Origin of the sequence: Pseudovibrio sp. Alg231-02, assembly GCF_900143565.1 — a bacterium.
GTDB lineage: Bacteria > Pseudomonadota > Alphaproteobacteria > Rhizobiales > Stappiaceae > Pseudovibrio.
On record NZ_FREX01000008.1, the window covers coordinates 1 to 57,671 of the forward strand.

Below are 57,671 nucleotides of genomic sequence, written 5' to 3' on the forward strand. Positions count from 1 at the left end.
ACCGTGTGTCATGAAATTCTTCCAGATCTGTGTTCGTCGCAGAGAGGCTGACATGCTGGAAGAATTTCATGACAYACGGTTTCCGCCAGATATCTCGTTAGGGGCACGCGGTGGGCCGGAACGTAAAACGCAAGTTGTGGTGCGTGCCAACGGCCGGGAAACGCGCAATCAGCAATGGGCAGATAGCCGGAGGCGATACAACGCGGCTAAGGGTGTTCGCTCTGTCAATGATCTGCATAAGGTGGTGGAGTTCTTTGAAGAGCGGCGCGGGCGTATGTTTGCGTTTCGCTGGAAGGATTGGGCAGATTTTAAGAGTTGCCCGCCCGGTGATGCAATCAGCGCCACTGACCAGGTGTTAGGCGTTGGTGATGGCGTGCAAAAGGAATTCCAGCTTGTGAAGACCTACGGCGCGACCTTCCAGCCGTATACACGCAAGATCCTTTTGCCTGCAGACACTGCACCGGTTGTGGTGGCGGTGGGCGGTGCCCCGGCCGTGGGGTTTGTGCTTGATGAGACTTCCGGCCTGATCACCTTTGCTTCTGCCCCGCCTGCAGGTGAGCAGGTCACGGCGGGCTTTGAGTTCGATGTTCCAGCCCGCTTTGACACCGATATGCTGGAACTGACACTAAACGCCCATGTACAGGGCAGCGTGACCAATATTCCGATTGTTGAGGTGCTGTTATGAGACAGCTTAATCCAGCCCTTGCAGAGCACCTGCAGGGCAACTGCACCACTTTGTGTTGGTGCTGGCGGGTCACGCGGCGCGATGGCGTGAAGCAGGGCTTTACAGACCATGACCGGCAATTGGTTTTCTTGGGTGTTGTGTTTGAGGCGGCGGCTGGTTTCACCGGAACGGATGTAGAGGCTAATCTTGGCCTTGCCGTTAACAACATGGACGTGGAAGGCGCGTTTTCTTCTGACAAGATCACGGAAGCAGACATTGCGGCCGGGCTTTATGATGATGCGGAAATCGTACTTTACCGGGTGAACTGGCAGGACACCTCACAACGGGAAGTTATGCAGCGCGGCAACATTGGCGAGGTGAGCAGAGGCGAGCTTGCATTTAACGCAGAGATGCGCAGCCTTGCCCACCGGCTCAACCAGAACACCGGCCGCACTTACCAGTATGGCTGCGATGCTGAGTTGGGGGATAGCCGATGTGGTGTGGATCTGCAGGCACCGGAGAACAATGGGGCGGGCAGTGTAACAGCGGTGAAAGACCGGGTGTTTACGTGTGCCGGCTTGGGTGGGTTCGCGGCTGACCGGTTTTCATGGGGGCAGCTTCACTGGACCACCGGGGCAAACAAAGGTGCTCGCGTCAAAATCAAGGTGCACAAGCTGACAGAGGACGGGGCTGCAGAGCTGACCCTTTGGCAAGCGCCTGTGCAGCCGATTGTTGCCGGGGATAGCTTTGACGTGTTTGCCGGGTGTGCTCATACCTTTGCGGCCTGCAAAGAGAAGTTTGCAAACGCGGTGAACTATCGCGGCTTTCCGCACATGCCCGGCCCTGATTTTATTTTGTCCTACGCTGAACAGGATGAGCAGAAAAATGACGGTTCCTCCTATATCAAATGAGGTTGTTGCGCTTGCCCGTGGCTGGCTTGGAACGCCTTATCATCATCAAGCCAGTGTCAAAGGGGCTGGTTGTGATTGTCTGGGATTGGTGCGCGGGATCTGGCGGGAGCTTTACGGATCTGAGCCCCAAACGGTTCCGGCTTATTCCCCGGATTGGGGAGAAGTTGGAACACATGAAACGCTTTTGGAAGCCGGGCAAAAGTACTTCCAGCGTGCAGCGCTGGACCCGCCCGGCCTTGGGGCGGTAGTGGTGTTCCGGGTACGATCCGGCGCGATTGCAAAACACGCGGGTCTGATCAGCAGGCCCGGTGTGATGATCCACGCGCAAGAGGGCGCGGGAGTTGTTGAGGTGCCCTATTCAGGGTGGTGGCAGCGCCGGGCGGTAGCTGCGTTTGAGTTCCCTTGAAAGAACCCTGCAACTATCTGCTCAAGCGGCGGCGGATGAACACAACCAGAACCGCGATAGCCCAGATGAATGAGCTGAGAAGACAATACAAAATTGTATAGATGATCATTAGGGACATCTGGGACCCCATAGTGAGATGCGCTGTCGCATCAATTCCCAGAATGTTGCAAGCAGGAGAAGGCTTGGTTGAGTAGACTGGTTCGCAATAGACAGTCGCAAATCCCAAAAACAAGATCTCAATTGAAAGAAGTACAGCGGGCCAATAGGCCATCACGAGTACAATCGAGAGATCTCTTCTCTTCTTCCTTTCAAAGTACCAAAGAGCGCCGCTGAAGAGCGCAAGGGTGCCGATTGCGATGCTCAACAACTCCAAATTTATCTCCATTTTTCTTTCGATTTTCATCGGTAATTGACACAAGCTACAGGGTAAAACAATGGCAACGCTTGTTTTAACAGCGGCGGCAACTGCGATTGCAGGGGCTACAGGTGCGGGGCAGGTTGCGGCATTTGCTCTTTCGGCAGCGGCAAGCATTGCCGGGAGTTACTTAGACAACATGCTGGTTTCTGCCTTCACTCCGGGCAGCAAGAGCCACGTGGAAGGGCAGCGGCTGGATAACCTGCAGGTGATGGGATCCAGTGAAGGGGCGGTGGTTCCTCTTGTGGCCGGGCGTGCGCGTGTTTCCGGGCAGGTGATCTGGGCAACAAATCTGCATGAGGTTGTGACCACCACAACGGAAAAACATGGCGGTAAGGCGGGCGGTGGTTCGTCTTCTACGGTGACGCAAACAACCTACAGCTACTACGCCAACTTTGCGGTTGGGATCTGCGAGGGGCCAATCTCTGACATTTTGCGCGTGTGGGCGGATAGCAAGGAAATCGACACAACCAAAATCACCATGCGCATTTACAAGGGTGATGAGGAACAGGAAGCAGATCCGTTGATTGCTGCCAAACAGGGCAGCCCGGATGTGCCAGCCTATCGCGGCCTGGCTTATGTGGTGTTTGAAGAGCTGCCCCTTGCAGACTTTGGGAACCGCTTGCCACAACTGACCTTTGAAGTGGTGCGCTCCGTTGGCTATGAGGAAGAAAAGCTGTCGGCTATCTCTCTTATTCCCGGCTCTACTGAATTTGGTTATTCCAAAACACCCGTGAAGGATGGCAAGGACGGCCCCACCACGGCCTATAACAACCGGCACACGCTTTCTGCTGCAACCGATTGGGAGCACTCCATAGATCTTTTGCAGAGCACCTGCCCGGAGTGCAAAACCGTCTCTCTGGTGGTGGCGTGCTTTGGTGATGACTTGAGGGCGGGAGAGTGCACGATTGCACCGCGTGTGGAAGCGCGCAAAACCACCAGTCCGATTGAATGGCGCGTTGCCGGACTAAGCCGGGATGAAGCGCGGCTTGTCTCTTATGTGGATGGAAAGCCCGCTTATGGTGGCTCGCCTTCTGACAGTGTTGTGGTTGAAGCAATCAAGGATCTGAAAGAGCGCGGCTTTAAGGTGATGCTTTATCCGTTTGTCATGATGGATATTCCAGAAGGCAACGGCCTGCCAGATCCTTACGGGGAGGCAGAACAAAAGGCTTATCCGTGGCGCGGCCGGATCACTTGTCACCCTGCACCGGGGCAGCCGGGCAGCCCGGATGGAACGTTTGAAATCGAACCGCAACTTTTTTCATTCTTCGGGGAGTCTGACCATTTTGATGTTAGTTGGGATGGTGATCAAGTTATCTACACTGGCGATTATCGATGGAGTTATACCCATTTTGCCTTGCACCTTGCGATGTTAGCAAAGGCAGCGGGCGGTGTGGATGCTTTTGTTGTTGGAACGGAAATGCCGGGCATTTCGGCTCTAACATGGGGGTTTGATGACTTTCCGTTTGCATACTTCATGGCCTATATCGCCGAGGAAGCGCGCAAGATCATGGGGCCGGATGTAAAGATAGGTTATGCTGCTGACTGGTCCGAGTTTCACAGCCACCGGCCTAATGATGGCAGCGGCGATGTGTTCTTTCATCTCGATTATCTTTGGGCTCATGACGATATCGACTTTATTGGCATAGATAATTATCTGCCGCTGACCGATTGGCGTGATCATGAAAACCATGAGGACCACGGGCAAGGTGCGCAATCGATCCATGATCTGGACTATCTGAAAGCTGGCATCGAGGGCCGGGAGTATTTTGACTTCTACTATGCCTCTGATGAGGACCGGACAAACCAGAACCGCACCTTGATTGCAGATCAGGAACATGGTGAGCCTTTCGTGTTTCGTCAAAAGGATCTGCGGGGCTGGTGGGAAAACCCGCACCACAACCGGCCGGGCGGGGTGCGTTCAAATACCTCAACTAACTGGGTGCCAAAATCAAAGCCTATCTGGTTTACAGAGTTTGGCTGYCCCGCGATCGACAAAGGCACCAATCAGCCAAACGTGTTTTATGATCCCAAATCCTCAGAAAGTCAGGTGCCTTACTTTTCCTCCGGGGTGCGTGATGACCTGATACAGCGGCGTTACCTACGCGCCATGCTGGAATACTGGGCTGTAGAGGCTGGCAAYAATCCAGTTAGCCCGGTCTATGGCGAGCCGATGGTGGACCCGGTGAACATGTTTGCATGGGCTTGGGATGTGCGGCCGTTTCCATCGTTTCCGGTGGAATCCGATACCTGGGCGGACTGGGGCAACTTCACCACTGGGCATTGGCTTTCCGGCCGTGTGGGCGGTGTCTCCGCAGATGGCATTGCCCGGCTCTTGATGGAGCGGGCGGGCTTGCGTGAAGGCATAGACTTTGAAACTGCCGGGGCGGATGGGGTTGCCGATGGCTTCCTCATCTCTTCTATCACCAGTGCCCGCAGCGTCTTGGAAACCCTTGGGGCTGCTTTCTTCTTTGATGCGGTGGAATCTGGTGGCCGGGTGGCGTTTCGCCCGCGTCGTTCCCGCTTTCCCTTAGCTGAGATTGAAGCAGAGCAACTGGTTGATCAGGGCAGGGACAAAGAGCGGGTTTCCATTACAAGAGCGCAAGAAACCGAGCTGCCTGCAGTGGTGCGGGTAACGGCCTATGACAGCTCAAAGGACTTTAACACAGCAACTGCAGAGGCGCTGAAAGGGGCTGTTTCAACGGAAAGGGTTGTGACTTCTGATCTGCCTGTCGTGACCAACTATGAGCGCCTGCAGGGCATGGCCGAAAGCTTGTTGCAGGAGGCGTGGGCCTCACGGGAGCGCTTAAGCTATGTGCTGCCGCCAACGGATCTGCACATAGAACCGGGTGACTATCTTAAACTAACCATTTCCGGCCGTGTGTTCGCGGTGCGGGTGCTTTCTGTCAAGGATGGAGACGCCCGCATGATTGAAGCGGTGACCTATGATGCACCGGTGTATGAGGCAACCAAGGGGGCAACACGGGCTTTTGTTTCAAAAGGACAGGTGCTGCAGGCCGCCGCACTAGGGGTGTTTATCGACGGGCCGCTTTTGCGTGATCAGGACACACCATGGCAGGGCTATCTGAGCGGCTATCAGTTGCCGTTTTCTCCGGGCATGGCGTTCTTATCCAGCCCGGTGACAAGTGGCTATGAGCTGCGGGCCGCCCTTAATCAGCAAGGTGTGCTTGGGGAGCTGCAGGCACCCTTACCTGCAGGGCCGCTGCACCGCTGGGACAAAGGCAACCGGGTCAAGGTCAAGCTCTACAACGGGGCGCTGGCTTCTCTTGAAGAGGATCTGGTGTTCTCTGGTGGCAATGCCATGCTGATTGAAGGGGCAGGCGGTGAGTGGGAGCTGTTGCAGTTTGCCAATGCTGAGCTAACCGGCACGCGTACCTATACCTTAAGCAAGCTGCTACGCGGGCAGCGGGGCAGTGAGCCCGGCATGGGTGCACCTGCAGGGGCGCGTGTGGTTGTGCTGGATGGCGGGATAACACAAAACGGGCTTTCCCGTTCCGAGCTGGGTTTGCCGCTGAACTGGCAGGCAGGAAAGGCCGGGGCTGGCGTGGGATCGCAGGATTACACCAGCTACCAGAAGACTTTCACCGGCCGTGGAGAGCGGCCGCTTTCGCCCGTGCACTTATCCTCCACCATGCGGCTGGATGGTAGCATTGCAATAAGCTGGATAAGACGCACGCGAACGGGTGGGGATAGCTGGGAGGTGGCAGAGGTGCCTCTTGGGGAGGCTCTGGAAAGTTACAGTGTTGAGATCCGTGAAGGGGGCGTTTTAAAGCGCTCCCTTTCTGCTTCCAAAGGGACTGTTTCCTACACGGCCGCAATGCAGGCGGAAGATTTTGGCGGGCCTGCATCCAGCTTTGACGTGTGGGTCTATCAACTATCTGAAGTCTATGGGCGCGGCGTTCCTGCTGTTGCTCACTTCGAGACGTAAAGGGGAAGCTATGAGCACTACGGCACACTTGAACCTGCCGATGATTGCGGCTGCGCAATCGCAAAAGCATGTGACCCACAATGAGGCGTTAGCCTTGCTTGATGTGGTGGTGCAGCTCTCAGTCATCTCAAACAGCGTAACCAATCCGCCTGCAGATCCAAACGAGGGAGCGCGTTACATCGTACCTGCAGGAGCGGCCGGGGACTTTGCCGGGCATGAAAACGAGATTGCGGCCTTTAGCGCCGAGGCTTGGGAGTTCCTTGAACCGGGCATCGGGTGGGCTGCTTGGATTGAAAGCGCAGAAACCATGCAGGTTTATTCCGGCGGGGCATGGGGCAGTTTTTCTTCTGTGGCCGGTCTGGGCACAGATCCGAACACGGGCGGCCTTGCCTTCCAGCAAGAGAAAACCGTTTTAAGTGAAACGGACAGCAAGGCGCAAAGCCAGTTTGTAACCGTGGATGAAGAGCTAAGCCTTGCGGGGAGCAGCGTTGACAGCTCAGTTTTGATCCCTAACCGGGCAATCGTGTTCTGCGTATCCACCCGCACGGTGGAGGCTGTGACAGGGGCAGCTTCTTATGACTGCGGGCTTGCCGGTGAGCAATCCAAGTTTGGCGGGTCGCTGGGGGCGGCTGCCGGTTCAAACAATGCCGGGGTGATTGGTCCAACTGCGTTTTACAGTGATACGGCCGTGCGGCTAACCGCCAATGGCGGCGACTTCACCGGGGGCAAGGTGCGCATAGCGATGCATTACTTCCTGCCGGTTGTTCCGCAGAGTTGAGCTAAAGCCAGCCTGTTAATTTTTCGCGCCGCATTTGCGGCTTTTTTTGTACCTGCGCGGGGGGCCTTTGGCTCCCGTTTTTTATTAGGGGCAGAGCATGAAAGATACGTTCCGACTGATTATTTTAGACCTGCTTGGAACTGAGGGTGGGTTTGCAAACCGGTCTCGCAAAGCAGATCCGGGCGGCCCTACCAACCTTGGCGTCACTCAAAGAACTTTGTCGGCTTGGCGCGGACGTGCCGTGAGCGTGGAAGAAGTGAAGCGCCTGAGCCGTGAAGAGGCAATTGATATCTACCGGGCGCAATACTGGGATGCTGTGAAAGGCGATAAGCTGCCGCGTGGGTTGGACTATGCCGTTTTTGATTGTGCCGTAAACTCCGGCCCGGCGCGGGCCGTGAAGATCCTGCAGAAGATCCTCAAAGTCAAAGTAGATGGCGTGTTGGGCCTGATTACGTTGGGTGCAGTGAAGGCGCATTCTGCCATAACCTTAATCAACCTGTTCTCAGTAGCTCGCCTGAAATTCATGAAGCGGCTGAAAAACTGGCCCTACAACAAGACCGGCTGGACGCGGCGCGTGCGCCATGTGCAGGAGCGATCCCTAGAGCTGGTGGGCAATGCCATTATTAAACGGGCACCAACTCCAAATCTTGAGCCACATGAGAATGAGGAAGGCTCAAAGGCCGTTGACGAGGAAACCAGCGCACTCAGCGCGTGGCTTAGCCCGGATGGGATCACCAAGGGCGCTATGGCTGCTTCTGGTTTCTCCGGCATTCTGGCTGGCTCCGGGCCGGTGCAGTGGGGCTTTGCAATTGCTCTTGTGATCAGCGTGGGCGTTGCTGGTTATTTGCTGATCAATAAAGAGCGGGCCGCCTGATATGGGGGCGGTTCTTTCCTTCCTGATGAGAACGAAGACAGGGCGGGCGCTGGCGGCCGCCCTTCTTCTTTGTGCACTTGCGGCCATTGCCTATCACCAGATCCGGCAGGGGGCGTTTATCGAGGCAGAGCATGAAGCTTTGCAAGGGACTGTGAAAGCGGAACAGCAAAGGACGCAGGACGATGCCTATTTGCAAGGTCTTGAAGATTACCGCTTGTGTCTTGAGTACTTTGATGATTCCGGGCTGCGAAACGTTGCAGAGTGCGAGCAGTTGCAGTGGGTTCACAAAGAATAATCTAAGCCCCCAAGGCTTTGTGGTGCTGGTTCAAGCGGACAGGGCGGGGGCAAACAGAGTTGCAGCAAATGACAGGAACGGGAAAAGGCAGGGATGTTGGAGTTGACGTGCTCTACTGAAGCGGCTTTTTAAAGTTTCTGCGTTTGGCAAATGCCTGCTGTTTGCAGCAAAAGTATGGGGCTCGTCTAGAGGTCCAGTAAGTATGCAAAGAACTTTGGAATAAGTGTCAGGAATTTGATTGCAAATCCAAAGCTGTTTGCAACCTATAATTTGTGTTGTGGTACTTGAGATTTCTTTGCAGGTATATAACGAACATCTCTTGATGAGTATGCTGATTCAGATGTGCGATTTGGACCTATTATTATGAAGTTCCACGTTCTCCCCTCTAAAAGCGTTGCGCCCAAAACCGGGTACAATGAAGTATACCTTATTATAGATAATTGGAATGACTATTCGTTCATAACTAGTTTTGAAATTTGTGTTTTTGATGACACTGGCGAAAGACACGAATTGGAGAGTGTTCGTATTGGCTTCGTTGGCCAAACAACTAAAGATAGAACATATGAGAAGCTTAGTCCTGAGTTTTCGAGCTTGCCAAACGGTTTCTTCTCGCTTGGTATGAACGTTGCATACTATCAAAAATTATCTTCTGAGATACCCAAAAATTGGGTTAATGAGTTTTTGGAAAGAATGAGAGATGTCGTTTTTAGTGACGATATTCTTGCAGTTGCTGAAAATGAGCAGGTCTTTAAGGACTCGCACCTGCGTTCAATTAGCATAAGTTTAGTACGGGATCAGTATAGAAGTGTACTTCAGGGTGAAGTTCTTCTTACAGATTTTAATTTTGGGTTTTGCCTTCCTCCTTCTAGCCACTTTGCAGGGTTTGATTTGGCTTTCTCAGTAGAAGCTAATTCAACTCCAAGCACAAATATGCATGCGTTAATTGGCAGGAATGGTGTTGGAAAGACCACATTACTAAACTCGATGATTAAGTCGATAGCGAGCGATGCTGAAACAGAATCTTATTTTTACACCGAGCATGTGTTTGGTGGCCGCGTAAAGGGGGATGGGTTTGTTAATAATCTTGTTTCTGTGGCGTTCAGTGCATTCGACCCTTTCGATCTACCGACGCAAAAAGATGATGATCGATACGCATATATTGGTTTAACTGATTATGCAGCAGCAGATGGAGCAATCTTAAAATCAAAGGATGACCTTTTTGCAGAGTTTGTAGATGGGCTAGTCTTCTGCTTCGAGGATGATCGCAGGAAAAATAGATGGGCTCAGGCCGTCCAAACGCTCCAGAGTGATGAGAACTTTGCAGAAATGGATCTCATGTCTCTGTTGCCATTAGCTGGTGAAGAGTTACGTAAGCGAGCTTTGTTCTTAATTGGTAAAATGAGTTCGGGTCATTCAGTTGTCATACTTACAATGACACTTTTGGTAGCTCGTGTGAAAGAGAAATCATTAGTGCTATTTGATGAACCTGAGAGCCACCTCCATCCGCCACTACTTTCTGCTCTCATGCGTAGCTTAGCCCAACTACTACACACTCGAAATGCCATTGCTATTATTGCCACTCACTCTCCGGTAGTGCTGCAGGAAATTCCAAAATCATGTGTCTGGAAAGTCTTCCGATCTAGACTCGCTTCTGAAAAGAAGAGACCTGACACCGAGACTTTTGGTGAGAACGTTGGAATACTCACGAGAGAAGTGTTTGGCCTTGAAGTTGAACAGTCTGGTTATCACACAGTTTTAACGGATCTTGTTTCGAATGGTGGGACTTATGAGGACCTACTGAAGCGTCTTGAAGGTAGGTTAGGTTACGAGGCAAGAGGTATATTGCGAGCAATGGTTGCCAACCAACAGTCAGAATAGTTATGCGAAAATTAAAGAAACCACCCTTTGAGGCAATCGAGTTATACGATGAAAGTGTTGCTGGTTGGCCAGATGAAGCGGTACGCAGAAAGTTTGAGCAAAACCGCTACGCGATAACAAACGCGTGCTCAGCTTTTGATCGCGAAACTCTCTCAGAAACATGGTGCAGACTACCAAGGGCTAGGCATGGAAACGAACAGGATATTGTTGCAGGTACCCTAACAAAAGCAGAACTTGTTGCTCTTTATGATGTAGGGGTGGTTCGATCAAAAGGAAAGCCGCGTACCATCTATGACACAATTAAGCTATCAGCCCATGGGGAATGTCCGTACTGCGGTGGAATAGGAGAAATGGGAGAAGATGGAGAGGCGGGGACCGTCGACCACTACCTTCCAAAATCTAGATTTCCAGCTTATTCGATACTCCCGCTAAACTTAGTACCTGCTTGCGCTGTATGTAATAAAGGAATGGGAAGTGGTTTTCCAACCGATGAGAAGCTACAACCTCTGCATCCATATCTTGATAAAAGTCACTTCTTTAATGAAAAGTGGACTACTGCCTCTGTAGAGGAGGGGGATCCGATAGTGGTAAACTTTGGTGTAAATCCTCCCGCAATTTGGTCAGACAAAGATCGTCAGCGAGTAAAGCAGCACTTCTTAGACTGTAATTTAGGAAGTCGATACCGTGCGCGTGTCCCACAGGAGCTCTCGACCGTTGTTGCATTCCGAAAAAAAGCGCTAAAGTCTCTTAGTCCTGATGAGTTTAGTCAGAACTTGCTGGAAGTTGCTCAGGATGAAGGCCTGCCTATCAATGGTTGGAAGCGAACTCTATATTGCGCGCTTGCAGCGTCCGAATGGTTTTGCAGAAAAGAATTTGCCTAACATTCAGAAGTTGAATAATCAAATGAAACTCGCGATTTGCTAAAGACGTTGGATGTTCCGAGGGCGCTTACTGTCTAGATTTCGCGGCATTAGCCTTCTTTCGGGGGTGTGTATTTCGTTCTCTAAATGAGTCTGTTCAGCTAGCAGACGAAAGTTCGCAGAATGGTGACGTAACTATTGAGTTTCGTGCATTGGAGTGTGTTTGTGTACCCTGCTCAAATGGCCTCTTATTCTCACCAGTAACTCACCACAGAAAATCGGTTCCTAATGCATATGTGTGAAGTTAATTGCACGTAAATATTAGGAGTTTTTCATGTTTATGGTGATTTATAGAAACTCTATTCTAGGTCTGGGTGAGAGTGAAGAGCAGGTCATTTCAGATGTTTTGCTGCTTTTAAGTTGCTTGCCTGAAAACGAGAAATCGCATGTCATCTGTTGATCCCGTTGGTCATAGGAGGAGGAGGTGTTGCTTTCGGGGTATGGCATGTGCTGCCTGCGATTGTTCAGTTTGATGGAACAGCAACACTCTTATGGCTTTGGGTGATCGTTTCTTGTGCGCTGTTCTCCTGGACCGGTGCTGAGCGTTTTTTGCGTAGCAGACATGGGGAGATTTTATTCAGAATGCACCGCAGCATTGGAGGGTGTTGAGAAAGGCTTATTCACAGCGAGAAAAAATTGGATTTGAACACATCCAGAACGGAAAAGTGTCCCACTTTTCGCAGGTGTCCTAAAAGTGGGACACTTCGCGCTAAAAAAGCTAATAATATCAATGTAAAGGAAGGAAAATGGAGGCCTCTGCCGGAATCGAACCGGCGTACACGGATTTGCAATCCGCTGCGTCACCACTCCGCCAAGAGGCCCCGCTGTGGTGTGAGGGGCTTTTCTGATATTTGGGGCGGATAGTCAAGCGGGCAAATTCACTTTCCACGATCACTCTTGTGTAAAACACCGAAATCTATGGGGTTTACCTAAGTGAGTAGCTTTCTGGATGAGGCACGGCTTTTCTTCCTGCATGGTGAAAAAGCTCGTATTTGCACCGCAAAGTTCAAAAATAGAAAAACAACAGAGGGAACTGTTTATTTTTACGGATATGGCAGCTTGTGTTTGTGGTGCATGAGCGATATTTCTCAGCCAAAGAATCTTGCGAGACAGTGAGGACAAGATGGTCAACTTCGCGGAACAAAGAACACTGATGGTCGACAATCAGCTGCGGACCAATGATATTACAGATCTGCGCATTATTGGTGCTATGGGCAAAGTGCCTCGCGAAAAGTTCGTTCCGGAAAACCTGCAGGAGTTGGCCTATATTGATGAAGATGTAGCCGTTGATGAAAAAGGCGAGCGTAAAATGCTCAAGCCGCACATCTTTGGTCGTCTTGTTCAGCTGGCTGATATCACTGCCAAGGATGTTGTGCTTGTGGTCGGCGCTGCCTCTGGTTATGGCGTGGCGATTGTTTCCTATCTGGCAGAAGCTGTTGTTGGTCTGGAAGTTGATGTGGCGCTGTCTGAAGCGGCCTCAACGAATCTTGAGCAGCTGGGCATTGAAAATGCTGCTGTGATTGATGGCGATCTGGCCAAGGGTTATGCGGCTGACGCGCCTTATGATGTTATTCTGGTCAATGGATCCGTTGAAGAGCTGCCGGAAGCCTTAACTGCTCAGCTGAAAGACGAGGGGCGTCTTGTTGTGGTTGAGGGTGAGAGCAATGCAGGTGTTGCGCGGCTTTATACCAAGTCTGGCGGCAATGTGAGTTCTGTGTTTGCGTTTAATGCGCATGCATGTGCGCTTCCAGGTTTTGAGAAGCCGGAAGTCTTTGAATTCTAAGCGCTTGCGATGCAAGTACTGAGATGTGAGGCGAGGGGCAACCTTCGCCTTTTTTTGTTTTTCTGTGAAGTGTTGTGATGAATTTCCGTTTTCGTGATGTGCATTACAGTTTTGTCCCAATGCTGGTTTAAAGCACTTCAAACTCTGGTGGGGTAAAATAAGAACTGGCTGCTGCTGCTGTCTTTTCTATCAATGATGTAGAGATATCCACGTTTCAATCATTGGGTGAAAAAACGGTAGTAAAAACTTAATGGTTCTACTAGTGTGCCTCCGGGGAATGATATTCTGCGATTAGTCTAGGCAATTATATCGATAAGATGTTGCTTGTTCGTCGCAGTGTTTATTTTTTTCCAAAATCGGCTTGATCGCCGGTTTCGGAAAACGCCGAATAAGATATACAATTCGGCGAGTGTGTTGGGTTTGCGGTTCGTAAGATTGACCCTGTTTGAGGCATATGAAGTGGTTTCTCGGAAAACGTTAGCGGGTGCAGTTGCAGTAGTCGGCTTGCTTGTAAGTGCTCAAGGCGCGAATGCTCTTTCAATTAAAGAGGCATTGGCTGCTACCTATCAGAATAACCCGACATTGAACGCATCACGCGCACAACTTCGCGTGACAGATGAAGGTGTGCCACAGGCTCTGGCTGGATGGCGCCCAAGCATTATTGGTAGTGGCAACTATGGTTACCAATGGCAGGATTCTCGGGGCACCTATCGCGAAAACAATCAATACAATTTATCACTCCAAGTAACGCAGCCATTGTTCCGCGGGTTCCGCACAGTGAACTCTACGCGTCAGGCTGAGGCTATTGTTCGTGCGCAGCGTGAAGATTTGCGCACGGCAGAACAGACGGCACTTTTCCAGGCTGCGACAGCTTATATGGACGTCATTCGCGATACTGCGCTTGTGTCTTTGCGTCGGAGTGACTTGAAGTTCCAGGAAGAGCAGGTTCGGGCTTCTAAAGATCGCTTCAATGTGGGCGAAGGTACGCGGACTGATGTTTCTCAGGCTGAATCAGGTCGTGCACGTGCGCAGTCCACACTGAACACTGCGCTGGCAAATCTGAACACAAGTCGTGCGATTTTCCGTCAGGTGATCGGGATTGATCCGAAAAACCTGAGTGCTCGCACCAATGTGACAAGCTTGCTGCCGAAGACTGTTGCTTCCGCAATCTCTATTGGTCAGGAAGAGCATCCTGCGATCCAGTCTTCTCAGTTCCTGGTTGATGCCGCTCAGTTTGCAGTAAAAACTGCCGAGGGTGTTTTGCTTCCGACTGCTCAAGTTGAGGGAAACTTGTCTTATAGCGACAGCAACCTTCCTGGTGTTGAGGGTAGGCCAACCAGAACAGCTTCTATTTTTGGTCGTGTGACTGTTCCTATCTACCAGAATGGTAGCGAATACTCTGTTGTGCGCCAGTCTAAAGAAGATCTGGGCCGTACCGAGATTCTGGTCGATGTGTCCCGTGATAACATCCGTGCGCAGGCGATCTCCTCCTGGGGGCAGCTGAATGCATCGATCGCTTCCATTACGGCAGCTGAAGCACAGGTTGCTGCGGCTCGTCTTGCTTTGGAAGGCGTGATTGAAGAGCAGCGTGTTGGTCAGCGGACCACGCTTGATGTTCTGGATACGCAGAGTGATCTGGTGGATGCGCGCGTAACATTGGTGACTGCGCAGCGTGACCGTGTGGTTGCTGCTTATGCGGTTCTTTCCTCTGTTGGTCGTCTGGACTTTGACAGTCTGGCATTGTCCGGTGCGCGTTATGATCCAACTGAACACTACCGTCTGGTACGTGATAAGTGGATTGGGTTGCGGACTCCAGATGGGCGTTAAGCTCCTCTGATATAATGAAATTTTGGAGAAGGGAGCCTTGTCGGCTCCCTTTTTTGTTGCCGTATTTTCAAATTTGCTCGTTTTCCTTGTGGGAATTGGCTTTTTGCTGGATATGCGGCTGTCAGGCGGGGGCGCTTTTCTCCTATATTTAAGTAAGTATTTATTAATGAACTGAGTCGGAAAGCCGGCGGATTAGACGCGATTAGAAGTGGAGCACATACATGGGAGCTGTCTCACAGGGTAACGAGCCTTCCATGGAGGATATCCTGAGCTCGATCCGCAAGATTATTTCGGATGACGAAGCAAGTGGCGCAGAACAGATGACAGATGCTGCATTGAGTGACGCGGACGCGGGTCGCGAATTATCACAGGACGATCTAGATAAACTCTTTGATGATGCGCCAGCGGAAATGGAGCCTGCTCCAACTCCTGAGCCAGAAGTGGTGAAGGATGCGGAACCAGACGTTCTGGAGCTGACGCAAAAAGAGCAGATCGACGAGCAATCCTCCTCATTGAAAATTATTGAAGGTCTTGCTGAGGAAGATAAGGAAGAGGATGGAGACATCGCTTTTCTTGATCAGCCGGGTCCTGAAGCGTTTGGGCTGGGCAGCATGGGGCAAGATGACATTCTTGAACCTTCTGCTGCAAAAAGTCCGGCGGAAACACTTATCTCAAGCGCGACGGACGAAGTTGTGTCCAGCGCCTTTAACGGTCTTGCCAACACGGTGCTGTCCAAGAACGCCCGTACACTGGAAGACCTCGTGGCTGAGATGCTGCGCCCAATGCTGAAAGGCTGGCTCGACCAGCATCTGCCAAGCGTGGTGGAGCGGCTTGTGCGCCAAGAGATCGATCGTATCTCGCGCAAATAATCCTCTGGATGTGAGGGGAGAAGCTCTCCCCTTCACACATCCGCTCTCTGCTACTCTTTCTAAGAAAACCGTGTCAAAACTGATCTGTGGTGTGGGCTGTTTGGGTATTTGTCGCTCAAATATGCTCTGTAGATGTATGTTACGGTTTCATACTTGGTTTTTCTTTTTTTTCCGAGACTTTGCTTTTGCAATCGGGCCTTTTATGGTTTTGGTTGGATCTCTAACATCGCCATTACTACTGATGAAAGGATGGGCGACCTTTATGTTTTCGTCTGAAATAAGCTTGAGTATGCGGATAAGAATATCCTCCTGAATAGCGAGGTATTCATCCCGGCTTGATGCTTTGACACCATTTTCGACGAGAATTGAGAAGCCGTTTTCGTCTATCTCTTCCAGCAGAACTTTTGAAGCGTCTGGCAGAGAGAGTGGGTGTTCGGCTAGCATTTGCTTTATTTTGGAGATGACGGCCTCTAGTTGTTCTGCTGTTGTATCGAACTCTAATGAGAAGTGTTGAACGACACGAAAATGATCTTTTAATGTGAAGTTCAGGAAGTTCATTTTTGCAAGGTCTGCATTAGGGATGGTTACCAGCGTCCTGTCTTTGGTTCTGATCCGAGTTGAGCGCATGCCGATGGATGTCACGTGACCGCGGACCTTGTTGAACTCGCAATAATCTCCGACACGGACAATGCCGTCTGCATAGAGGATCAGGCCGCCGAGGAGGTTTTCGAGTGTGGGCTGAGCGGCCAGGGCGATGGCGAGGCCGCCAACACTGATCCCTGCGATGATGCCGTAGAGCGGGATGTTCAGGCGGGTCGCGCCGTACGTGAGCAGAATGAGAGCGCACAGGATGGCGAAGAACTGCGTTGCTGTGCGGATGATGCTGCGGTCGATGGAGGCAACGCCGCGGTTCTTGATCAGCACCAGTTCGCTCAGGAGGCGGAGGACCTTGTAAATGATGACGGCGCCGCCAATCCAGACGAGTGTTTCGATGGTCAGGTCATAGACTTGCAGAACCGGGCCACCAATGTTGATTTGATAATCAGCCAGATAACGCAGGAAAATGAGAGAGCCGACAATAGCGCCAGAAGTGATGATGCTGAGCACTTGTCGCCGAACCGGTTTCTTGCGGTCTGGTAAGCGCCGCATGATGGTGACGAAGAAGAAAAGAATGACTGCGGCGATTGCTGTGATCAGGATCAGCGCGAACCATTGCCAGACGGCCTGTCCATAATACAGCTCCAGTAGCCATGGAGGTTGGCTTTCAATCAACGAGAACCAGGCTGGCGGAAGCAGGTGCCCGGGACTGCTGGCAAAGAAGTGGTAAAGGTCTTGCGGAATGGAGGAGCGGGACGGGAGCGCTTTGACTTCCTCATAAAACTCCGGGATCCGGTCCACTGTTTCTGCTGAGAAGACATAGTCTCCTTGCTGCGGTCCCTCAGTCATCCTGGTGATAACGATTTGGGTGAATGGGATCGTCCAGGAGCTTTCCAGATCGGCCTGATTGAAGTCGTAGGTGCCTGCTGCTGTTCCGGGGATATCCGGGAAGGGGGGAAGCGGGATGCGGTCCAGAATCTCTTTGAGCTGCAGGACCAGTTCCAATGATGTTTGCTGACGTGTTGCGCTGGGGAGGCCGGAAAGATCAAAGCAGCCTCTGGCACGCTCCAGAAGAATCTCGGCGAGATGGATCTGGTTCTGAATGTGCTCATGGTTTTTGCTCATACCGAGCGTTTCCATGGAGAACGCACCCATACCTGTGTTTTCTTCGTAAGCTTCCTGAATGAGGTGGTTTGTTTCCTCCATGATATCGAGGAAGCTGTCCAGCGTTGCTCTTGGGGAGCTGGTGTCGGCAGGTGCGAGAGGGAACATGCCGATAATGTCTTTTGCGCGAAACTCCATCAAAGGCATTGCCGGCATGCGCAGTGTCTCAGGCATGCCGTTTTCGTCAGATGGCATCTCTGGCTTTTCAGAGGGAGCTTTCAGGATCTCCTTTTGCTGCTGTTTGATGTACTTCTGGTAGAGGGACTGGGCGGGAGCCTCGCCCGAGAGTGCCAGAAACAAAAGAACGCAAAAAAACGCAGCAAAAACGCGTGTAACGCACAAATAACGCAAACCAACGCAAAGTGCACTGGATGCCCGGTGTGGCTGTTGTTGCTGGGTTATCGAGTGCGATTGCTCTGCTTGCATTGAGGTCTCGGTTGTTGGCTGCTTCCTGCTCTATGAAACCAGCCACTCAAGACCATTTGGACAATCCACGCCTTGTTATTTAAGTAAAATTTGCCGGTGGCTTATCGTGGCTTTCGCGCAACGCCTGTGGGTTAGCTGAGATTCCTCAGCGATTGCCGCGTGTTTGCCTCGTTCTGGCCTTTTCCCCGTAGCATTCCAGTGCTAAGCCCTTTACAGCTCGGGCGTTTGAATCACTAGCTGCTGGAAAGTTTTATGGGTTTTACAATGCGTAAATATCTTGGGCGCGCTGCATCCTGCGCACTTGCTGCGTTGATTGGTGGGGCAGCATTTGCATTGCCTGCACAAGCTCAGACACCAATTAAAAACCCGGTTGCAGTGTTCAAAGGGCTGGATAAAATTACCGGTCGCATTACCACGTTTGATGTCTATATTGATGAGACAGTTCAGTTTGGTGCGCTTCAGGTAACGCCGCGCGTTTGTAATTCCCGGCCTCGGACAGAAGCCTCTCAAACCACTGCGTTTATTGAGGTTGATGAGCTTACGCTTGATAGTAAAGTTCGCCGGATTTTCAGTGGCTGGATGTTTGCAAGTAACCCTGGTGTGCACGCTGTTGAGCACAGTGTCTATGACATCTGGCTGATCAACTGTAAGAAGACAACTTCCGTGCCGCCACCAGAAGGATACGCTGGTCCAGCTGTTGATCTTGTTTCCGAAGAGGATGATCTAGCTGGGAAAGACTTTGTTTCTTCAGGAGAAATTCCGGTGCCACGACCGAAGGTTGTTGCAACACTGCGTTAAATGATGCGGCCTCTCAGATGAGGCCGTTTTTGCTTTTAGGTGAAGCAGGGCGCATATCCTCGATGATCTGCAGCACTAATTTTCCAGAGCTCTCCTGCGGTAGTGCGTGAAAATCTCCGAGTACCATCAGCGCATTTTCCAGCAGCTTGCCATACTGCTCTTTGGGAACTTCTGTCGCCCCGAACTGTTCCAGATGTTCTGTTACGAACTGAGCGTCCAGTAACCTGTAGCCTCCATAGAGCAGACGGCCATACAGATGCACAAGGGCAACCTTGGATGCATCCCGCTCCAGTGAGAACATGCTCTCCCCAAAGAAGGCGCCGCCTAGTGATACACCGTAAAGGCCGCCAACGAGCTCGTCAGCGGCGTTATAGATCTCGATTGTGTGGCAATACCCCATGGCAAAAAGCGCAGTGTAGAGCTTGCGGATCTCAGTGTTGATCCATGTCTCTTTGCGCTCTGAGGTGGTTGTCGCGCAGTGAGAGATTACTGCCTTGAAATCACGGGAGGCTCGAACGACAAACTTGTCGGAGCGGACGGTTCTGGCGAGCCGTTTGGGGATGTGAAATGAATCGAGCGGCAAGATACCTCGCCGCTCGGGATCAATCCAGAAAAGATCAGGAGAGTCAGCAGTCTCAGCCATTGGAAAGATGCCACAAGCGTATGCTTTAAGCAGAATTTGTGGGGTAATCTTAAATTCCATGCTGGCCTGCTTTTGACCTCCCTAAATCTCCTCAGTTTTCTTCGGAGTTCTGTGCTGCAATGTGCGCTTCCAGGAACTTCTCAAGCCAATGGATATCATAGGCGCCGTTGGCGATATCCTGATTGTCCAGAAGCTCTGTGAAGAGTGGAACAGTTGTGTTGATGCCATCAACCACAAACTCGCTCAGAGCACGACGCAGGCGCATCATACATTCCACACGGGTCCGGCCATGAACGATCAACTTACCGATCAGGCTGTCATAATGCGGAGGAATTTTGTAGCCCTGATAAACGCCTGAATCTACGCGCACGCCCAAGCCACCTGGTGGGTGGTAATAGGTGATTGTGCCCGGAGATGGTGCGAAGGTCAGAGGATGCTCTGCATTGATACGGCACTCAATCGCATGACCAGAGAAGCGAACTTCTTCCTGATTGATTGACAGAGTAGAACCACCAGCGATGCGGATCTGTTCGATCACAAGATCAATGCCGGTTACCATCTCGGTTACAGGATGTTCCACCTGCAAACGGGTGTTCATTTCAATGAAGTAGAACTCACCGTTTTCATAGAGGAATTCGATTGTGCCCGCACCGCGATACTTGAGCTTACGCATAGCGTCTGCACAAACTTCGCCGATTTCCATCCGTTGCTCTTCATTGAGCGCAGGGGATGGGCATTCTTCGAATACCTTCTGGTGGCGGCGCTGCAAAGAACAGTCGCGCTCACCGAGGTGGATTGCGTTGCCCTGACCGTCACCCAGTACCTGCACCTCAATGTGGCGTGGTTTGCCGAGGTACTTTTCCATGTACAGAGCATCATCGCCAAAGGCTGCTTTGGATTCGGAACGTGCGGTTGAGATCGCAGTATCCAGATCTTCAGCTGTCAGGGCGACTTTCATGCCGCGGCCACCGCCGCCTGCTGCTGCTTTTACGAGAACCGGATAACCGATTTCCTTAGCGATTGCATGGACGTCGTCTTCAGGAGTGATGCCACCATCAGAACCAGGCACAACTGGAATGCCCAGTTCTTTTGCAGTGGTTTTCGCCTGAATCTTATCGCCCATCACACGGATGTGCTCTGAAGTAGGGCCGATAAAGGTGATGCCGTGCGCCTCAAGAATCTCCGCAAAGCGTGCATTTTCGGAAAGGAAACCATAACCGGGATGCACAGCGTCGGCGCCAGTGATTTCACAGGCTGCCAGAATCTGCGGGATGTTGAGGTAGCTGTCGCGCGCTACCGGCGGACCAATACAAACACTTTCGTCAGCAAGGCGCACATGCATTGCGTCTTCGTCGGCAGTAGAGTGGACCGCTACAGTGCGAATGCCAAGCTCTTTACATGCCCGAAGGATGCGGAGTGCGATCTCGCCGCGGTTTGCGATGAGGATCTTTGAGAACATAGAGACTTCGCCTGTTATTCGATGATGATAAGTGGTTCGCCGAATTCAACTGGCTGACCATCTTCAACCAGAATTGCAGTCACAGTGCCTGACTTTGGTGAAGGGATCTGATTCATGGTCTTCATAGCTTCAATGATCAGAATAGTTTCACCCTTCTTGATGGACTTACCTACTTCAATAAAGGCTGACGCACCTGGCTCTGCTGCCAGATATGCTGTGCCAACCATAGGAGAAGTAACTGCGCCCGGATGGTTTGCTGCATCTGCAGAAACTGCAATCTCTACAGGTGCTGCTGGTGCCGGTGCTGGAGCAGCTACAGGAGCAGGTGCTGCTACTGGTGCCACTGCACCCACTGTCAGCTGACGAGCGACACGAACGCGGAGATCTTTTTGTTCCACTTCGATTTCGGTCAGGTTGGTTTCGTCCAGCACATTTGCAAGCTGGCGGATCATTTCCTGATCAAACTTAGTTTCTTTCGTCATCGTTTTCATCGTCCAGTTCGAAATGCCCTGACTAATGCCAGGAGCCTTCGGTTTGGCCCCCAAAGCGATTGTGCAGCAAGGATGGCCTTTAATAATCTGTGAAAATCCAATTGCTCAGAGCAAACTATGGATTTTCTGACTGAATGAACTACGCAAGCAGTTGGTTATTAACTGCTTAGATAGCCATTAATTCTCTATTTGCGAGATGCTGTCTTTTAAAAAGTATGCATCCGGAGTGCCTAGGCTGCGCATAAGGCAATATCATGTTTATTAGCGCAGAAAGGCACATAACGCTTTGATTTACTCAGAAGTACACAAATGTAGTTGCGCCTACGCAACCAATCTGTTCTCAAAAACTCTGTGTAATAAGCTAGGTTTACTTGACGTATTGGTTAAGTGTAGCCAGGCAAATAAACATAACTGGCCCTCTTATATGGTCAGAGCGGACCAAGGAAAAGACCTTTGTCCGCTCTGAGTTGAGTTCTTAAGGATAAAGCTGCGAAAATGCGTTGATATGCGCGATTGGGATCAATCTACTCGCGTTCAGCTGCAATTTTTTCCTTCAAAGTGTCGTAGCCGACGGCTCCAACAATCACTTCTTCACCCAAAATATAGGAAGGGGTTCCGGTGATGCCGAGCTGTTCAGCAATCGTGAATACTTCCTGGAAGGTTTCAGCTGCGCGGCTGGACTTCATTGATTTTTCAAGATCTGCATCAGAGATCCCAAGGTCCTTTGCAACTTTCAGGCTGCTGGCAAGGTTTGCGCGGCCAGGCTGACCCAGAAGTGCGAGGTGGAAATCCTCGTATTTATCAGGTGCAACTTCTGCAACTGCGATCGCAACGCGTGCGGCTTCCTGAGAGGCTTTGCCTAGAACAGGGAACTCTTTCAAGACAACGCGGAGGTTCTTGTCCTCATCAACGAGGCGAACAAGGTCAGACAGTGCGCGCTTACAGTAACCGCAGTTGTAATCAAACAGCTCTACGAGCGTGACGTCGCCATCCGGGTTGCCGAGGACAATCTGATAGTCACTGTTGTAGATCTCATCAGAGAGGCTGGAGATAGCACCTTTGCGTGCGCTTTCTTCTTCTGCGAGGCGGCGCTTATCAAGTTCCTGAAGCGCTTCCAGCACGATTTCCGGATTTGCGACAAGGTATTCCTTGATGATTGTTTCGACTTCAGCGCGGTTCACTGTTTCTGCTTGTGCAGAAAAAGTTGCTGGCAGCAGGGCGAACGTTGCTGCACATGTGATCGCAGCTCTGCGAATGAGTTTGTTCATGACGTCTCCTGTAACCCTGTTCGGGTGCTTGATTTTTATCAGTCTGATTTGTTAGCGGCGTCTGAGCTGAGGCACTTTGACTGACAGTATATCGTCAGCTTGTTGCCAGGCGGGTGAGCCGACTTTCAATTTTTTCTGAGCGCGTTTTGCGTAGCGCTGTGCGCTGCGAACATCGCCGCGGGTCATATGACTTTGAGCGGTTGCCAGATCTGCTCCAGCGATATCGCCCAGACGAGCATTCGCGATTGCAAGTTGGGCATAGCCGTTCATGGAATATCTGTCTTTTCGCAGAGCTCTGGTCAAAATGCTCTTTGCTTCTTTCAGGTATCGCTTGTCATCGGATGCGACCATTGCGAAGCCCAGCCAGATTTCAAAATGCGGATTGCCAGGATAAAGCGCCAGCGCCTTACGGAATGGCGCAATTGCGGCTTTCGGCTTGCCGCCTTCGAGCAGCGCCTGTCCTTTGATTTCATAAAAATACGGATATTCCGGCGCTTTTGAGATCAGGGCGTCAATTTTTCTGACAGCTTTTGACGCTTTGTCGGACCTCATGCTGGCAATAGCACGGGCATACTGCGCAGGGAGGCTTTTGTCTCTTTCTGGATAGGCACGATAAACTGAGTTTCTGTGACTGGTGAATGCCAGCAGTTTGGCTTTGACCATGTCATGCTTCAGCTGAAGGCGCTCAGGGTCTTTCTTGTTAAAGTGCTTCGCCTTTTGAGCCCTGTTTTGAAGGGCGTTGAAACGGGCGCGAGGCATGGGGTGGCTGAGCGCGTATGGATCTACATACTGCGCTGAAAACAGAGCCTGATCCGCCATGCGTTCAAATGTTGTGAGCATGCCCTTGGCAGAAACGCCGATGCGATCGAGGTAGCGCAGGGCTGCCTGGTCAGCTGATGATTCCTCAGATCTGCGATAGGACAAGAAACTTCGTTGGGCGAGCGCTCCGCCACCGGAGACAGCTGCTGCACCACCGCGGGCGATAGAGCTGTTGCCCGTGGTTGCACCTGCTGCCATAGCGCCTGCACCCAGGATCATGCCGATAACTGACATGATCTGTGCGTTTGAAGCTGCCTGGCGCATGCGAACCAGATGGTTGCCAGCAATATGGCCGGTCTCGTGTGCGATTACGCCGATCACTTCGCTTGGCGTTTTGGCATCCATAATGACGCCGAGGTTGATAAACATCCTGCGGCTGTCTGGAACGAAGGCGTTAAAGCTCTTGTCGTTGACCAAAATGATCTCAACCTGATTGGCAGGAAGTCCAGCTGCCCGGAAGATCGGTTTGGCGTATTCGCGCAGCAAATCTTCAGTTTCTGCATCGCGAACGAGGGGGAGCCCCTTCTTTTGTTGAGCTTGAGCTGTGGTGATTGCCACATTAGGTACAACCAGTGAAAGTGCGGTTGCTGTTATAAGAATTTTGCGCGCAAACTTTGTTGCTTGTGATTTGACTGGTTCAATCACACGTTTCAATGCATTGTTCTTAAATTGCACGTCAAGTCCCCTTAATTGGCTTGGCAGGCGCAGAGCGGTTCGCACTTAAAGTACTACATAGACTTTCAAATAAGCCTTAACCACCCAAGATAGGCAGTTATTAGGCAAAATTGCTAGGTAGCCCGAAAAATTAAAGCACAGGCTCTGAGAAGAAGAAATAAGAGGGAATGCATTTGTCAGTATTAATGGGATCAAAACGTAGTGAAGTCCTGCCTTTTCAAGCTATGGAAGTGCTGAATGCTGCCAACCGCCTTGAGCAAAGCGGAGAACATGTGCTGCACATGGAAGTGGGTCAGCCGGGAGCGCCTGTTCCTGACTCGGTTTTGAAGGTTGCGCATGACCACCTGTCTTCTGGCCGATTGGGATACACGGAAGCACAGGGCATTCCGCTGCTGAAGAAGAGCATTGCTCGCTACTATAAGCAAACCTTCGGATTAGAGGTTCCAGAATCTCGCATTTTTGCAACTACGGGTTCTTCTGCCGGATTTAACCTTGCGTTTCTTGCCGGGTTTGACAGAGGGGACCGCATTGCAATTACATCTCCGGGTTATCCGGCCTACCGCAATATTATTGAGGTGTTAGGGCTGGAGTGTGTGGAGATTGAGGTTGGGCCGGAAACGCGCTGGTCGCTTACCCCTGAGATTCTTGAGGCAGTGCATAAGGAGAAGCCGCTAAAGGGCGTGCTTGTGGCCAGTCCGGCGAATCCGACCGGGACCATGATGTCTCCTGATGCTCTCAAGGCATTGGTTGAGGCTTGTGAAGCGATGGATCTGTGGTTCATCTCTGATGAGATTTACCATGGGCTTGCCTATGATATGGAGGAGGAGACGGCGCTCCGCTTTACGGACAAGGCGATCATCGTCAATAGCTTTTCCAAATACTATTGCATGACAGGTTGGCGTATTGGCTGGATGGTGTTGCCTGAGGTGCTTGTACGTCCGATTGAGCGGATTGCGCAGAGCCTTTACATTTCGCCCCCAGAGCTGGCGCAAGTGACTGCAGCTGCTGCTTTTGATGCGACGGAGGATTATGAGAAGATCAAGGCTGGGTATGCTGCCAACAGGCAGGTGCTGCTTGATCATCTTCCTCAGCTTGGTTTTGATGTGCTGCCGGTTGACGGTGCGTTCTATGTGTATGCGGGTGTTTCAAAGCTCACCAACGATTCTATGGAGTTCTGTCAGAAGATGTTGGCAGAGACACACATTGCGGCAACACCCGGCGTAGATTTCGATCTGACACGCGGGAATCAATACATGCGCTTTTCCTTTGCGGGGAAGGAGCCCGATATCAAGCTTGCGGTGGAGCGGTTGGAAGACTGGCTCAAGTAACAGGCAATAAAAAAGCCCGCTCAGTTGAGCGGGCTTTTTTTGAACTTGTTTCTTCTTAGAAGAAAGAGCGGCGCTGCCACCAACCTGTGCGGCGCGGCGAGTCATCATCGCCTTCAACGGCAACGGTTTCCCCTTCAACAACCTTATGCGATGTCACAACCGGTTTGGTTGGCGCTTTCGGTTTCGCTGGTGCTTCGGCCTCAACTTCTGCTTCTGCAGCTTTAGGGGTCTCGACAGCCGGAGCTTCTTCCTTCACTTCAACCTTAGCGACTTCCGCAGGCTTTTCTTCTTTAGGCTGCTCAGCAATCGGTTCTGCAGGCTTGTTCACTGGTTCTGCCGGAGCTTCCGCAGGTTGCTCTGCTTGTACTGCCACTTCTGCCGGAGCTTCTTTCACCGCGACGTCTGAAGTTTCTTCTGCCTGAGGGGCAGGGGCTTTGGTTGCTTCTGTAGAAGCTTCCTTTTCAGCTGTTTCCTCAGGTGCAGGTTTTACTCTGCGACGACGGCGAGGCTTGCGGGTTTCTTTCTTCGGCTCTTCTTCAGCTACAGCCTCTGTTACCGGTTCTGCAGGAGTAGCAGTGTCTTCTACAGCTACTGCCTCATCTGCGGTCTCAGATTTTGCTTCTGCGATGATCTCTTCAACGCTGTCCGCAGAACTTTCTTTTGAGCCTTCTGCTTCCTCGGAGCTTTCACCGTTCTCGCCGTTTTCATCAGATGCGCTTCTGCGACGAGAGCGGCGGCCACCACGGCGACCACGGCGACGCTTGCGGCGGCGATCTTCTTCTTCGTCTGTTAGCTCAGTAGAGTCCGCGTCAGCTGACTTTTCTTCAGAGGATGCGTCCTCTTCAGTAGACGGCTCTTCAGCGCTCGCAGATGTTGTTTCCTGCTGCTCAGCTTCGTCTTTCTCGTTGCCAGTGCGACGACGACGACGACGACGGCGACGACGACGATCATTGCCGTCCTCATCAGCTGCTTCTTGCTTCTCTTCCTCTACAGCCTCTTCAACGATGTCTTCTTCTTCTTCCTCCTCAACGGGGAAGATGGTGTCCGGCTGAACTGTAGCTGGCAGAGGCTGCGTACGCTCGCTTGGTGTTGCAAGCTCGCCGCGCTCCAAAGTGAAGTGCTGCTCGGTGACGGTGTCGTCTCCGAGAATAGAAATTTCCAGACCGAAGCGACGCTCCAGATCCATCAAGTGATGGCGCTTCTGGTTGAGAATGTACATCGCCACTTCATTTGGCGTGCTCAGGTTCAAGTTGTGAGTAGACCCACGCAGCAGCTGATCTTCCAGGGAGCGGAGGATGTGCAGAGCAACAGATTCTACTGAGCGCACGATGCCAGAACCATGGCAGTGCGGGCAAACAACTGATGAGCTTTCGAGTACGCCGGTGCGGATGCGCTGACGTGACATTTCCAGCAAGCCGAAATGTGAGATGCGGCCAACCTGAATGCGGGCACGGTCAGACTTCAGACATTCTTTCAGGCGACGTTCAACAGCGCGGTTGTTGCGGTTCTCTTCCATGTCGATGAAATCGATAACCACAAGGCCAGCGAGGTCGCGCAGGCGAAGCTGACGAGCAATCTCTTCTGCTGCTTCCAGGTTGGTTGCCTGAGCGGTGTCTTCAATGTTCTGTTCGCGGGTTGCTTTCCCGGAGTTCACATCGATCGCAACAAGAGCTTCTGTCTGGTTGATGACAATGTAGCCACCGGACTTCAGCGTCACTTGTGGTGAGAACATTGCGTCGAGCTGGGCTTCTACACCGAAACGGGTGAAGATTGGCGTTGCATCGCGATAAGGCTGAACATTCTTGGAATGGCTTGGCATCAGCATGCGCATGAAGTCTTTCGCTTCACGGTAGCCTTCTTCGCCAGAAACCATAACCTGATCAATGTCTTTGTTGTACAGGTCGCGAATAGAGCGCTTGATCAGGCTGCCTTCCTCGTAAACGAGGGTAGGGGCTGCTGAATCAAGGGTCAGTTCGCGGACATTTTCCCAAAGACGCAGAAGGTATTCGAAGTCACGCTTGATTTCTGCTTTGGTTCGGCTGGCGCCTGCTGTGCGCAGGATAACACCCATGCCGTTCGGCACATCCAGATCACCAGCAACCTGCTTCAGGCGCTTGCGGTCTGTTGGCTTCGTGATTTTGCGGGAAATCCCGCCACCACGGTCGGTGTTTGGCATCAAAACAGAGTAACGGCCAGCGAGGGACAGGTATGTTGTCAGAGCAGCGCCTTTATTTCCGCGCTCTTCCTTCACGACCTGTACCAGCAGCAGCTGACGGCGTTTGATGACTTCCTGAATCTTATAGTTGTCGCGCAGACGGCGAGGGCGTGCGGTAACTTCTTCTTCCGCTTCCTCTTCGCTATCATCCTGCTCTTCAGCTTCAGATGTCTCTTCTGCAGCTTCCTCAGTCGCGTCTTCTGATGCGGCTTTGTCGGAAGCTTCTGTGTCTTCAGCAGTATCAGCCTCAGCTACAGGCTCTTTTGAAGAAGGCTTGGCAGCCGTTGCATCACCAGCGCTTGCTTTTTGCGCTGTAGAATTGCCAGCTTCGTCTTCTTCTGCAGCTTCAGCCTCGATATCCTCGATGCTGTCATCCTGGAAAGGAGCATCCATGCTGGCAAGAGCTTCGGCCTCGTGTTCTGCTTCCAGAGCACTGGTTTCAGCTTCGATCAGCTCAGCAACAACGTCTTCAGAAGCTTCTGCGGCTTTCGCTGCAGCAACCTTTTGAATTTCGGCTTCACGCTTTGCTTCTTCTTTTTCTCTGCGGGCACGTTCACGCTGGTTTGCAGCTGCTTCGGCTGCAAGCTGAGCTTCAAGAGCCTCCCGATCTTCTTTCGGGAGCTGATAATAATCCGGATGGATTTCGCTGAAGGCGAGGAACCCGTGTCTGTTGCCACCATATTCAACAAAAGCGGCCTGAAGTGATGGCTCTACTCGTGTGACTTTAGCTAGGTAGATATTTCCGCGAAGCTGCTTTCTGTTTGCGGCTTCAAAGTCAAATTCCTCAACCCGATTCCCGCGCACGACCGTAACCCGGGTCTCCTCCGGGTGGGTCGCATCTATCAGCATCTTGTTTGCCATGAAGTGAGTTCCTTAGGACCAAACACTGAAGACGGCGCGAGTGGCGCTGAGATTTGTACATCGTCAGGTCGGTCAACTTGTTATGTAAGTTGCTAGTAGAAAAGGAGAGACGGCGGCGCGCATGACCACGGCAAGAAGGGACCGACTGACACGTCGGCGCACTGCTTCTTAACTCATGTTCATTTGTATTTGCGCGTAGCTTTGACAAACCGTTCGCCCTTAATGATCTCTTTTGACCGCCCATAAGGCGGTATGCTTGAAATGGAAGCGCTTCTTCAGGCTTCCAATCTGTAAACGTCTGTTCCTGCGCCTAGCTGCCGTATCTCTCCGAAAATTCGGGGATAAAGCACTTATCCAAAGCGACAGAAAATCTGTTCACAACCCGCCATGACCGAAAATGTCACGGCAAAACTCTGTCTTGGCTCTCGAGCAGACTGCTCTTCCAGTTGGTTTATACCGTATCCTCATCAACAAACCGGAAACGGCACAAATGGCTCATATGGGCTTTTTGAAACATTTCGATCAGTTTGAAAACTGCGAAAATCTCAGGATATCAGCTTCAAAAAATATGGCTCACAACTTTACGGAACAATTCCAAATCGAAGTCCTAGTAAACCTTTTACGATCCCTCGAGACGCTTGGCAAGCTTGGGAAAATCGATCTGGCGATGTCTTGCTACGAAAGCTGCAGTTGTTAATCAATGCTTAATGATAGGTTTGGCGGGGTGACTTTCGCTTAATCGTGTTTTAATCGTTCAACTTGATTTAAACTAAATTGCCAGTGTTTCTATAGGGGAGTGAAAAGGTGAGCCGCATCAGTCATGCATTCAGGTTCTGTGCTCTCAGCTTTTATTGTGTCGCGTTTTCTCTCATTGCAACTGTTGCCATGAGTAATGCTGCATCAGCGCAAAATGCGGTTTCGGTCGTTTCTGATGCGCGTGTTGCCGGAGATCTGGCACGGACGCGCTTCATTCTGGATATGGATGGTGAGGTTGGATATAACCTTTCATTCTTGTCTCACCCTTATCGGTTGGTGATTGACTTGCCGTCTGTCACCTTCCAGTTTCCAAGAGATTTCGTGCCAAAAGGACGGGGGCTGGTTCGGTCCTGGCGGTATGGCTCCATCTCCAAAGGGCGTTCCAGAGTAGTACTGGATCTCAATTCTCCAGTCGCTCTGGACAAAACCTTTTTGCTGCCCGGCGTACAAGATCAACCAACACGGCTGGTTATTGATCTGACCGAATCTTCTCCTGATGAGTTTGAGGCTGCGGTTGGTCAGGCCACGTCACATGCGCAGCCAGTAGGGGCGACAGCATCTGTTCCCAAGCAGGATACTCAAGAGCCAACTGCTGCTGAAAACGATCTGCCCGTGATCATTATTGATCCGGGGCACGGTGGTGTTGATTCTGGTGCAGTTGGCAGTAATGGCACGCTTGAAAAGGCGATCGTTCTGAATTTTGGCCGGTTTTTGAAAGAGAAACTGGATAAACTTGGCTACTATCAGGTCTATCTAACCCGTGATGATGATAAATTCATCTCTTTGGGGAGCCGGACCAAGCTGGCGCGCGGGAAAGAGGCTGATCTGTTCATCTCCATTCATGCGGATTCGATCACAAATGGGGCAGAGACGACGCGTGGGGCCTCAATCTACACTCTTTCAGAGCGAGCGTCTGACCGGATGGCGGCTGCGCTGGCGCGCCGTGAAAACTATTCGGATGTGATTGGCGGGGTCGATTTTTCTGATGAACCTGAAGAGGTTACAGATATTTTGGTCGAACTCACCCGCCGTGAGACCAAGAATTTTTCCATTCATTTTGCACGGTTGGTGGTTGAAGAACTTAAAAGCGCCACAACAGTTATTAAAAATCCTCTTCGTTCTGCGGGGTTTCAAGTGCTGAAAAGCCACGATGTTCCGTCTGTTTTGATTGAACTTGGATTTCTTTCCAATAATCTGGATGAGAAAATGTTAGGTTCTGATGAGTGGCGGGAACGCGTGTCGGATGCGATTGTTCAAGCGACGAACGGTTTCTTTCGGGCTAGAATTGCGCAGCAATAGCTGTTTGGTGTGATTGTTTTTCGGGTGCGTATATGTCGCTGCTGCAGTGGGATAAAGACTAAGTTCCTGCCTCAGCTTTGCCATAATGAAAAGCGATTGGGTGCCAAACTGTAACAGTGAAGTCTGGATTCGATTCTGCTGCATTCATTCAGGGCGAGACCTCTTGACCCTTAACGGGAAATGCATCAGGAACGGCGTTTGAAACTGGCTCTGGAATGCTGGCTTCACGACACGAACATTCTTAGCGGGAAAGCAAACGAGCCCGAATATGAGATTATTTTTAAAGTTCATTGGATATCTCTTTGGGATTTCAGTTGTTCTGGGGCTGATTGCAGCTGCCGGATTGTGGATTTATCTCAATGACATAACCAAGGATCTGCCGGACTACACCGCGCTGAAGGATTATGAGCCGCCAGTCATGACACGTGTGCATGCTGCTGATGGTCATCTTATGTATGAGTTCGCGCGTGAACGACGTTTGTTTATTCCGATTCAGGCTATTCCGGACCGTGTGAAGCAAGCTTTCTTATCTGCTGAAGATAAGAACTTTTATGAACACATCGGGATCGACCCGTGGGGCATTGGCCGTGCGGTGATCACAAACGTTCGTAACAGCGGGTCCGGGCGCCGCCTTGTTGGAGCGTCCACGATTACGCAGCAGGTTGCAAAGAACTTCCTTTTGACCGGTGAGCAGAAGTATGAGCGCAAAATCAAAGAAGCGCTTCTTGCTTTGCGTATCGAGCAAGCGTTTACGAAAGAAGAGATCCTTGAGCTTTATCTGAATGAGATTTATCTCGGTGTCGGCGCTTACGGTGTTGGTGCTGCTTCCCTGATCCTTTTTGATAAATCTGTTCACGAGCTTGAGCTTGAAGAGATTGCATATCTCGCTGCGGTTCCTAAAGGCCCATCCAACTATCACCCATACCGCTACAGAGACCGTGCGATTGAACGCCGGAACTGGGTTATCGACCGTATGGTTGAGAACGGTTACGTGACAGTTCAGGAAGGTATTGAAGCTAAGGCCAAGCCTCTTGACGTTAAACTGCGTCCAACTGGTAACCTCGTGAAAGGCTCTGAGTATTTCTCTGAGGCTGTGCGACGCCAGTTGGCCGGTCAGTACGGTGAAGAGAAGCTTTATGAGGATGGTCTATCCGTTCGTACATCCCTTGATCCTGACATGCAGCTGAAGGCGCGTAAGGCACTGCGTGACGGCCTGGTTGACTTCGACCATAAGCGCGGTAAATGGCGCGGTCCGATCAGTACGATTGAAATCACCTCCAGCGACTGGGGCGCGGCTCTAGCTAAAGTTCAGACGCTGAACGATGTCCCTGAGTGGACGAGTGCGGTGGTTCTGTCTGTGAGTAATCAGAAGGCCGTGGTGGGGCTTCGTCCGAAGCGCATGGCAAACCGGAAACTTTCTACTGAGCGTGTCCGTGCAGATCTCTCACTGAGTGATATGAAATGGGCTCGCGTCAACGGTCGTGCTCCTCGCAATGTGCAGGAAGTATTAAGTCCGGGTGATGTGATTTACGTTCAGCGTCAGGCGAGTGGCAAATATGTGCTGCGGCAGGTGCCTGAGGTTTCGGGTGCCATTGTTGCCATGGACCCGAATACTGGCCGTGTTGTCGCGCTGGTTGGTGGCTTTAGTTACGCCGAAAGCCAGTTTAACCGTGCGACGCAGGCTTGGCGTCAGCCGGGCTCTGTGTTCAAACCGTTCGTCTATGCGGCTGCGCTGGATAATGGTTATACGCCGTCTTCAGTGGTGCTCGATGCGCCTGTTGAGATTGAGCAAGGACCAGGGCAGGACCCGTGGAAGCCACAGAACTATGGTGGCAAGTTCTACGGTCCGTCTACTCTGCGTACAGGTATTGAACTTTCCCGTAACGTGATGACTGTTCGTCTTGCTCAGGACATGGGCATGGATCTGGTTGCTGAATATGCACGCAGTTTTGGCATTGATGACAATATGATGCCGGTGCTCTCCATGTCTCTTGGTGCAGGCGAAACCACCGTGATGCGCATGACAGCGGCCTATTCCATGATGGCCAATGGCGGGCGCCGAGTGCAGCCTACTCTGATTGACCGTATCCAGAACCGTTATGGTGAGACTATCTATCAGAACGATCAGCTTGTTTGCACAGATTGCTCCGAAGAGTATTGGAGCAATCAGGGAGAGCCCGAGCTTATTGATACTCGTGAGCAGGTGCTTGATCCTATGACCGCCTACCAGATCACTTCCATGATGGAAGGCGTAGTCAAGCGCGGTACGGCGACAAGTGTTAAAGCTGTTGGCCGTCCTGTTGCCGGTAAAACTGGTACTACCAATGATGAGCGCGATGCATGGTTTGTTGGCTTTACACCAGAACTGACTGTGGGTGTTTTCGTTGGATATGATACTCCGCGCAAGATGGGCCGCGGTGCGACTGGCGGTCAGGTTGCTGCGCCAATCTTCACTGCCTTCATGAAGGATGCTCTAAAGGATGCGCCTCCGTTGGAGTTCCGTGTTCCAAACGGATTACGGCTGGTGTCTATCAACCGCCGTACTGGTCTACGGGCTGGTGCCGGAGCTCCAGGTACAATTCTGGAATCCTTCAAACCGGGTACATCGCCACCAGACAGTTACTCTGTCATTGGCTTCCAGGATGAGATTGGTATCCGTCAGGATCTGTCTCCGGAAGCTGGGCGCGCCGTTATGTCCGGCACAGGTGGACTTTACTAAAAACTTCATGGGCTGGTCTTGCTAACTGCATGACCAGCCCACAGTTTCTGTGGTCTGGCTGATTGCGGAAATCGTTTGCTGCGACTATGTTCGCACCCGACGCAGTGTTATTGACTGCACAGTTGTTTTTCAAAAAAGTGAGGTATCCGATGCGCGCCGAAATGGAGGCCATCGTCGACGAAATCAAGCAGGCCATAAGCCTGCTGAGGAGGCATCTTTGACTGGGACACTGCACTTGTCCGTCTAGATGAACTCAATGCGCTTTCTGAAGATCCAAATCTTTGGAGTGACCCGACGAATGCGCAAAAACTGATGCGTGAACGTCAGCAGCTGGATGACAGCATTGGCGGTGTTCGCAAGCTTGAGCAGGATCTCGTTGACAATCAGGAACTGATTGAGATGGGCGAGATGGAAGATGATCAGTCCGTTGTTGACGAGGCTGAAGCTGCTTTGAAAGCTATGCTGGAACAGGTCAATAAGCTGCAGTTGCAGTCCTTGCTTTCTGGTGAAGCCGACGGAAATGATACGTATATCGAGATCAATTCCGGTGCGGGCGGTACTGAAAGTCAGGACTGGGCCAGCATGCTTCTGCGCATGTATCGCCGTTGGGGTGAGCAGCACGGCTATAAGGTCGAGCTGATGGAATACAATGACGGCGAAGAAGCGGGCATCAAGTCTGCAACTTTGCTTGTTAAAGGTGAGAATGCTTACGGCTGGATGAAGACCGAAGCAGGCGTTCACCGTCTTGTTCGCATCTCGCCATATGACTCCAATGCACGTCGTCATACGTCCTTTGCGTCCGTCTGGGTTTATCCGGTTATTGATGACAGCATCAATATCGAGATCAACGAAAGCGATTGCCGCATTGATACCTATCGTGCCTCTGGTGCTGGTGGTCAGCACGTGAACACGACTGACTCTGCTGTTCGTATTACGCACAATCCAACAGGTATTGTCGTGCAGTGTCAGAGTGAGCGTTCACAGCATAAAAACCGCGCAACTGCGTGGGATATGCTTCGTGCACGTCTTTATGAGGCTGAGTTGCAGCGCCGTGAAGATCAGGCGAGCAAGGATGCTGCTTCCAAGACCGATATCGGTTGGGGGCATCAGATCCGCTCTTATGTTCTGCAGCCGTACCAGCTTGTGAAGGATCTGCGGACTGGCGTGGAAAGCACTGCGCCTTCTGACGTTCTGGATGGCGATCTGGATAAGTTCATGGAAGCAACGCTGGCGCACCGTGCATTCGGCAACGCGCCTGCCGCGGTTGAAGATCTCGACTAAGCCTTATCTTCTGCAATGAATTAGAAAAGCCCCGGAACTCAGTTTCGGGGCTTTTTGTGTTGCGAATGGTCTTAAGGCAGATTGAGTGCGATTTTGGTTTGTTTTTTGGGCTTGAAAATCGCAGCTAGCCTGTCACCTGTGCGGATGAAGCGCATTGGATTGACTGGCTTGCCGTTGAGGCGCACCTCGTAGTGGAGATGAGGGCCTGTTGAGCGGCCCGTATTGCCGACAGTCCCGATGACATCGCCCATGTTGATGCGTTGCCCTTCGCTAACGAGTAGCTTGTGCATGTGGGCGTAGCGGGTAACGAGGCCGTTGTCATGTACGATTTCTACAGAAAGGCCATAGCCGCCGTTGTACCGTGAGAGTGAGACAATGCCGGTGCCGGTTGCTTTGACTGAGGTTCCGCGAGGTGCTTTGAAATCCAGACCAGTGTGGATCGCAGGTTTGCCGAGGAACGGGTCTGTTCGGGCTCCGTACGCACTGGAGATGTTGAAGCTGGAGAGTGGGCGACCAAATGGCAAGGCATCCACTTTGGTATTTAATTCAATGCGTTGTTCAATGATCCGGCGCGCTGCAATCATACTACTGTCCAAATCAGCAGACCCAATGTCCTGATAGATGCCGCCAGCAGATGAACTTGGGGTGACAAAGACAGGCTGTGCAACGCCGGCTTTCTTAAGCAGCGTGTTTGCACGTTTAATGTCGTCTATAGCCGCTTGTGTGTAAGCGGTGAGCAAGAGTTGCCCTTGTGCTTGCTTCGCATAGAAGCCTTTGTGAGGGGCAGCTGGCTGTGGGGCGGTGGACTGCTTGCCTGACAGTGTTTTCAGAATATCGAGTGGAGCACCGCTTTTTTGTGATGCAAACGATAGTTTGTGGGTGTTGGTCGCGCCGACGTCTCTTTGAAGAGGTTTGCGCTTTGGAGAGGGCGGGATAGCGGAGAGGACAAGGTTTGATTGCTCCGCCAGCGTAACCAGTGCTTCAATTTCCTGAAACTGCCGCAATAGCTGCGCTTGCTGTTTGCGAGCAGGAGCATTTAGACCTGATGTGTCCTGATCCAACCGTCCGCGCATCTCGCCGAGCTGAAATTTTAGATCCCGAATTTCGCTTTCATAGTTTTCACGGAGAGCCAATTCTCTGGATAATGTTGAATTGAGCCGCATCTCGCTGAGAGACTGTTGAAAGCTGCTTGCCAAAACTGCGGAGACGACCGCTGTTGCTGCAAGACCGGAAATCCAATAGGCCATCGGAGGAATTACGCGCAGCTCAGATGTGATGCGCGAAAGCCACATTGGGCCATCCAATTTCAATTGGTTGTAATTGTTAGAAAACTCACTGCACCTGGAAAGCTTCATTGGATGACCACTTGCTCAGTTTGCCTACTGGAAATGATTTGTTAAACTCAATTAAAGTTAGTTATGGTTAATAAAGTCTAAGTGCAGTGTATCATTGGGTCAATTTGATGAGCGGTCGATAGAAGCCCGGAGTGAGACCTGCTTCAGATCTTGCTCTGTCATTAAACGGGGGCTTCAGTGGTCCTTTAAAATGTTGTTTTACGAGCTGTTGAAAACGAGGCTCAGGGCGTACACGGTGCCTGTCACACATGAAGCGGAACCATTTCGCTCCATAGGCAACATGTCCTTTTTCATCGTGATAGATCACATGCAACACGCTGGCAGTGTCTTCATCGCCTGTGGCGTTGGCCTTCTCGATCATGGATGGGGTGATGTCGAGGCCTCTGGCTTCGAGCACGAGTGGAATAATTGCCAGACGTGCTATCAGGTCCTTGCCGGTTGACTGGGCAGCTTGCCAAAGACCGTCATGTGCTGGCAGATCGCCATAGGCGTGCCCAAGCTTTGCAAGGCGTTCTTGAATGAGCGTGAAATGTTTTGCCTCTTCCAATCCAACGCGGACAAAGTCGTCATAGTAGGAGCGCGGCATGGGCACATGGGTGAAGCGGCCGATCAGGTCCCAGGTGAGATCTATGGCATTGAGTTCGATGTGTGCCAGAGAATGGAGCAGGGCGATCTTGCCGTTTTTCCCTCCAACTGCGCGTTTGGGCATGTCTCGTGGTGGAAGAAGCTCAGGTTTTGCTGGGCGACCAGGGCGGTCCGGCATGGGCCTTTCACCTGTGCCACGGGAAATGGACAGGGCGCCTTTGAACCATTGATTTGCGACGTAGTAGGCAAGCGCGACCTTCATATCCAAATCAGGTGTTTCGAGGATTTGGCGGGCGCCGTCTCTAAGAGACTTTACGCTGGTGTTTTCAGGGAGGGTGAGATGCGCTTGCCCTGCAAACGCATCCGCATCATTGTTGCCCGGAAGTTTTGGCATTCTTTACTGGCTCAGACCTTGTAATTCTTCCAAGATCTTTTCGACGTGGCCGGGAACGCGGACCTTACGCCAAATCTTGGCAATCTTGCCTTCTTTATCAACGAGAAATGTGGAGCGTTCAACGCCCATGTACTTCTTTCCGTACATGTTTTTTTCCACCCAGACCCCGTAGGCCTCACAAACTTCTTTTTCGATATCTGCCCCAAGTGTGACGTTAAGTCCGTGTTTCGCCTTAAACTTGTCATGCTTTAGTGGTGTATCGGGCGAAATGCCGATGATAACAGCATTGTGTTTTTCAAACTCAGCCGCATTTTCGGTAAAGGCAATTGCTTCTTTTGTGCAGCCTGGTGTGTCATCTTTTGGATAAAAATAAACGACGACCGACTGGCCAGTTTGTTCTGATAGAGTGAATTGTCCTTGCGAATCTGTGGCTAAGGTAAAATCCGGTGCCAGCATGCCTTCCTGCGGTAAGGAAGGTGTCGCATCTTTCGTATCAGGCATTCTTTATTTGCTCCTGGGGTGCCATTTGGTCTCTTGGGACGCCGTTTTTTTGAGTATGGTGTAGATAAGCAATTAATCTTGCAGAGCACCTGTGATCACGCGATGCTATCGCAGGTTACGATTCGGTCAAAATCGAACGTACCACTAAAACAGGGAATGAGATTCTGGCTGTTGATGTTGGGAATACAGCAGAGCTTGAGAGCTCTCCTGTTACACGTCGTTTTAAGCGACGCGTAATATGGGGTGTTGTTTGCGTTTTTCTATTTATAACGTTTGGTTTTGGCGGTTACCGGGTGATGAGTGGCCCGTTTTCTGTTCCCTACCTCGTGGATTGGGCAATCAAACAGTTTGAGAGCAAAGCGCTAAACGTTACCGTTGGTAGTGCGCAGTTTGATCTGTTTGGTGAAAACGGCAGCCGTATTCTCCTGGAAGACTCCCTTATTCGCGTCAAAGGTCGTACTGCTGCGACTGTGTTGCTCCCACGAGCCGAAATCGGCATCAATCTGTCTGGACTGCTGACCGGTGATCTGGAAATCACCAGTGTCGCGCTGGAACGGCCTTCTGCAACGATCAAGCTGGCGAGTGGGTCGGAGCCTTTGCCGCGAGTGCAAAACCGCGTGGTAGCGATCGATAAGTTTAGTGTGATTGCTGTTGAGGAGCTCAAACGCTGGCATCTTGAAAAAGTTGCTATTGAGTACGGTCGACTGGTGATCAACGCGCAGGGTGAAGAGTTTGTCGCTGATGGTATTGATGCAAATGCTGTGCTGCTGGATGATCTCTCCTTTGCAGTAAATGCTAAGATCGTGGGCCGTGAAGGGGACTGGTCATGGGATCTGAAGCGCACTGTTACACCAGAAACTGGTGCGAGAAACATTTCCGTCAATCTGCGTGATGCCTCGCTGCGAGATTTGTTGCCAACACACAGTTTTGCTCGTGATGACAAGCTGGCGAATACGCGTCTGTTTGTTGAAGCGAATGCTGAACTTTGGGCGACCGGTGAGTTTGTTGGTGCGGATATGAATGTTCGTACCTCTCCAATCTTCATCCGCACTGCTCCAGATAATTCTATTACCGTCGACGAAGCATTCCTGGATCTCAATTTGCAGCGCGATAATCCCGATATTATCATCGGACGATCTTATCTGCGCCGTAAAAACACACGCGTTGTGTTTGGTGGGGTTGTGCAGCCACCTGTAACTGAAGGCGCTGAGTGGAACTATTCGCTTGGTTCCCGAGAGATCGTATTGGCGCCTGCTGATGTAAAGTCGCCGCCGCTGCTGTTCCCTGATGCTTATGCATCTGGCACGTTTGATCCGACGAACTCCCTGATTTCTATTGAACGAGCTCGTGCTGTCGGGCTTGATGCTGACATTAATGTTGCGGGATCGTTCTACTACGGGAAACCGGGACCGTCCCTTGCGCTATCCGTTTACAGCCCAAGCCTGAGCTTTGGCGAAGTGTTGCAGGTTTGGCCGACAGTTACAGCACCAAAAACCCGAAACTGGTTGATTGATCACCTCGGCCCTGGCCGGGTTGATAACATTGCCTTGGATCTGGCGCTTGGGCCAGAAGCCTTTGATGGCGACCGGAGTACGCCTGCGTGGCAGGGAGACGGCCTTACAGCATCCTTTGATGTGATTGACGGCTCAGTCAAAGCGCTCAAAACTCTGCCTGTGGTGCGCGATCTCACCGGGACTGGCAAGATCGAGAATGAAGATTTTTCGATCTCCGGCAGCAATGGTCATTTCCGTATGCAAGACGGGAACATCGTTAAGGTGCCAGAGGTTCAGTTTGCGATCAAGAATATCGCAACACCAGGCGCTCTGCCTGCTGAACTGTCTGTGCTGCTGACGGGGCGTGCCGATGATTTGGGTGTGCTAGCTGACGCTGAACCTATAAATGCGTTAGAGAGTTTCAGTGTCGTGCCAGCAGACCTTTCTGGCATGGGTGAAGTCCGTGTTGAAGCCTTGTTCCCGCTCCTCAAGAATCTCAAGGTTAAAGATGTTGAGTGGCGGGCCAATCTGGATCTGAAGGACTTCAGCAGTAAAGCGAAGATCTCAGGCCAGACCATTGAAAATGCAAACCTGATCGTTCAGGCGGACACAAAGCAAACCCAGATTTCCGGCAAGGGGAAGCTGAATGGCTTCCAGTCTGAGATTGATTTGAGCACCAGCCGCGATGGCAGTGGGGCTGAAGACCGTCAGGGCGTGACGTTTGTTGCCAATGCCAAAGATCTGACAGACTACGGTGTTGATCTTCAGGGCTATGTCAAAGGCTCTGTGAAAGTCAGCTATGAGGACAGTGGCGGCGCGCAGGTGTTTGAACTGGACCTTTCAAAAGCTGCCATCAACGTTCGTGAGGTTGGCTGGAGCAAGGTGTCTGGTGTACGTGCAACCGCAAGGTTCCGTGTGACAAAAAATGGTAATGCCAGGACGCTCCATAACTTCTCATTCCTGTCTGAAGGTGTTGAAGTTCGTGGCAATCTAAAAATTGATGGCAATGGAAAGCTGGCGCTTGCTGACTTCTCCGCGTTCAATCTGCGCCCCAATGACAAAGCCAAGATGACCATTCGTCCACGCCGTGGTGGTGGGTATCAGGTCGTCATGAATGCGGATCGGTTTGATGGCCGTGCCCTGTTGGATTCGTTTGGGGCCGATAATGCAGCTGCTTCGGCAAAGCGCAAAAGAGATGTGATTGCGGTTGACCTGACATTCAGGCGCCTGATCGGTTTCAGAGGTGTACAGGCTCAAAACGTGCGGATTGATGGGCTCTTCCGCGGGGTAAGCGCTGTTAATCTTGCGGTTTCGGGCGCGACCTCAAGCCGTGGTCAGTTCAATTTCACTGTTGGCGGCGAGGGGAAGCATCGCTTTGCAAAAGGCAAGCTGAACAATGCCGGTGAGTTCTTACGGTTTATGGATCTGTTCCCTCGTATGCGCGGTGGTAACGGGCGCTTGGATATCCAGATGCCAACTGATACCAACTGGGCTGGTCAGCTGACTGTAAATGATTTTTCCATCACCGAAGATCCTGCGATTAAAGCGCTGAAAGGGATCGAGCCGAAGGAAATTCGCGGAACGCGGAACAGCGAAGTGTATTCTGCTGCAGTGAATTCTGGTGAGGCGTCTTTCCAAAAGATGCGCATGCAGTTTTCGCGCAGAGGAGACATTCTGAATGTTTCCAAGGGAACGTTGAGCGGTGCTATTATTGGCGGGACCTTTAGCGGGAATGCCAATCTGAAGAACCGTCAGCTGGATATGGCTGGCACGTTTGTTCCTGCCTATGCCTTGAACAACCTGTTTGCGAAACTGCCGGTGATCGGACTTATCCTTGGCGGAGGTTCTTCTGATGAAGGGCTGTTTGGAGTGACCTATAAGCTGGATGGCACTTTTGAGAAGCCTAAGTTCCAGGTCAACCCGGTCTCTGCAATTGCGCCGGGTGTGTTCCGCCGTATCTTTGAATTTAAGTAGAGGTCACAGGGAGGTAGGCTGCAAAGCGCATGCAAACGTAGTCTGCTTCCCAGCCTTTGCTTCTCGAATAAAGTAGCGGTTTGAGATGCTTGATTGTCTCTTTGTAAAATCGCTTCTTATTAGCCTCGCTCAGCTGCTCTGTGAGGCTGCTGGTAAAGAGTTGCAGCCATCCCTTCATTCCTGTCTCCAGCGGTGTCCTGCGTTCGATTTCGGTATGATAAGTGACTGAGAAGCCTGCTTCTTTCAACGCGCGCATGTACGTTTCGGGTGGTGGGAAAATCCAGGGGCTCTTGTAGGGGCCGAAAGCAGGGTTTTCGGCGAACACGTTTTCCATTGCAGACCGGATGATGCGGCAGTTTCGGTCGCATCCCATTTCACCAACAAACCGACCTCCCGGCTTCAGAGCATTCACAACACCTCGAATGACGCCCTTGTAATCCTGCATCCAGTGAAGAGCTGCGTTGGAGAAAACTGCGTTGAACTCCTTGTCAAAATTGAGGTTTTCAGCAGGTATGAGGCAAGTCTTGATACCTTTCTCATTCGCTTGCAGGAGCATATCTTCTGCTGTGTCGACGCCGGTTACGATTGCCCCTCGGCTTTGGATTTCCTGGGCCAACGTGCCTTCACCGCATCCCAGGTCCAAAATGCTTTCTCCGGGCTGCACAGCGAGCAACTCAAGTGCGTCTTGCCCAAAGTCTGCGACATAGGCTGCGTGCTTCAAGTATTGCTGTGCGTTCCAATCCTGCATCGCCATGGGGGCTGCTCCTAAATACGAGGGGCGCAGTTTAGGCTATCAGGGCTAGCTCAAGGTGCAGTTGACTGGCTGCAATTGCATAAACTTGCAGTGTTTTGCAGGCAAAGAAAAAGCCGGGAGCAAGGCCCGGCTTTGTCAAAGATATTGTGTTTAGTCAGACTGTTAGACTGGCTTTACAAGAACGTGTTTTTTCTTGCCAAGAGAAAGCTTGATCACGCCATCATCGGTCAGGTCAGCGTCGGTGATAGAGCGGTTGTGATCCTGTTCCGCCTTATCGTTGATACGGACAGCGCCGCCTTTAATGTTGCGACGGACTTCTCCGTTGGAAGAGCAAAGACCAGCGGTTACGAAAGCGTTGAGGATGCCGAGGCCTTCTTTTAGCTCTGTAGCGGCAATCTCGATGGTTGGCAGACCAGCGGCATTGGCGCCTTCTTCAAACGCCTTACGAGCTGTCTCAGCAGCTTTGTCAGCCTCGATACGGCCATGGAGCAGGGCGGTTGCTTCGGTTGCCAGAACCTTCTTGGCTTCGTTGATCTCAGCGCCTTCCATACCTGCCAGACGTTTGATCTCGTCCATTGGCAGAATGGTGAAGAGTTTCAGGAATTTCTCGACGTCAGCATCTTCGGTGTTGCGCCAGAACTGCCAGTAATCGTAGGGGCTGAGCATGTCTGCGTTGAGCCATACTGCGCCTGCTGCGGTTTTGCCCATCTTGGCACCGGATGCTGTGGTGAGCAGCGGGGTGGTGAGGGCGAAGAGTTCTTTGTCTGCAAGACGGCGACCAAGGTCTACGCCAGAGAGGATGTTGCTCCACTGATCAGAACCGCCCATCTGCAGACGGCAGTCTGTGCGGCGATGGATTTCGAGGTAATCGTAGCCCTGTAGGAGCATGTAGTTGAACTCGAGGAACGACAGGTGCTGTTCGCGTTCCAGACGCAGGCGCACGCTGTCGCGCTGGATCATCTGGTTGACGGAGAAGTAGCGGCCAACATCACGCAGGAAGTCCATGTAGTTGAGTTTGAGCAGCCAATCGGCGTTGTCCATCATCATTGCATCAGATGGGCCATCACCGAATTGCAAAAACTTTTCAAAGACTTGTTTGATGCCGTTTTTGTTGCCTTCGATGTCCTCATCGGTCAGCACTTTGCGGCTTTCGTCTTTGCCAGTCGGGTCGCCAACGCGTGTTGTGCCGCTGCCCATGAGGGTAATCGGACGGTGGCCGGTCTTCTGGAACCAATGCAGCATCATGATTTGTACAAGGGAGCCAACGTGCAGGCTGGAGGCTGTACAGTCAAAGCCAATATATGCGGTTACGGTCTCTTTCGCGCAAAGTTCGTCCAGACCTTCGGCGTTAGAGAGTTGGTGCAGGAAGCCGCGTTCTTCCATTGTCCGCATAAATTCGGATTTATATGAGCTCATTGGTCAAGCCTGTTCAATTTACTGAGTATTTCCAAGTTGAAAGGTCTATACCTGAGTTTTCAGCGGGATTCACTCGTTTTTTCTGGCAAGGCCCAAAAGCTGTGTTGGGGATTTGAGATTGTGCGGAGAATTTGGTGCTGAGGTGTGTTGAGTGAGTTCTCCGCAACGCAGGTGTGTTTCCTCTCTGTTCTGCTTAGAGCGGAATGCGGCCAAATTTCAATAGGTTGCCGTGAGGGTCGTGGATGTAAAACTCTTCCATATCCCAGGGGCGTCTGGTGAGTTGCGTGAAGCGAGGTTCGCTCTTGCCGTCCTCTGGAAGACCGAGTTTGCGATATTCTTCGTGAAGGTCGACGATGGGCCCTCCACGGAAATAAACGCTGCTGTTGTTGCACAGGTGCTTTTCTGTGGTGAGCCAGAAGTGGATTTCTAAAGTGTCTCTGCGCAGAATCAGAAAGTCGTCCTGTTCGTAAACGACGTTGGTAAAGCCGAGCTTGTCTGCGTAAAACGCTTTTGTTTCCTGAATGTTGAGGGAAGGAAGTGTGGGGAGAAGTTCAATTGTGTCGGCTGCTGCGGTCATTGTTTTCTCTAAAATATGAATGTAATTGGTATATTTTAGAGGGTGCGGACTACATTGCAATGGCCAAAAGAAAACCCCGCGTCCTTCTCGAAGGTCTAAACGGGGTTTTGCTTTTATAGTCGGATCGCCGCGATTTACCGTTTCAAGGCTATATGCTGGGGCGTTTGATATGATTTCCGCCCGTGTACGTCCGGGTTCGATCCGTGCTTACCGTCTGATGACGCTCGGTCGCTCAGGCCGTTTTGTAGTCTTGCTATATTGTAGCATCTTGCAGAGGGTCTTCATAAGTACCGAATTGCCTTTATAAAAACCGTACAACATGCAGGTCCGGTGGAGTCATTGGCTCTCCTTTTGTTGACCTGTACCTAACTTAGGAACGCTTGGGTTTTCTTTCAAGGGATGGGGGAGAAAATAGTTAGTGCTGCCTTAGTGAAGACACTCTATTTTTCCAAAAAAGCGCAAAAAAGAAGGCGATCCGGGAGGATCGCCTTTGAAGAGTATGCGGGTCTAATCAGCACGGTCAGATACTGATAACCTCATTGCACTTAAACGCAGTTTCGTGACGTGGTGATGACATATCCCCTTTGCGCTCTAATGTGCGTTGGTTTGCGTTCTTTCGTGTTTTCTTGCGTTGCTGTGTAGAGGTGCTGTGTTGCGCGTAAAGCCATTGTTTACTGTCACGACCCACTGGTCGATGAAAAAATCTAAACTAGCGCCTTCAAGGCTGCTGCAAGTTGGGTCGCGCCTTCCTTGCTGATTTTTGTATCGAGTTTTTCTTCCAGCATGCGCTCATAGGTTTGCCACATCTGGGCGCGGAGATCTTTTCCCTTTGAGGTGATGAAGAGGGTTTTGCCGCGCTTGTCCTTGAGGGCGGGTTTGCTCTCGACCAGCTGAGCCTTGGCGAGCGACTGGATCACACGGGAGAGGTTGGCCTGCTGGAAGAGGACACGTTGCTCCAACTCGAATTGCCTCAGGCCATCGGGTGCGTTCTCCAGTTCCCAGAGGATGTCATACCAGGAGAGAGGGGGGAAGCGCTCTGCTTTGAAGGCGCCTTCGATATCGGTGTAGATGGTCTTTTGCACTCTGTTGAGAGCGATCCAGAGAGAAACTGACTCTTTGCTGACAGACATCACATCCTCGTTATTTGCGCATTCCGCTCTTGAAAAAGGTTTCCGTTCATTTAGATGTATATACATGCATATACATTAACATGATAAAAATCAATAGGTTAATGATTGTGTATTTGCGGGAAACTGCAGTTTTATGTGACAAACAGAGATATGAGGCAGGAAAAGCATGAAGCATTTCACGAAATTCGCCGTTGTTGCGGCGTCACTTGCATTCACAGCGTCAGCGCAGGCTGCGAGCTACAAATTTGATCCGACCCATACCGAGGTCCGGTTTTACTACAATCATGCGGGACTGACAGAGCAGTCTGGTGAGTGGAAGGTTGTTGGCGGGGAAGTGGAGTTTGATCCGGCAAAGATTGAAGAAACGAAAGTCAGTGTGACCATTGATCCGGCAAGCGTGGATACGGGTGTTGAGCCGCTGGATGAGCATCTGAAAGGCTCTGACTTCTTTGACGCGGAGAAATTTCCTGAGATCACCTTCGTTTCCACATCCGTCAAGCAAACCGGGGCAACAGCTGTGACATTGGTGGGGGACCTGACCATCAGGGACCAAAAGCATCCGGTGGAACTGGACTTTCAGCTCAAACACAATGGCCCGCATCCGCTGGGAAGCTACTTTGATTACTATCAGGGGCAGTGGATCGGTGTAGAGGGCAAGGGAGCGATTTTGCGCAGTGACTTTGGTGTTGGTAAGTTTGCACCATTGACCAGCGATCGGGTGCGTCTTGAGATTTCTGCGGAGATGAGAGAGGGCGGCTGGTAAGCTCTCTGCTTTGCTGATGCAGCTTTGTATCGCCAGATGAGATCCGGGTGATGGAAAAAACAAAACCCCGACTGAGGCCAGCCGGGGTTTTATTGTGCCTAGATGAGAGGACTGCTTTTGAAAGGCGTCTCCTGATTTGAGCCGAAGCTCGTCTTATGGATACGCCATAGGTGCATTGGAGTTAAAGCAGTCCCTTCATAACTTAGACGGAGTAGTACATGTCGAACTCAACTGGGTGAGGGGTCATGTCGGTGCGCATGACTTCTTCCATCTTCAGTTCGATGTATGCGTCGATCTGGTCGTCATCGAATACGCCGCCTGCTTTGAGGTATTCACGGTCTGCATCGAGGCATTCCAGAGCTTCACGCAGAGATGCTGCAACAGTTGGGATCTCGGAGAGTTCTTCTGCTGGCAGATCATACAGGTTCTTATCCATTGCATCGCCAGGATGGATCTTGTTCTTGATGCCATCAAGGCCAGCCATCAGCTGTGCAGCGAACGCCAGATATGGGTTTGCGGAAGGATCCGGGAAGCGAACTTCAACGCGCTTGCCTTTTGGAGAAGATGTGAATGGAATACGGCAGGATGCAGAACGGTTCTGGGAAGAGTATGCCAGAAGAACTGGAGCCTCGTAGCCCGGTACCAGACGCTTGTAGGAGTTGGTGGACGCATTGGTGAATGCGTTCAGAGACTTCGCGTGCTTCAGGATACCGCCGATGAAGTACAGAGCATTCTCGGAAAGGTCAGCATACTGGCTGCCAGCAAAGGTTGGCTTGCCGTCTTCCCATAGGGAGAAGTGGCAGTGCATGCCGGTGCCGTTGTCGCCGAAGACTGGCTTAGGCATGAAGGTCGCGGACTTGCCATAAGCGTGTGCAACTTGGTGAACCACGTACTTGTAGATCTGCATGTGGTCAGCACAGGTTGTCAGGGTCTGGAACTGCATGCCGAGTTCGTGCTGAGCTGCTGCCACTTCGTGGTGGTGCTTTTCAACTTTAACGCCCATGTCGGACATGACGGTCAGCATTTCGGAACGGATGTCCTGCGCGCTGTCAATTGGTGGTACTGGGAAGTAGCCGCCTTTTGTGCGTGGACGGTGACCGAGGTTGCCGGACTCGTACTCGCTGTCCATGTTGGATGGCAGTTCGGAACAATCCAGCTTGAAGCCGGTGTTGTATGGGTCTGCTGCAAAGCGAACGTCGTCGAAGATGAAGAATTCAGCTTCCGGGCCAACGAATACGGTGTCGCCTGCGCCACATGCTTTTACATAGGCTTCAGCGCGTTTGGCTGTCATGCGTGGGTCACGGTTGTAACCTTCGCCTGTGCGTGGGTCGAGAACGTCACAGAAGATGGACATGGTGGACTGCGCGAAGAATGGGTCGATATGAGCTGTTTCCGGATCTGGCATCAGCATCATGTCGGATTCGTTGATTGCTTTCCAACCACCGATAGAAGAACCGTCAAATGCGACGCCCTCTGCGAACATGTCTTCGTTCACCTGGGAGATATCCATGGTGACGTGCTGCAGCTTGCCGCGCGGATCAGAAAAACGAAGATCTACGAACTTTACGTCTTTTTCCTGGATTTCTTTCAAGACATCAGCGGAGGTTGTCATAACTTCCTATTCCTCTTATTAAAATCGCCAGTGGCGCAGTGTTGTAAACTGGAAGACCAAGCGTGTGGGATCGTTGCCCCTAACTCATTCAGTCCTCGTGATTTCCTAGTGAAACTCTGGGTTAAACAGCGTCTTCGCCCGTCTCTCCCGTACGAATACGGATTGCTTCTTCGATGCTGGAGACAAAAATCTTGCCATCACCAATGCGGCCGGTCTGTGCGGCGTCGCGAATGGCTTCTACAGCTTTTTCTACAAGATCATCGTTGAGTACGATTTCCACCTTAACCTTTGGCAGGAAGTCCACCACGTACTCGGCGCCACGATAGAGTTCTGTATGACCCTTCTGGCGGCCAAATCCTTTTGCTTCGGTAACGGTGATCCCCTGAAGACCAACCTCCTGAAGTGCTTCTTTCACTTCATCCAGTTTGAACGGCTTAATGATCGCCTCAATTTTCTTCATGGTCTTCACACTCTCAGTTCGTCTTGTATCTGCGTGCGCTGCTGATCTGGCATGCTCTTAAAAATGATCAGCGCGTGTGCAGAAAGTTCGCGATTCAAAACTTACGGAAATATGAATGCAGAAACCGTGCCAGTTTTGAAATTTTCTTAAAAAGCCGCGAAAGCGGGCAGTTTGCTCCCTTAATAATAATGGGAAACTGCATCTGAAATATATCTGGTGCACAAACACTGCGCATAATGGTTAAAAAATAGGCAGTGTACCTTTTGTTCATCTCGCCTGAAACTAGGAGTTGGTTCCTTATGCAAGGCAGGGTTATGGTTGGTCGTGAAAAAGCTGTTGCAGATTTTGCGCGTTCCTATGGAAGCTGACAGTCAGTTTTTGGCATGCGCTTGAAGGAGCGAGTGATGAGGTTGGTTTCTCTCGACCATGTCGTGCTTACCGTTCATGATGTTGAACGTACCAGTCGTTTTTATCAGGATGTACTGGGTATGGAGGAGATCATATTCGGAGGCGGGCGGCGGGCCCTGCATTTTGGGCAGCAGAAGATCAACCTTCAGCCCATCGATGTGGATCATACTCCGATCGCACAGGAACAGGTGCCGGGGACCGCAGATCTCTGCTTTTTGGTTGAGAGTTTGGATTCGGCCATTGCGCGGTTGAGTGCTGCCGCCGTGACGATTGTTGAGGGGCCTGTGTTCCGCACAGGTGCCAGTTCGCCGATCCTGTCTGTCTACATTCGCGACCCTGACGGCAACCTGATTGAGCTTTCCCAGCCTCAGGATGTGGTGATTGCCAGTGATGAGCGGGAGGCTGCCAGGAATGTGAAGAAGAAGCCGCCAAAGTCCAATCGCTAGGCGTGTTGCCCAGCTCTGATCGTATGAAGCTAGCTTTTATCCTATGCAGATTTGGAGCTGGTTTGCTGCATGATGAAGTCGAGGACTTTTTTCGCTTCGTCCGGTTGCAGGAGCGGATCCTGTAAAAACTGGCTTTGCTGCATGTCGTCCAGGCTGCTTCTCTTCTTCGGATCGATCTGCATGGAATTGTTGACGAAGCGGGCGTACGCAGACTCGTAACTCTCGTTGTAATAACCAGGCTCTCCAACCAGATCAGGATCATCTGTTGGCGTGAGGGCTTTCTCCGGGCTGTTTTCTTCGCCGGTTTGAGATTTTGAGTTGCTCAGTTTGCGCACAACATGGAGGGCGAATGCATAAGGGCTGTCGCAATCCGGCGCGCCCAGAAGATTGGCTTCACCTTCACCTCCGCCATACACCATCTGGCCAATGGCATAGCCGTCCTGTTTATCGTCTAGGCGGTCACGATCTTCTGCGTCTTTGAAGGCGGCGGCGATGGCTTCCGGGCTGGAATACTCCGGGGTGCCGAAGTCCAGTGGATCTTCTCCAATGGTGCCTGCAAAACCAAAATCAGCGATCTTGAGGGATTGGCTGTTCTTGTCGAACAGGATGTTGCCCCCTTTGATGTCATTGTGACTGATGCCTGCCGCGTTGACATGCTTCAGTCCGTCAATCGCTTCATTCGCCATGAACTGTAAAGCGCCCCAATATTGAGAGTGGCTGAGCTTGTTCTCTTGGAGGAGTTCTTCGGCCCCTTCGAAAAGGTCACCTGCTTCACAGCCTTCCACGTATTCCATGGCAAGACCGGTTTCGCCGTCGATCTCGTGTATTCCGTAGCACTGTACAACGTTCTTATGCGGGCCGGCGGCCATCAGCTTCCCGTAGATCTGGGCTTCTTTTTGCAGGGCGTCTTTGCCTTTTTGTGACCGTGCGGTCTTGAACGCAATGGACTTTCCGCTTTTCTCGTCCGTGTACAAGCTCACTTCCCCGAAAGATCCAGCCCCCAGTCGTTTGGCGCGTTTGAGATTGTCGGAGGGGAGAGCCATTGTTGCTGGTGCTTCCGTGCTCTCGTCCTCCTCGGAGAGGCTTGGCTCGTCGACGCTGCTGACTGTGAACCTGTTGGTGGGGGAAGCTGTGGGTGTTAGTGGTTGCTCTAGCTCATCTTCTGAGGGGCTGTCCTCGTCCACATTGCTGACTGTGAACCTGTTGGCGGGGGAAGGTGTGGGTGCTGGTGATTGCTCCAGCTCATCTTCTGAGGGGCTGTCCTCGTCTACATTGCTGACTTCAAACCTGCTTGCGGCGGGCTGTGGCTGTTCCGGCTCTGTGTCGCTTTCTTCATCCTCTGAGAAGCTTGGCTCGCTGACGCTGCTGACTGTGAACCTGTTGGTGGGGGAAGGTTTGGGTGTTAGTGGTTGCTCTAACTCATCTTCTGAGGGGCTGTCCTCGTCCACATTGCTGACTTCAAACCGGTTTGCGGCGGGCTGTGGTTGTTCCGGCTCTGTGCCGCTCTCTTCATCCTCGGAGAAGCTTGGTTCGCTGACGCTGCTGACTGTGAACCTGTTGGCGGGGGAAGCTGTGGGTGTTAGTGGTTGCTCCAACTCGTCATCGCTCTCCTCGTCTTCTGAAGAGCTGATTTCTTCGACGTCGCTGACGGTGAACCGGCTGCTGGCGGCCATGTGGGGATGGTCGAAATCGGGTTCTGTCTGGCCGTCCTCTGCTGAACTCTCACTCAGGCCCAGCAGGATGATGACATTGTCTGCCCACGCGCTGATCTGGGCATCCTGAGTTGATGGATCATTCGACGGGTTCTGAAGAGGACGAGGCGACTTTGTCATATTACAGGTCTTGAGCTGTTTGCGATCGTTTGCTCACTCCACTGTAAACAGAGGCGATGTTGTTAAGGTGTATCGAAATGGAGGGATGTGATTAAAATGTCCCTGAAGGGGCGCAACAAAAAAGCCGACCAAGAGGCCGGCTTTCTGATGGTTATCATTGCAAGGAGCAGATCAGGTTTGTTGCATGAGAGCTGCGAGTTCTGCCTTGTGGTCTTCTTCCATCTTGGTCATGAGGCCTGAGATCACCTGACGGGCTTCGTCTGGCTGACATAAAGGGTCAGAGATGAAGTTGGTCTTCAGGAGCTCTTCTGCGGTGCCACGCACATCGATGTCCAGCAGGGTTGAGATATTGACGAACTCAACATAAGCGGTTTCGCCGCCCTTGCCGAAATGGCCCGGTGTGCCTGCAACGGCTGGGTCATCGGCCTGATTGAGCGCTTGATACTCAATGGTCTCGCCGCGACGCTCGATATCTCGAAGTTTGGAATGCATTGCAAAGCCAAGCGCGGCTGGCTCACCGGTATTTTGTGCACCAAATAAATTCTCAGCATGTTCGCCTGCGCGGTAGGTCATCTGACCAACCGCAAAGGTGTCCTGCTTCTCATTGGCGCGTGGCTTGTCTCCATCTTTGTGGGGAAGAGACAAAAGAGCTTCCGGAGCTGAATGGTCCGGAGTGCCAATAGTGACAGGATCAATGCCGATTTTTGCAGCGCTGCCAAAGTCGACGATTTTAATCGCCTGACTTTCCTTGTCATAAAGGAGGTTGCCGCCCTTTATGTCGCTGTGGCTGATGCCTGCCTGTGCCAGATGGTGCACGCCGCTCAGAACGTCGCGCATAATGAACTGCACGGTGCCCCAGTACTGGGAATGGCTGAGCTTGTTGTTTGTGTAAAGCTTTTCGGCAGTGGTGAAGAGCTTGCCTGCTTCGTAGCCTTCCACATGCTCAAGGGCGAGGCCCTGTACGCCCTGAACTTCGACGATGCCCATGCTTTTGACGATATTATCGTGAGGACCGATCTGGGCAAGTTTGCCGTAGACCTGTGCTTCTTGCTGCAGGGCGTGCCAACCGGCTTCGGTGCTTGCGACTTTAAATGCGAAGGACTTGCCGTCCTGATTGACAAGATAGACTTCACCATTGGCACCAGCACCAAGGCGCTTGGCATTTTGCTCAAGCGCGGTGCGGTCTGCTTCAAAAGGGGCGGTTGCCTCCTGCGTTACACTTTCTGAACTGGTTTGGCTCGGTGGCTTTATCCGGTTTGCGAGCGTTTCAGTTGAAGCGGTGTCGAGGGGCTTCGTATTACTTGTTGTTGGCGGTGTTGAGCCCTTTTGGGTCTCAACAGACACGCCGCGCGCTTCCAACTTCTCTGATTTTTTTGGCGCAGAGTTTTGTTGTGCACTTACGTCGTTCTGGAGTTGGCTCTGATCAACTGGAGTATGCTTGGGAGAGTTGACGGAATGCATGGGTGAGAGACCTTTACAGGCGAATAGACGTCGTGCTCCAGTCCGGTTCTACGGCTTTGGAGGTTTGGGTGGATTTCGTTTCAGAAAGCCGTGCGCATACCTGCTCGCGAATTTGCATCAGGTTGACCAGTGTGTTCTCCAGTGCAAGGTCATCTGTGAACCGGAGTGTGGCCTGAGCATTCAGTTGCAAGTCACCAGATTGAGACAGTCCGAGGAACGCTCCGCGGAGGAGGTCCACATCCTGATTGAGCTCCAAAGCCGCCTTCAGTGTGTTTTTATCTTCTGCAAGAAGGAGGCTGGTGCTTATATAAATGAGGTCCGAGCTTTCATTGAGTTCGACCGACCAACGACTTCCGTTTGCTTCTTCAATAAGAAATAGTCCAGTATCAGGCTGGGTGGTCATACCCAGACGTCGTGCGAAAGCAGTCATTAGCTGGTCGTAGTGGGCTCGTCTCTCGTGCATGTTTTCGTAGTTTTCCCAAAGTGGTGCGCTGGTATCAACATTTACTCAGGAAGTGCCTCTTAAATCTGTGCCTTTTAGCACTAGCTTATGTTTTGTGATTTTTCGTGATCGAAAAAACGTCGCGGCAGCTGGGTAATGATGAACCAATTTCTTAGGGATAATGGGTAATAAATTTCTCAGAGCCTGACGAATAGGGAAATGGAGAGCTTTATGCATGAGTTGTTGACACCATTGCAGATGAAGAAGGCAGATCGCCTGACCATCGAGGGTGGCTTTCCCGGTATTGAGTTGATGCATAATGCGGGCAAGGCTGTGTTTGAGGTGATGCGCCAGATTCTGCATCCCTATTCGCGAGTTCTTGTGTTCTGCGGTCCCGGAAACAACGGCGGAGACGGCTTTGTTGTTGCGCAGCTTGCGGACAATGAGGGCTTTAATGTTTCTGTCGGGCTGGTGTGTGATCCAGAAACTCTCGAAGGCGATGCGGAGCTTGCCTATGACGAGATGGATCTTGATTTAACCTCAATGGATAACATGCGGGCTGCGCTGGAAGAGCTGGGTGAGGACGACGTTGTTGTTGACGCCTTGTTTGGTGCGGGTCTCTCTCGTCCTTTAGATGATGAAGTTCTGGCGCTTGTGCAGCACATCAATGACAGTCCGGCGCAATGTGTCGCAGTTGATCTGCCCTCCGGTGTGAGTGGCCGCAGTGGCGCTGTGCTGGGTGAGGCTGTGCATGCAGATATGACGGTTACGTTTTTTCGCGCCAAGCCGGGGCACTACCTTTATCCGGGCCGGGGACATTGCGGTGAGATCGTTATTGAGCAGATCGGACTGGAGGACGCTGTCTTAGAGGAGGTTGGGCCAACCGCCTTTTACAACTGCGACAAGATTTGGGGAGATCTTCCCGATCAGCCGGCTGTGGCAGGGCATAAATATAACAGGGGGCACACTGTTGTTGTGAGTGGTCCCAAGTTTGCCACTGGTGCAAGCCGTCTTGCTGCGCTGGGCGCACAGCGGGCAGGCAGCGGGCTTGTGACTGTGGTGGCGCGGGAGCAGGCGGCTCTGGTCCATGCCGCGCATCTGACGAGTATCATGATCCGTCCGGCTGAACGTATTGCCGACTTTGAGCGTATTTTGGAAGATGAGCGGCTCAACTCCGTGGTGATCGGACCGGCAGCCGGTATTGGCCGCGAGACGCAGGAGCGGGTTGCTGAGTGCCTTTCCGGAGCGCGCGGTGTGGTTCTGGATGCGGATGCGCTTTCGTCCTTTGAGGAAAAGCCGGAGCACTTGTTTGCCTACATTGCGGATTCTGACTGCGCTGGGCGTGTTGTGCTCACACCTCATGAGGGGGAGTTCCGTCGGTTGTTTCCTGATTTGTATGATCCCACGTCCACAGATTGCAAAGTGGAGCGCACCAAGAAGGCCGCGAAACAGGCTGGTGCTGTGGTTGTGCTGAAGGGGGCGGATACGGTGATTGCAGACCCTGAGGGCCATGTGTCCATCAATGCCAGTGGCACGCCCTGGCTTGCAACAGCAGGGTCTGGTGATGTGCTGGCGGGTGTGATTGCCGGATATCTGGCGCAAGGACTTGGTGGTTATGAAGCCGCTGCGAAAGGTGTTTGGGTGCATGGCCGGGCTGCTGAGATTGCCGGAGCCGGGCTTATTGCGGAAGATCTGGTTTCGCATATTCCGGATGTGCTCACCGAGCTGGTTCAATTTTTGGGTGATTTTTAAAGCTTCCCCGCCCAAGGGATGGGTTTAGCTGCTGAGATATCCGGTGGGAATCATCAATATTTGTGATAATTAATCTACGAAACGTCATGCGTATCATTTAGTGAGACAAGCAATGCGATAGGCAGACGAGAGAAGGGGGAGGGTTGCGCGTAAAACGTGTGATCGTCTTCGCCTTCGGGACGATATTACGGATATTCTTATGAGCAAGACGACACAGCACTCTGCAGCACTCCGCCAGATCATCGAGGCGCTGGCACCGTTTAAAGACCATGATGCTAAAATGCAGGTCTCGACGGTTTTGACATTGCTTGAAATTGCCGTTCATCAGGAGGAGGGGGTGACGATCCATCCTCATGGCCTTCAAAAGAAGATTGGTTACCAATCAGGAACCGCGACCCGCAACATCTATTATTGGTGCGAAGGGCACAAGGATGTGCGTGGTGGACATAACTATGCCCGTGTTGAAGCGGATAAAACGGATGGTCGCCGCCGGGAGTTGTATCTGACCGAAAAAGGCGTGGCTTTTATGCAGCGGGTTCTAACGCCACTTTGTGAGTGAGCGGAGTGGCTTGCTGGCTGGCAATGCACGAGCCAGAAAAGAAAAAGGATGTGATGCGATCTCCTGCTTGAGAAATTAGCCCCGGATTGTCGTAATGCACAGTTTCATAGGTAGAAATGGCGTGGAAAACCGAGAACTGGGCATAAACAGCGTATTAGGTGGTTGACTTCTCTTAGGTTCCCATTTAGCTACCCCTCCAACGCGGCTGTGGCGAAATTGGTAGACGCACTAGATTTAGGTTCTAGCGGGAGACCGTGGGGGTTCGAGTCCCTCCAGCCGCACCATATCCCCGGTGATACGGTGCATAAATAAACGACCGTAGCTTATCGGAAACGGAAAAGTTGAGGGCGTTGTCGAGGTTCGGTTTATGCTCACCTTTTCGTCAGGCGGATAAGAGCTGAGGGATTTTCTCCCGAAGCGTTTTCCCCCCTTCGAAATTGGTGTTATGTTTACCGTGCTGGGACAAACCATATTGGTTTGTCGGTACGCGTCCTAAATCAAGGACGAAGCAAAGACCATGCAGGTATCAGAAACCCTGGCCGAGGGCCTAAAGCGCGAACTCAAAGTCGTTATCCCGGCGACGGATCTGGCGACCCGCCTCGATGAATATCTTAATGACATGAAGTCAAAGGTAAACATTAACGGCTTCCGTCCGGGTAAAGTTCCAGTTTCTCATCTCAAAAAAGTTCATGGCCGTCAGGCAATGGGTGAGCTGATCGGTAACCTGATCAACGAAACCACTGCTAAGACCATTGAAGAGCGCAAAGAAAAGCCAGCTCTTCAGCCAGAAATCGATCTTTCTGACGATGATGCTGAGAAAGTTTTGGCTGGTGAAGCAGATCTCGCTTACACCATCTCCTATGAAGTTCTGCCACAGTTCGACATCGTAGATTTCTCTGCGATTGAACTTGAACGCCCAATCGTTGAAATTTCCGAAGACGAAGTTGACGAGCAGGTTAAGCAGATCGCAGAAAGCAACCGTCCATTTGAAGCGCGCGAAGAAGGTGCTGCTGCTGAAGACGGTGACCGCGTTACCATGCATTACCTCGGCAAGCTTGACGGCGAGCCATTTGAAGGTGGTGAAGATGAGAACGGTCAGCTGGTTCTGGGTTCTGGTCAGTTCATTCCTGGCTTTGAAGAGCAGATCGTTGGCCTGAAAATCGGTGACAAAAAAGTCATCGACGTGACCTTCCCTGAAGAATACGGCGCAGCAAACCTTGCTGGTCGCGCAGTTACCTTCGACATCGACGTTAAAGGCATTGAAGCTGCTGGCGAAGTTTCCATTGATGATGAAATGGCAACCAAGCTGGGTCTTGAATCCCTTGAGAAGCTGAAAGAAATCGTTCGTGGCCAGATTGAAAGCCAGTTCGGTGCAGCTACCCGTCAGAAAGTAAAGCGCGCTCTGCTGGACAAGCTGGACGAAGAGTACTCCTTCGAGCTGCCTGAAAAACTTCTGGAAACAGAATTTGACGGTGTCTGGAAGCAGGTTGAAGCTGACATGCAGCAGTCCGGTAAAACCTTCGAAGACGAAGAAACAACCGAAGACGAAGCTAAAGCTGAATACCGCAAGATCTCTGAGCGCCGTGTACGTCTCGGTCTGGTTCTTTCTGAAGTTGGTGAGCAGAACAAAGTTCAGGTTACCGACGAAGAAGTTCAGAAGGCTCTGTTCGACCGCGTTCGTCAGTTCCCAGGTCAGGAACAGCAGGTGTTCGAATTCTACAAGAACAACGAACAGGCTCTCGCTTCCTTGCGTGCCCCAATCTACGAAGAGAAGGTTGTGGACTACATTCTGGAACTCGCGAAAGTTTCCGACAAAGTTGTGTCTAAAGAAGAGCTGATGGCTCAGGACGAAGACGAAGCATAATTGTTGGGATTACCCAAGAATTTCGGAAAGGGGGCCTTGTGCCCCCTTTTTCTTTTTTGACATCTTGAATTTTGAGGTGGAAAGCCGAAATATCTGAAGCCGTCTTAAGTGCATAGGCCCAATGTGGTCTTTAAGCTCCCTTATAATTGGGATAAGACTATCGGGTCTTATGGAAACACTCCATAAACCTTGTGGCTTTACCTTTTGGCAAGTGCCTTTAAGACAAGGGCGACATCCCGTGGGTGGGCGTGGCGCTTTTTTCGACATAAGTTTCTTGCAGGCTTACCGGAATGCCGGATAAGTTACCGAGCTTCACGAAGCTTTCTGCATATTTAAAATGGATGACGCATGACCGATCCTGTTGAGTATTTCACGAACAGCCTGGTGCCAATGGTTGTAGAGCAAACCAACCGGGGTGAGCGGGCCTATGATATCTTCTCAAGGTTGTTGAAGGAACGTATTATCTTCCTGACCGGTCCTGTGGAAGATACTGTGGCTACACTGGTGTGTTCCCAGTTGCTTTATCTGGAAGCGGAAAACCCGAACAAAGAAATTGCACTTTATATCAATTCCCCGGGTGGTGTTGTGACCAGTGGTCTTGCTATTTATGACACTATGCAGTTTATCCGTCCGAAGATTTCAACTCTTTGTATCGGTCAGGCTGCAAGCATGGGTTCCCTGCTTTTGGCTGCTGGTGAAAAGGGTATGCGCTTTTCTTTGCCAAACAGCCGCGTCATGGTTCACCAGCCTTCCGGTGGTTTCCGCGGGCAGGCGGCAGACATTATGCTGCATGCACAGGAAATTCTGAAGCTGAAGCGTCGCCTTAATGAGATCTATGTTGATCATACGGGTCAGACTCTTGATGCTGTTGAAGAAGCGCTTGAACGTGATAACTTTATGAGTGCAGATGCGGCGAAAGAGTTCGGTCTGATTGATAACGTTATTGAAAATCGTGAGAGCTTGAACGTTATCGAACCAGCTTAAAGCCGGTTTTATAAAGTAACTCGCGCGCAAGTTTTTTTAACAGGGAATGAACTTTGCGTGCGAGGCTTAAAGGAATGTTGATTATTGCGAGCCAAATATCGCATAAGAGAATGGCTATTAGTGATTTCCAAAGCTTCCCTCTGGAAGCGGAACACAAAACGCGATAAGTCAGTAGAACGTCGCGGCGAAAGTATCGCTGTCGAACTAAGAATTCTAACAGGGGCTGTGTCCCTTGAAACGATGCGGGGTTATATCTCATGAGCAAAGCCAGCGGCAGCGACAGCAAGAATACGCTTTACTGCTCGTTTTGCGGAAAAAGCCAGCATGAGGTCCGTAAGCTGATTGCGGGTCCGACCGTATTCATCTGCGATGAGTGCGTCGAGCTCTGCATGGACATTATTCGCGAAGAAAACAAATCTTCGCTTGTGAAGTCTCGTGATGGGATTCCGACACCTCAGGAAATTCGTGGTGTTCTTGATGATTACGTGATTGGTCAGGGCCGAGCCAAAAAGGTTCTGTCTGTAGCGGTTCATAACCACTA

General features: G+C 51.5%; 45 protein-coding genes and 2 tRNA genes (1 of these 47 running past the window's edge). 26 read left to right on the top strand and 21 right to left on the bottom strand.

Going from position 1 to position 57,671, the window contains the following annotated elements:
* The 3 genes from DHN43_RS19265 to DHN43_RS19275 all read left to right on the top strand — a co-directional run.
* Positions 1-685, top strand: a 685-nt coding sequence (locus DHN43_RS19265) for a phage distal tail protein, Rcc01695 family (RefSeq protein WP_373456204.1), incomplete at its 5' end; no start/stop codon positions are given.
* Positions 682-1,575 carry a DUF2163 domain-containing protein gene (locus tag DHN43_RS19270; protein WP_108819729.1) on the top strand — a complete coding sequence of 298 codons (894 nt, stop codon included), beginning with the start codon at positions 682-684 and terminating at the stop codon, positions 1,573-1,575. The genes DHN43_RS19265 and DHN43_RS19270, both read left to right, overlap by 4 nt.
* A complete protein-coding gene (locus DHN43_RS19275; RefSeq protein WP_108819730.1) occupies positions 1,550-1,981 on the top strand; it encodes an NlpC/P60 family protein in 432 nt (143 codons plus the stop codon). The genes DHN43_RS19270 and DHN43_RS19275 overlap by 26 nt, the downstream gene beginning before the upstream one ends.
* Before the next feature lie 13 nt (positions 1,982-1,994).
* On the opposite strand, the gene DHN43_RS19280 is transcribed toward DHN43_RS19275, so the two are convergent.
* Positions 1,995-2,354: a hypothetical protein gene (locus DHN43_RS19280; RefSeq protein ID WP_159096939.1), complete on the bottom strand. Its 360-nt coding sequence runs from the start codon at positions 2,352-2,354 to the stop codon at positions 1,995-1,997.
* A 61-nt stretch (positions 2,355-2,415) separates the two neighbouring features.
* On the opposite strand from DHN43_RS19280, the gene DHN43_RS19285 reads away from it, so the two are divergent.
* The 6 genes from DHN43_RS19285 to DHN43_RS19310 all read left to right on the top strand — a co-directional run bounded on the left by DHN43_RS19285 (position 2,416) and on the right by DHN43_RS19310 (position 11,051).
* On the top strand, positions 2,416-6,345 hold the full coding sequence (locus DHN43_RS19285; RefSeq protein WP_108819732.1) for a baseplate multidomain protein megatron: 3,930 nt from the start codon (positions 2,416-2,418) through the stop codon (positions 6,343-6,345).
* Positions 6,346-6,355: 10 nt separating this feature from the next.
* Positions 6,356-7,123 (top strand): DUF2793 domain-containing protein, encoded by a 768-nt coding sequence (locus tag DHN43_RS19290; RefSeq protein ID WP_108819733.1) that lies wholly within the window; start codon positions 6,356-6,358, stop codon positions 7,121-7,123.
* Between the two features lie 97 nt (positions 7,124-7,220).
* A complete protein-coding gene (locus DHN43_RS19295) occupies positions 7,221-7,997 on the top strand; it encodes a glycoside hydrolase family 108 protein (protein WP_108819734.1) in 777 nt (258 codons plus the stop codon).
* Positions 7,998-8,022: 25 nt separating this feature from the next.
* Positions 8,023-8,292: a hypothetical protein gene (locus tag DHN43_RS19300; RefSeq protein WP_159096940.1), complete on the top strand. Its 270-nt coding sequence runs from the start codon at positions 8,023-8,025 to the stop codon at positions 8,290-8,292.
* 363 nt (positions 8,293-8,655) lie between these two features.
* Positions 8,656-10,170 carry an AAA family ATPase gene (locus tag DHN43_RS19305; RefSeq protein WP_108819736.1) on the top strand — a complete coding sequence of 505 codons (1,515 nt, stop codon included), beginning with the start codon at positions 8,656-8,658 and terminating at the stop codon, positions 10,168-10,170.
* Positions 10,171-10,172: 2 nt separating this feature from the next.
* On the top strand, positions 10,173-11,051 hold the full coding sequence (locus tag DHN43_RS19310; protein WP_108819737.1) for an HNH endonuclease: 879 nt from the start codon (positions 10,173-10,175) through the stop codon (positions 11,049-11,051).
* Between the two features lie 786 nt (positions 11,052-11,837).
* On the opposite strand, the gene DHN43_RS19315 is transcribed toward DHN43_RS19310, so the two are convergent.
* Positions 11,838-11,911 (bottom strand) — tRNA-Cys (locus DHN43_RS19315).
* Between the two features lie 302 nt (positions 11,912-12,213).
* Here DHN43_RS19315 and DHN43_RS19320 point away from each other — a divergent pair.
* From DHN43_RS19320 to DHN43_RS19330, 3 genes are all read left to right on the top strand, one after another.
* Positions 12,214-12,873, top strand: coding sequence for a protein-L-isoaspartate O-methyltransferase family protein (locus tag DHN43_RS19320; RefSeq protein WP_063299627.1), 660 nt, complete (start codon positions 12,214-12,216; stop codon positions 12,871-12,873).
* Positions 12,874-13,332: 459 nt separating this feature from the next.
* Positions 13,333-14,700: a TolC family outer membrane protein gene (locus DHN43_RS19325; protein WP_108819861.1), complete on the top strand. Its 1,368-nt coding sequence runs from the start codon at positions 13,333-13,335 to the stop codon at positions 14,698-14,700.
* A 221-nt stretch (positions 14,701-14,921) separates the two neighbouring features.
* Positions 14,922-15,569, top strand: coding sequence for a PopZ family protein (locus tag DHN43_RS19330; protein ID WP_108819738.1), 648 nt, complete (start codon positions 14,922-14,924; stop codon positions 15,567-15,569).
* Between the two features lie 147 nt (positions 15,570-15,716).
* Here DHN43_RS19330 and DHN43_RS19335 read toward each other — a convergent pair whose 3' ends face one another.
* On the bottom strand, positions 15,717-17,756 hold the full coding sequence (locus tag DHN43_RS19335) for a mechanosensitive ion channel family protein (protein ID WP_208995508.1): 2,040 nt from the start codon (positions 17,754-17,756) through the stop codon (positions 15,717-15,719).
* Between the two features lie 252 nt (positions 17,757-18,008).
* Between DHN43_RS19335 and DHN43_RS19340 the strand changes: the two genes are divergently transcribed.
* The gene (locus tag DHN43_RS19340; protein ID WP_063289056.1) at positions 18,009-18,554 is read left to right on the top strand and encodes a DUF2155 domain-containing protein; all 546 of its coding nucleotides are present in this window, start codon (positions 18,009-18,011) and stop codon (positions 18,552-18,554) included.
* A 13-nt stretch (positions 18,555-18,567) separates the two neighbouring features.
* Here the strand turns inward: DHN43_RS19340 and aat are convergent, their stop codons facing one another.
* The 5 genes from aat to DHN43_RS19365 all read right to left on the bottom strand — a co-directional run bounded on the left by aat (position 18,568) and on the right by DHN43_RS19365 (position 23,909).
* Complete coding sequence (aat, locus tag DHN43_RS19345; protein WP_108819739.1) at positions 18,568-19,257, bottom strand: leucyl/phenylalanyl-tRNA--protein transferase; 690 nt, start codon at positions 19,255-19,257, stop codon at positions 18,568-18,570.
* A 31-nt stretch (positions 19,258-19,288) separates the two neighbouring features.
* Complete coding sequence (accC, locus tag DHN43_RS19350) at positions 19,289-20,656, bottom strand: acetyl-CoA carboxylase biotin carboxylase subunit (protein ID WP_063289054.1); 1,368 nt, start codon at positions 20,654-20,656, stop codon at positions 19,289-19,291.
* Between the two features lie 14 nt (positions 20,657-20,670).
* Positions 20,671-21,147 (bottom strand): acetyl-CoA carboxylase biotin carboxyl carrier protein, encoded by a 477-nt coding sequence (gene accB / locus DHN43_RS19355; protein ID WP_063307629.1) that lies wholly within the window; start codon positions 21,145-21,147, stop codon positions 20,671-20,673.
* A 524-nt stretch (positions 21,148-21,671) separates the two neighbouring features.
* Positions 21,672-22,415 carry a DsbA family protein gene (locus DHN43_RS19360; RefSeq protein ID WP_057464436.1) on the bottom strand — a complete coding sequence of 248 codons (744 nt, stop codon included), beginning with the start codon at positions 22,413-22,415 and terminating at the stop codon, positions 21,672-21,674.
* 51 nt (positions 22,416-22,466) lie between these two features.
* Positions 22,467-23,909 carry a M48 family metalloprotease gene (locus DHN43_RS19365; RefSeq protein ID WP_057464437.1) on the bottom strand — a complete coding sequence of 481 codons (1,443 nt, stop codon included), beginning with the start codon at positions 23,907-23,909 and terminating at the stop codon, positions 22,467-22,469.
* Between the two features lie 185 nt (positions 23,910-24,094).
* On the opposite strand from DHN43_RS19365, the gene DHN43_RS19370 reads away from it, so the two are divergent.
* Positions 24,095-25,237 carry a pyridoxal phosphate-dependent aminotransferase gene (locus DHN43_RS19370; RefSeq protein WP_108819740.1) on the top strand — a complete coding sequence of 381 codons (1,143 nt, stop codon included), beginning with the start codon at positions 24,095-24,097 and terminating at the stop codon, positions 25,235-25,237.
* Between the two features lie 55 nt (positions 25,238-25,292).
* Here DHN43_RS19370 and DHN43_RS19375 read toward each other — a convergent pair whose 3' ends face one another.
* Positions 25,293-28,313 carry a ribonuclease E/G gene (locus DHN43_RS19375; RefSeq protein WP_108819741.1) on the bottom strand — a complete coding sequence of 1,007 codons (3,021 nt, stop codon included), beginning with the start codon at positions 28,311-28,313 and terminating at the stop codon, positions 25,293-25,295.
* Between the two features lie 804 nt (positions 28,314-29,117).
* Here DHN43_RS19375 and DHN43_RS19385 point away from each other — a divergent pair.
* From DHN43_RS19385 to prfB, 3 genes are all read left to right on the top strand, one after another.
* Positions 29,118-30,368: an N-acetylmuramoyl-L-alanine amidase gene (locus tag DHN43_RS19385; protein WP_108819742.1), complete on the top strand. Its 1,251-nt coding sequence runs from the start codon at positions 29,118-29,120 to the stop codon at positions 30,366-30,368.
* Positions 30,369-30,636: 268 nt separating this feature from the next.
* A complete protein-coding gene (locus tag DHN43_RS19390) occupies positions 30,637-33,087 on the top strand; it encodes a penicillin-binding protein 1A (RefSeq protein ID WP_063292433.1) in 2,451 nt (816 codons plus the stop codon).
* Positions 33,088-33,236: 149 nt separating this feature from the next.
* A protein-coding gene (prfB, locus tag DHN43_RS19395; RefSeq protein ID WP_108819743.1) for a peptide chain release factor 2 occupies positions 33,237-34,368 on the top strand; the annotation gives its coding sequence in 2 pieces (ribosomal slippage) (positions 33,237-33,305 and positions 33,307-34,368; 1,131 coding nt in all).
* 71 nt (positions 34,369-34,439) lie between these two features.
* Here prfB and DHN43_RS19400 read toward each other — a convergent pair.
* The 3 genes from DHN43_RS19400 to bcp all read right to left on the bottom strand — a co-directional run bounded on the left by DHN43_RS19400 (position 34,440) and on the right by bcp (position 37,203).
* A complete protein-coding gene (locus DHN43_RS19400; RefSeq protein ID WP_108819744.1) occupies positions 34,440-35,660 on the bottom strand; it encodes a M23 family metallopeptidase in 1,221 nt (406 codons plus the stop codon).
* Positions 35,661-35,814: 154 nt separating this feature from the next.
* Positions 35,815-36,702 carry a ferritin-like domain-containing protein gene (locus DHN43_RS19405; protein WP_108819745.1) on the bottom strand — a complete coding sequence of 296 codons (888 nt, stop codon included), beginning with the start codon at positions 36,700-36,702 and terminating at the stop codon, positions 35,815-35,817.
* A gap of 3 nt (positions 36,703-36,705) precedes the next feature.
* On the bottom strand, positions 36,706-37,203 hold the full coding sequence (bcp, locus tag DHN43_RS19410; protein ID WP_108819746.1) for a thioredoxin-dependent thiol peroxidase: 498 nt from the start codon (positions 37,201-37,203) through the stop codon (positions 36,706-36,708).
* 296 nt (positions 37,204-37,499) lie between these two features.
* Between bcp and DHN43_RS19415 the strand changes: the two genes are divergently transcribed.
* Positions 37,500-40,670 carry an AsmA-like C-terminal domain-containing protein gene (locus DHN43_RS19415; protein WP_208995510.1) on the top strand — a complete coding sequence of 1,057 codons (3,171 nt, stop codon included), beginning with the start codon at positions 37,500-37,502 and terminating at the stop codon, positions 40,668-40,670.
* Here DHN43_RS19415 and DHN43_RS19420 read toward each other — a convergent pair.
* From DHN43_RS19420 to DHN43_RS19435, 4 genes are all read right to left on the bottom strand, one after another.
* Positions 40,663-41,424 (bottom strand): class I SAM-dependent methyltransferase, encoded by a 762-nt coding sequence (locus DHN43_RS19420; protein ID WP_108819748.1) that lies wholly within the window; start codon positions 41,422-41,424, stop codon positions 40,663-40,665. The genes DHN43_RS19415 and DHN43_RS19420 overlap by 8 nt on opposite strands.
* A gap of 162 nt (positions 41,425-41,586) precedes the next feature.
* The gene (gene tyrS / locus DHN43_RS19425; protein ID WP_063305313.1) at positions 41,587-42,840 is read right to left on the bottom strand and encodes a tyrosine--tRNA ligase; all 1,254 of its coding nucleotides are present in this window, start codon (positions 42,838-42,840) and stop codon (positions 41,587-41,589) included.
* 193 nt (positions 42,841-43,033) lie between these two features.
* On the bottom strand, positions 43,034-43,417 hold the full coding sequence (locus tag DHN43_RS19430; protein ID WP_108819749.1) for a bleomycin resistance protein: 384 nt from the start codon (positions 43,415-43,417) through the stop codon (positions 43,034-43,036).
* A gap of 704 nt (positions 43,418-44,121) precedes the next feature.
* Entirely contained in the window at positions 44,122-44,547 is a 426-nt protein-coding gene (locus DHN43_RS19435) for a MarR family winged helix-turn-helix transcriptional regulator (RefSeq protein ID WP_063289041.1), read from the bottom strand.
* 166 nt (positions 44,548-44,713) lie between these two features.
* Here DHN43_RS19435 and DHN43_RS19440 point away from each other — a divergent pair, with 166 nt between their 5' ends.
* A complete protein-coding gene (locus tag DHN43_RS19440) occupies positions 44,714-45,310 on the top strand; it encodes a YceI family protein (RefSeq protein ID WP_057461794.1) in 597 nt (198 codons plus the stop codon).
* A gap of 202 nt (positions 45,311-45,512) precedes the next feature.
* Here DHN43_RS19440 and glnA read toward each other — a convergent pair whose 3' ends face one another.
* Both glnA and DHN43_RS19450 read right to left on the bottom strand, forming a co-directional pair.
* Entirely contained in the window at positions 45,513-46,922 is a 1,410-nt protein-coding gene (gene glnA / locus DHN43_RS19445; protein WP_057461793.1) for a type I glutamate--ammonia ligase, read from the bottom strand.
* Positions 46,923-47,043: 121 nt separating this feature from the next.
* Positions 47,044-47,382, bottom strand: coding sequence for a P-II family nitrogen regulator (locus DHN43_RS19450; protein WP_057461792.1), 339 nt, complete (start codon positions 47,380-47,382; stop codon positions 47,044-47,046).
* A 404-nt stretch (positions 47,383-47,786) separates the two neighbouring features.
* Here DHN43_RS19450 and DHN43_RS19455 point away from each other — a divergent pair, with 404 nt between their 5' ends.
* Positions 47,787-48,236, top strand: a complete 450-nt coding sequence (locus tag DHN43_RS19455; protein WP_063292442.1) for a VOC family protein — start codon at positions 47,787-47,789, stop codon at positions 48,234-48,236.
* A 41-nt stretch (positions 48,237-48,277) separates the two neighbouring features.
* Here the strand turns inward: DHN43_RS19455 and DHN43_RS19460 are convergent, their stop codons facing one another.
* From DHN43_RS19460 to DHN43_RS19470, 3 genes are all read right to left on the bottom strand, one after another.
* On the bottom strand, positions 48,278-50,068 hold the full coding sequence (locus DHN43_RS19460; protein WP_208995511.1) for a protein kinase domain-containing protein: 1,791 nt from the start codon (positions 50,066-50,068) through the stop codon (positions 48,278-48,280).
* Between the two features lie 171 nt (positions 50,069-50,239).
* Positions 50,240-51,412 carry a protein kinase domain-containing protein gene (locus DHN43_RS19465; protein ID WP_208995512.1) on the bottom strand — a complete coding sequence of 391 codons (1,173 nt, stop codon included), beginning with the start codon at positions 51,410-51,412 and terminating at the stop codon, positions 50,240-50,242.
* Between the two features lie 130 nt (positions 51,413-51,542).
* Positions 51,543-51,992, bottom strand: coding sequence for a type III secretion system chaperone (locus tag DHN43_RS19470; RefSeq protein ID WP_208860435.1), 450 nt, complete (start codon positions 51,990-51,992; stop codon positions 51,543-51,545).
* 210 nt (positions 51,993-52,202) lie between these two features.
* Here DHN43_RS19470 and DHN43_RS19475 point away from each other — a divergent pair, with 210 nt between their 5' ends.
* The 6 genes from DHN43_RS19475 to clpX all read left to right on the top strand — a co-directional run.
* Complete coding sequence (locus DHN43_RS19475) at positions 52,203-53,723, top strand: NAD(P)H-hydrate dehydratase (RefSeq protein ID WP_244306845.1); 1,521 nt, start codon at positions 52,203-52,205, stop codon at positions 53,721-53,723.
* Positions 53,724-53,922: 199 nt separating this feature from the next.
* Positions 53,923-54,282, top strand: a complete 360-nt coding sequence (locus DHN43_RS19480) for a hypothetical protein (protein WP_108819752.1) — start codon at positions 53,923-53,925, stop codon at positions 54,280-54,282.
* A 201-nt stretch (positions 54,283-54,483) separates the two neighbouring features.
* Positions 54,484-54,566, top strand: a tRNA-Leu gene (locus DHN43_RS19485).
* Positions 54,567-54,799: 233 nt separating this feature from the next.
* Positions 54,800-56,146: a trigger factor gene (gene tig / locus DHN43_RS19490; RefSeq protein WP_063292446.1), complete on the top strand. Its 1,347-nt coding sequence runs from the start codon at positions 54,800-54,802 to the stop codon at positions 56,144-56,146.
* Between the two features lie 348 nt (positions 56,147-56,494).
* Positions 56,495-57,130 carry an ATP-dependent Clp endopeptidase proteolytic subunit ClpP gene (gene clpP / locus DHN43_RS19495; protein WP_057461786.1) on the top strand — a complete coding sequence of 212 codons (636 nt, stop codon included), beginning with the start codon at positions 56,495-56,497 and terminating at the stop codon, positions 57,128-57,130.
* 257 nt (positions 57,131-57,387) lie between these two features.
* On the top strand, positions 57,388-57,671 hold the start of the coding sequence (gene clpX / locus DHN43_RS19500) for an ATP-dependent Clp protease ATP-binding subunit ClpX (RefSeq protein ID WP_057461785.1). It continues 982 nt past the right edge of the window; 284 of the gene's 1,266 nt are visible here — the first part of the coding sequence; its start codon is at positions 57,388-57,390; its stop codon lies off the right edge, out of view.

Excerpts from the sequence above, each read along its gene's own strand:
- DHN43_RS19270 (WP_108819729.1), top strand. The coding sequence starts at position 682 with ATGAGACAGCTTAATCCAGCCCTTGCAGAGCACCTGCAGGGCAACTGC.
- DHN43_RS19275 (WP_108819730.1), top strand. The coding sequence starts at position 1,550 with ATGACGGTTCCTCCTATATCAAATGAGGTTGTTGCGCTTGCCCGTGGC.
- DHN43_RS19290 (WP_108819733.1), top strand. The coding sequence starts at position 6,356 with ATGAGCACTACGGCACACTTGAACCTGCCGATGATTGCGGCTGCGCAA.
- DHN43_RS19295 (WP_108819734.1), top strand. The coding sequence starts at position 7,221 with ATGAAAGATACGTTCCGACTGATTATTTTAGACCTGCTTGGAACTGAG.
- DHN43_RS19300 (WP_159096940.1), top strand. The coding sequence starts at position 8,023 with ATGAGAACGAAGACAGGGCGGGCGCTGGCGGCCGCCCTTCTTCTTTGT.
- DHN43_RS19305 (WP_108819736.1), top strand. The coding sequence starts at position 8,656 with ATGAAGTTCCACGTTCTCCCCTCTAAAAGCGTTGCGCCCAAAACCGGG.
- DHN43_RS19310 (WP_108819737.1), top strand. The coding sequence starts at position 10,173 with ATGCGAAAATTAAAGAAACCACCCTTTGAGGCAATCGAGTTATACGAT.
- DHN43_RS19320 (WP_063299627.1), top strand. The coding sequence starts at position 12,214 with ATGGTCAACTTCGCGGAACAAAGAACACTGATGGTCGACAATCAGCTG.
- DHN43_RS19330 (WP_108819738.1), top strand. The coding sequence starts at position 14,922 with ATGGGAGCTGTCTCACAGGGTAACGAGCCTTCCATGGAGGATATCCTG.
- DHN43_RS19335 (WP_208995508.1), bottom strand. The coding sequence starts at position 17,756 with ATGCAAGCAGAGCAATCGCACTCGATAACCCAGCAACAACAGCCACAC.
- DHN43_RS19340 (WP_063289056.1), top strand. The coding sequence starts at position 18,009 with ATGGGTTTTACAATGCGTAAATATCTTGGGCGCGCTGCATCCTGCGCA.
- aat (WP_108819739.1), bottom strand. The coding sequence starts at position 19,257 with ATGGAATTTAAGATTACCCCACAAATTCTGCTTAAAGCATACGCTTGT.
- accC (WP_063289054.1), bottom strand. The coding sequence starts at position 20,656 with ATGTTCTCAAAGATCCTCATCGCAAACCGCGGCGAGATCGCACTCCGC.
- accB (WP_063307629.1), bottom strand. The coding sequence starts at position 21,147 with ATGAAAACGATGACGAAAGAAACTAAGTTTGATCAGGAAATGATCCGC.
- DHN43_RS19360 (WP_057464436.1), bottom strand. The coding sequence starts at position 22,415 with ATGAACAAACTCATTCGCAGAGCTGCGATCACATGTGCAGCAACGTTC.
- DHN43_RS19370 (WP_108819740.1), top strand. The coding sequence starts at position 24,095 with ATGGGATCAAAACGTAGTGAAGTCCTGCCTTTTCAAGCTATGGAAGTG.
- DHN43_RS19375 (WP_108819741.1), bottom strand. The coding sequence starts at position 28,313 with ATGGCAAACAAGATGCTGATAGATGCGACCCACCCGGAGGAGACCCGG.
- DHN43_RS19390 (WP_063292433.1), top strand. The coding sequence starts at position 30,637 with ATGAGATTATTTTTAAAGTTCATTGGATATCTCTTTGGGATTTCAGTT.
- DHN43_RS19400 (WP_108819744.1), bottom strand. The coding sequence starts at position 35,660 with ATGTGGCTTTCGCGCATCACATCTGAGCTGCGCGTAATTCCTCCGATG.
- DHN43_RS19405 (WP_108819745.1), bottom strand. The coding sequence starts at position 36,702 with ATGCCAAAACTTCCGGGCAACAATGATGCGGATGCGTTTGCAGGGCAA.
- bcp (WP_108819746.1), bottom strand. The coding sequence starts at position 37,203 with ATGCCTGATACGAAAGATGCGACACCTTCCTTACCGCAGGAAGGCATG.
- DHN43_RS19415 (WP_208995510.1), top strand. The coding sequence starts at position 37,500 with ATGAGTGGCCCGTTTTCTGTTCCCTACCTCGTGGATTGGGCAATCAAA.
- DHN43_RS19420 (WP_108819748.1), bottom strand. The coding sequence starts at position 41,424 with ATGGCGATGCAGGATTGGAACGCACAGCAATACTTGAAGCACGCAGCC.
- tyrS (WP_063305313.1), bottom strand. The coding sequence starts at position 42,840 with ATGAGCTCATATAAATCCGAATTTATGCGGACAATGGAAGAACGCGGC.
- DHN43_RS19430 (WP_108819749.1), bottom strand. The coding sequence starts at position 43,417 with ATGACCGCAGCAGCCGACACAATTGAACTTCTCCCCACACTTCCTTCC.
- DHN43_RS19435 (WP_063289041.1), bottom strand. The coding sequence starts at position 44,547 with ATGTCTGTCAGCAAAGAGTCAGTTTCTCTCTGGATCGCTCTCAACAGA.
- DHN43_RS19440 (WP_057461794.1), top strand. The coding sequence starts at position 44,714 with ATGAAGCATTTCACGAAATTCGCCGTTGTTGCGGCGTCACTTGCATTC.
- glnA (WP_057461793.1), bottom strand. The coding sequence starts at position 46,922 with ATGACAACCTCCGCTGATGTCTTGAAAGAAATCCAGGAAAAAGACGTA.
- DHN43_RS19450 (WP_057461792.1), bottom strand. The coding sequence starts at position 47,382 with ATGAAGAAAATTGAGGCGATCATTAAGCCGTTCAAACTGGATGAAGTG.
- DHN43_RS19455 (WP_063292442.1), top strand. The coding sequence starts at position 47,787 with ATGAGGTTGGTTTCTCTCGACCATGTCGTGCTTACCGTTCATGATGTT.
- DHN43_RS19460 (WP_208995511.1), bottom strand. The coding sequence starts at position 50,068 with ATGACAAAGTCGCCTCGTCCTCTTCAGAACCCGTCGAATGATCCATCA.
- DHN43_RS19470 (WP_208860435.1), bottom strand. The coding sequence starts at position 51,992 with ATGCACGAGAGACGAGCCCACTACGACCAGCTAATGACTGCTTTCGCA.
- DHN43_RS19475 (WP_244306845.1), top strand. The coding sequence starts at position 52,203 with ATGCATGAGTTGTTGACACCATTGCAGATGAAGAAGGCAGATCGCCTG.
- DHN43_RS19480 (WP_108819752.1), top strand. The coding sequence starts at position 53,923 with ATGAGCAAGACGACACAGCACTCTGCAGCACTCCGCCAGATCATCGAG.
- tig (WP_063292446.1), top strand. The coding sequence starts at position 54,800 with ATGCAGGTATCAGAAACCCTGGCCGAGGGCCTAAAGCGCGAACTCAAA.
- clpP (WP_057461786.1), top strand. The coding sequence starts at position 56,495 with ATGACCGATCCTGTTGAGTATTTCACGAACAGCCTGGTGCCAATGGTT.